The sequence below is a fragment of the Pseudomonas sp. NPDC078700 genome (genome assembly GCF_044542375.1).
Lineage (GTDB): Bacteria > Pseudomonadota > Gammaproteobacteria > Pseudomonadales > Pseudomonadaceae > Aquipseudomonas.
On record NZ_JBITUI010000001.1, the window covers coordinates 346,030 to 403,700 of the forward strand.

Here is a 57,671-nt window from a genome sequence, read left to right on the forward strand (position 1 = left end):
ACAATACAACGCGGTTATCGTTGCTGATGGTCGCTTCAGCATCAACCACACCCGCATGACGCGAGCCGACGAAGTCAGTCGAAACCACTTCTTCCGAGTTAACGTAATCGATCTGCTTGTGCAGGTCAGAGTGCAGCGCCATGTAGCGCAGGTACTCGTTAATCTCTTCACGGGTGGTGGATTTCTCAAGGTTGAGGTTGAGAATCGCCATCGACACGTTCGGCGTCGGCACACGAATGGCGTTGCCGGTCAGCTTGCCCTTCAACACTGGCAATGCCTTGGCCGCAGCAGTTGCAGCGCCCGTCTCGGTGATAACCATGTTCAGCGCTGCCGAACGACCACGACGACTGCCTTTATGGAAGTTATCGATCAGGTTCTGGTCGTTGGTGTAGGAGTGAACGGTTTCAACGTGACCGTTAACAATGCCGTACTTGTCATCAACTGCTTTAAGCACCGGCACGATAGCGTTGGTGGTGCAAGACGCAGCAGAGATGATTTTGTCATCAGCAGTGATTTGCGAATGGTTGATGCCGTGAACGATGTTCTTCAGCTCACCTTTACCTGGCGCCGTCAAAACTACACGGTCAATACCCGGGCACTTGAGGTGCTGACCCAGGCCTTCAGCATCACGCCACTTACCGGTGTTATCTACCAGCAGCGCGTTTTCGATGCCATAAGCGGTGTAGTCGATAGACGCTGGGTCATTCGAGTAAATGACCTGAATCAGGTTACCGTTGGCGCTCAGGGTGTTATTGGCTTCATCAACAGTAATGGTGCCATTGAACGGACCGTGCACCGAGTCGCGGCGCAACAGGCTGGCACGCTTGGCCAAGTCATTGTCAGCACCTTTACGCACAACAATGGCACGCAGGCGCAGGCCGTCGCCACCACCGGTTTTTTCGATCAGGATGCGCGCCAACAGACGGCCGATACGACCAAAGCCGTAAAGCACAACGTCTGTGCCTTTACGGGCCGAGACATTCTGTTGACCAGCAACCGCTTCAAGCTCTTCACGGACAAATTGCTCAAGGCTACGGCCGTTAGCTTCCTTACCGAACTTGGCCATCATGCGACCGAGGTCGACCGATGCGGAGCCCAGCTTAAGCTCGCCCATGGTTTTAAGAACCTGGAACGTGTCGTGCACCGACAGCTCGACATCACCATCAAGACGGTGGCGAGCATAACGGTGAGCTTTAAGTATCTGAATAACAGAGCGATTGATCAGGCTACGACCATAGATCGATGTGACCACGTTGTTATTGCGATAGAGCTGGCCGATCATCGGAATCATCGCTTCCGCAAGGGCTTCTCGATCGATCCACTCACCAAGACACTGGTCGGGCTTCTGATTCACAGGCAGTACCTTCCACATATGTAGGGGCTGAAAAAAGGGGCTACATTATGCCGATACCCGCGCTCGGGGGCAATGTCGCCTGTCGAAACTGACAGCAGGCACGTTCGCCCGCTACAATCTGCGACCTTGTGTTCTGACCGTGAGCCGCCTGTGTCCGTACTGCGCCTACCGTCCCTGCCCGCTGCTGCCGGCAAACAACATTGGGGTAATCTCCCCGGTGCTGCGCTAAGCCTAGCCATTGCTGAGGCTGCAAGCGCTGCAAATCGATTCACTTTACTCCTGACCGCCGACAGCCAGAGCGCTGAACGCCTCGAACAGGAACTGAGTTTTTTTGCCCCAGATTTGCCGGTATTGCACTTTCCGGACTGGGAAACCCTGCCGTATGATCTTTTTTCGCCACATCAAGACATCATTTCCCAGCGTATATCTGCACTTTATCGCCTCCCAGAACTAAAACATGGCGTTTTGGTAGTGCCGATAACCACCGCCCTACATCGTTTGGCACCAACGCGCTTCCTGCTGGGCAGTAGCCTGGTCCTGGATGTTGGCCAAACACTCGATGTAAACGAGATGCGCAGCCGCCTGGAAGCCACGGGGTATCGCTGTGTTGACACTGTATATGAGCATGGCGAATTTGCTGTACGTGGCGCACTGATTGATTTATTTCCGATGGGCAGTAAGCAACCCTACAGGATTGACTTGTTCGATGATGAAATCGAGACCCTGCGGACCTTTGACCCAGAAACCCAGCGCTCGGTAGATAAAGTCGAATCGATCAAGCTGCTGCCTGCGCGCGAGTTTCCACTGGAAAAGAAGGCCGTCACCGATTTCCGCGGCCGCTTTCGCGAGCGCTTTGACGTTGATTTCCGCCGCTGCCCTATCTACCAGGACCTCTCCACAGGCATCACTCCGGCCGGTATCGAGTATTACATTCCGTTGTTTTTCGAAGAAACAGCAACCCTATTCGACTACCTCCCCCAAGACACCCAGGTATTTTCGCTACCCGGCATCGAAAAAGCCGCAGAACAGTTCTGGAATGACGCCCGTAACCGTTATGAAGAACGCCGAGTGGACCCTGAACGCCCACTGCTGCCACCAGCCGATATCTTTTTACCGGTCGAAGACTGCTTTGCACGCCTGAAAAATTGGCCGCGCGTGGTGGTCAGCCAAGATGACATCGAGGACGGCGTAGGCCGCCTGCGTTTTAACGCACAAGCGCTGCCCGACTTGGCGATTCAAGCCAAGGCCAGCGAGCCATTAGCGGCTCTTAGACGCTTTATCGAAGAGTACCAGGGCCGAATTCTATTCTGCGCGGAGTCTGCCGGACGCCGCGAAGTGCTGCTCGAATTGCTCGCACGCCTCAAGCTCAAACCCAAGGAGGTTGAAGGCTGGCCGCAATTTATCGCCGGCAAAGAGCGCCTTGGCATCACCATCGCCCCGCTGGACAATGGGTTGCAGCTTGAAACAGTAGCGCTGATTGCCGAAAGCCCGCTATTCGGCCAACGCGTGATGCAACGTCGGCGTCGGGAAAAAACCCGCGACGCTGGCGAAAACGTCATCAAAAACCTCACCGAACTGCGCGAAGGTGCACCGGTGGTGCACATCGATCATGGCGTGGGTCGCTATCAAGGCTTGATTACCTTAGAGATCGACGGCCAGAACGCTGAGTTTTTGTCGTTGCAGTACGCCGAAGAAGCCAAGCTGTATGTGCCGGTTGCCAGCCTGCATCTGATCGCCCGCTACACTGGCAGCGACGACGCCCTGGCCCCGCTACACCGCCTAGGTTCGGAAATCTGGCAAAAAGCAAAACGCAAAGCCGCCGAGCAAGTACGCGATGTTGCTGCAGAATTGCTGGATATCTACGCACGCCGCGCTGCACGTGAAGGCTACGCCTTTGCCGACCCTCAGGTTGATTACGCCACCTTCAGCGCAGGCTTCCCCTTTGAGGAAACACCCGATCAACAGACCGCAATTGATGCGGTACGCGATGACATGCTCGCACCCAAGCCAATGGACCGTCTGGTCTGCGGTGATGTGGGCTTCGGTAAAACTGAAGTGGCCATGCGCGCCGCATTCATCGCGGTACACGGCGGCAAACAAGTGGCGATCCTGGTGCCAACGACCCTGCTGGCCCAGCAGCATTACAACAGCTTTCGCGACCGCTTCGCCGACTGGCCGGTAAAAGTCGAGGTCATGAGCCGCTTCAAAAGCGCTAAAGAAGTCAGCGAGGCCATGCAGCAGCTCGCCGCGGGCAAAGTCGATATCGTCATCGGCACCCACAAGCTGCTGCAGGACGACGTCACCTTTAACAACCTGGGCTTGGTCATCATCGACGAAGAGCACCGTTTTGGCGTGCGCCAGAAAGAACAGCTCAAAGCGCTGCGCAGCGAAGTCGATATCCTCACCCTCACCGCCACCCCAATCCCGCGCACGCTGAACATGGCCGTTGCGGGCATGCGCGACCTGTCGATTATTGCCACACCGCCCGCACGGCGCTTGTCGGTACGCACCTTCGTCATGGAACAGCAAAACACCGTGATCAAAGAGGCATTGCTGCGTGAGCTTTTGCGCGGTGGCCAGGTGTATTACCTGCATAACGATGTTAAAACCATCGAAAAATGCGCGGCTGACCTTGCTGAACTGGTGCCAGAAGCCCGCATCGGTATCGGCCACGGGCAGATGCGCGAACGCGAACTCGAACAGGTAATGGGTGATTTCTACCACAAGCGCTTCAACGTGCTGATCGCCTCGACCATCATCGAAACCGGTATTGACGTGCCGAGCGCCAACACTATCATCATCGAGCGCGCTGACAAGTTCGGCCTGGCCCAACTGCACCAATTGCGCGGCCGGGTTGGTCGCAGCCACCACCAAGCCTATGCTTATCTGTTGACGCCACCGCGCAAGCAACTCAGCGACGACGCACAGAAACGCCTTGAAGCCATTGCCAACGCGCAAGACCTTGGAGCGGGCTTTGTGCTTGCCACCCACGACCTTGAAATCCGTGGTGCAGGCGAGTTGCTTGGCGACGGCCAGAGCGGGCAAATTCAGGCGGTCGGCTTCACCCTGTACATGGAAATGCTCGAACGCGCAGTCAAAGCCATCCGTAAGGGCGAACAACCCAACCTTGAGCAACCCTTAGGTGGTGGCCCGGAAATCAACCTGCGCGTCGCTGCGCTGATTCCCGACGACTACCTGCCCGATGTGCATGCTCGTCTGATTCTGTATAAACGCATTGCCTCTGCGGCTGATGAAGATGGCTTGAAGGAATTGCAGGTGGAAATGATCGACCGTTTTGGACTGCTCCCTGAGCCGACCAAAAATCTGGTGCGCCTCACCTTACTCAAGCTGCAAGCTGAAACCCTGGGCATTAAAAAGGTCGACGCTGGCCCACAAGGCGGCCGCATCGAGTTTGCTGCAGACACCTGCGTTGACCCACTGACTTTGATCAAATTAATTCAGGGCCAGCCCAACCGTTATAAGTTCGAAGGCGCTACGCTGTTCAAATTCCAAGTCCCGATGGAACGGCCAGAAGAACGATTCAACATACTTGAAGCGCTGTTTGAGCGCCTGACACCCTCATCTTGAAGGACCAATAGTGAATATGCGTGCACTTCGCAGCCTTGCCCTGCTGCCTTTACTGGCGATAAGCGTCTTAAGCCAGACGGCAGTGGCCGCCGACAACTATCAAATTGAACTCATTGTATTCCGCCAGCCCGGCGAAACCCTGATTTCCGGCAAGCGAGCACCGGATGACTGGAGAAAGGGTGCACGCTTGATTGACACCAGCCAAGAGCATGCGACAGCCTTAAATGATGAAGCTGAAAAACTCAATGATGGCGGTGACTATCAGGTATTGCTGCACAAGGCCTGGACACAAGCGAGTGACGAAACCGTGGCACTTGGTACCGGTGATGAGCGCTTAGGGCATATGCCAATTGAAGGCACCCTGAGCCTCAAGCAAGACCGCTCGCTGGAAGCCAAAGTGGATTTGTGGATCAACCAGTTTGAGCCCGGCGGTCTGGTGGCACGCAGTGAGCGCTTGCAACAATCGAGCAGCCTGCAAATTCGCAAGCTCAACTATATCGACCATAGCAATCTGGGCATGCTGATTCGGGTTCGCCCGCAATAAACCTGAACAGATGAGCGGATAAGGCTTTTTATCCGCCGCTGGGTGGCTGACGCTGTTTTCAGCCACCATTACTGCCCGGAGTCAGTCGCTCAGCACACGCGCCAATACCGCCTTGACCTTGTCCATGCCATCAACGAGTGCCTGCTCGATTTGCGCCATGGTAATCAGCTCATTGCTCTTGCCAGCCGCGGGGTTAACCACCAACGACAAGCAGGCGTAAGGCAGATCCAACTCTCGAGCCAACACGGCTTCAGGCATGCCGGTCATACCGACAATATCGCAGCCATCACGCTCCATACGGGCAATCTCAGCCACAGTTTCAAGGCGCGGCCCTTGAGTGGCACCATAAACACCATGACTACTGAACTCACAGTGCTCAGCCATTAACGCAGCGCAAAACTTGTCACGCAACGCCTCGTCGTAGGGATGGCTGAAATCAACATGGGTGACATGATCCAACTCACCCGCAAAATAGGTGTGTTCACGCCCACTGGTGTAATCAATCACCTGATGCGGCACGCAGAAATGGCCGGTGCCCATGGCCATATGGATACCACCCACCGCGTTGACCGCAAGAATGGCCTGCGCACCCGCCTCCTTCAACGCCCATAGATTGGCGCGGTAGTTAACCTGATGTGGAGGAATACGATGCGGGTGACCATGACGCGCTAAAAACAGCACTTCACGGCCAGCGTACTCACCGCGCAGGACTGCTGCTGATGGTGCGCCAAACGGGGTGTCGATATTGAGCGCAGCGGTGATCGTCAGGCCTTCGAGTTGCGTCAGGCCGGTGCCGCCGATAATTGCGTAGACAGTCATGCTTATTCCTATTCAATCAACTGAGCTGCGCGCAAGGCGCGTGTTGCTTCAAGCCAACGCGGGCTCTGGCGATATTCAATGCCGGGAAAAGCTTGACGACGCATTCGCGCCAAACCATCCGGGGCCACCACCGCCAGGCGCTGCGCAGCACTCAGCGCCAGTTCAGCCGCAGCCCTGTCATTGCACACCAACCCCATGTCACAACCGGCGCTCAAGGCGGCTTCTATCCGGCACGCCGCATCCCCCACCACATGAGCGCCTGCCATGGACAGGTCGTCACTGAAAATCACACCTTTGAAGCCCAGCTCGCCGCGCAGGATGTCTTGCAGCCAACGCCGCGAGAACCCGGCAGGCTGATCATCAACTTGCGAATAAATTACGTGCGCCGGCATCACCGCAGCCAACTGATTACCCAACCGGGCAAACGGCTGCATGTCTTGCGCCCGGATCTGCTCGAGGCTGCGCTCATCGACCGGAATCGCAACATGGGAGTCGGCCTCCGCCCACCCATGACCGGGGAAATGCTTACCTGTTGCCGCCATGCCAGCTTGATTCATGCCGCGAATAAATGCGCCCGCCAATTGCGTCGCGCGTTGAGCATCACCCTCAAACGAACGACTGCCAACCACTGCGCTGCGCTGGTGATCAAGATCCAGCACCGGTGCAAAACTTAGGTCCAAGCCGACCGCCAAGACCTCAATGGCCATAATCCAGCCGCAATGTTCAGCCAACTGTTCAGCGTTGGGATTGTCGGCCAATGCACGCATGGCAGGTAGGCGGACAAAGCCTTGGCGCAGACGCTGAACCCGACCGCCCTCCTGGTCAACAGCGAGCAATAAGTCCGGACGAATTTGCCGAATAGCTGTGCTCAATTCACGGACTTGGCGCGGGTCTTCAATGTTGCGCGCAAACAGAATCAAACCGCCAACTTCAGGTTGACGCAAAATTTGTCGGTCTTCAGCCGTTAGCCAAGTGCCGTCAATGTCGAGCATCAACGAGCCTTGCAAAGATGAACTCACAAGAAATCCTTAATCAAGAGGTAGAGCGGCCCAGTCAGGACACGGCGCTTCGTCAATCATCACCGCACAGTTGACCGGTACCTGTTCGAACAGTTGCAGCACATCCGAGTTGCGCATGCGCACGCAGCCATGGGAAAGCGCTACGCCCATGGGCTCAGTGTCTGGCGTGCCATGCAGATAAACATAGCGGCGGAAGGTATCAACATTTCCCAAGCGGTTGCGCCCAGGCTCACACCCGCTAAGCCAGAGAATCCGAGACAAAATCCAGTCGCGTCCCGGTGCGGCTTCGGCCAGTTCAGCTGACCAGACTTCACCCGTCCAGCGCCGTCCACGCAGCACAGCACCGAGGGGCAAGCCAGCGCCAATCTTCCCCCGCACCAGATGCCGGCCTCGGGGGGTGCAGCCAGAGCCATTCTGCTCGCCCACACCATTGAGCGCCGTGGAAACTGGCAGGCGCAGCAACAGCCGATTATCAGCAAAACCATAGAGGCACTGATCGGCAATGGAGATATGTAATAAATCGAGAGTAGCCATGGCGGCTAGCTTAGCGGATCAACCCTCAAACGCCCACCCATTGTGCGTTAAACCTTGGCGGCAAGCGGCTGACTTTTAACCCGCGGGCGCAATTTCGCAGCCGCTAAAGCTGGATCACTCACACCTGACTCGGAGCGCATACCGGCCGCCAAGAAAGGCACCATCAAGCGCATCACTTGTTCAATCGAAGTATTCACCCCGAAATCAGTCTCAGACATAGCGCGCAATGCCTTGATACCCGACATGCTGAATGCAGCGGCGCCCAGCATAAAGTGCACACGCCAAAATAACTCAAGGGGTGGAATACGCGGAGCAGCTTCATGAACCAGCATCATGTAGCGGCGAAACACCTTGCCGTAGACCTCTTCTAGGTACTTACGCAAGTGCCCTTGGCTTTGACTGAAAGCCAAGCCAAGCAAACGCATGAAAATTGACAAGTCATTGCCACTACGGGGTTTAACCGCAAGAGCATGCTCGACCAATAACTCAAGGAGTTCTTCAAGCGACATCGCAGTGTCTGGCTTGGCCTGACGGCGGTCCAGTTCACGTTCAAGGCTGGCACAGAAAGGCCCCAAAAAACGCGAGAAAACAGCTTGGATCAGGGCTTTTTTCGAGCCGAAATGATAGTTCACAGCTGCGAGATTGACCCCAGCCTTGCTGGTAATCAAACGCAGAGAGGTTTCTGCGAAACCTTTCTCGGCAAACAGTTGCTCTGCAGCATCCAGAATGCGTTCAACAGTTTCCGACTGAGCCATTAGCTATCACCTGACAAACACTTGTTTGAAACATACGTTTCGGCTCTATGCATTGTCAAGCATTGCGATGCCGTCTTTTACCGCAGACTTTGATGCTGGCCCATTAATAAAACAAGACGCTCACCAAACCAGCTAAGTAACACCGCGCCAGAACAAAATAGCACGATTAAATCAAACCAATTGCAAATGGATGATTGCCAAGCACGATTCACTGTATATAATCCCAGTCACTGTATATAAAAACAGAGCTGACCCAATGATAAAGCTGACGCCACGCCAAGCCGAGATTCTTGACTTCATCAAGCAATGCCTTGAAGGCAATGGCTTTCCGCCTACTCGCGCGGAGATTGCGCAAAAGCTTGGCTTCAAGTCTCCGAACGCAGCTGAAGAGCATCTCAAAGCCCTTGCCCGCAAGGGCGCAATAGAGATGACACCCGGCGCATCGCGCGGGATTCGTATTCCAGGCTTCGAGCCTAATGCAGAAGAGGACGGCTTACCTGTTATTGGCCGTGTTGCCGCTGGCGAACCGATTCTGGCGCAACAGCATATCGAGGACTCTTGCCGGATCAACCCCGAGTTCTTCCATCCCAAAGCGGATTACTTGTTGCGTGTGCGCGGCATGAGCATGAAGGACATCGGCATACTTGATGGCGATCTATTAGCCGTGCACACCACCCGCGAGGTCCGCAATGGCCAGGTAGTAGTGGCGCGCATTGACGATGAAGTCACGGTAAAACGCTTTAAGCGCGAAGGCAGTAAAGTCTGGCTGATTGCCGAAAACCCTGAGTTTGCCCCAATCGAAGTCAATCTCGAAGAGCAGGAACTTGTCATTGAAGGCTTAAGTGTCGGTGTAATTCGCCGCTAACGGAGTATTTATGCAGCTGTCTCAACCGCTCAATCAGACACAACTTCCACTGTTCGAGGCTTTCATGGCTGTCAGCGCTCCTGCACTGCCGCAAGAAGCACTCAACGATGCTTGGCAGGATCAACCCCAAGCATTCAGCGAATTGTCGCTTCGAGGCGCCGCGAGACACTGCCTAACGCTATTGGCACCCATCCTTCGCGAACTGAGCGAAAATGACAACGAGCGCTGGCTGACACTTATTGCCCCACCGAGCAACCTGACTCAAAGCTGGCTGCGCGACGCAGGCTTAAACCGTGAGCGCATCCTGTTACTGCACCCTCGCGGCGAGCAAAGCGCACTGCAACTGGCAGAAGATGCCTTGAAGCTAGGCCGCAGCCACACGGTAGTTAGCTGGCTTCACCCGCTTGAACGCACTGCACGTCAAACCCTCGAAAATGCAGCTCGCGAAGGTGGCGCACAGAGCTTGAATATTAGCCTGGGCTGAACTGAAGAAAGGCTTATTGCGATTAGTCGCCATCGACTCAATGGATGCTACATCCGGCCCGCGGACTTGTCAGAACCGGCAAGGTGGACGACGTTTTTCCGTCCACTATTCAAACCCTAGCTATTGAGCGGCGCGGGGTAAGTGTCGCCTTAGACGTAGGCAGGCAGGATTAATGAAGAACCCGCGCTTCGCCTTCATGCTGAAAGTCGTTCTCGGCGAGGCGCCCGGCCATCTGCACCCCTACATTGAGCATGGCTTTGGCCACTTCAACATGCTGCCCTTGCAGGAATGACTTCGCGTCCGAGGAGAAATCCAGCACTACAAGCGCCTCCTCATCGTCTGCGCGGCGCAAGGCGATACGGCCATCAGGTAGTTCTACGATTTCTAAAAACGAAGTAGGCATTGATTTGAGTCTCCACGTTAGCCGCCCATTGTAACAGCCGACTAGAGCCACGCCCTAGCCCGCTGATCAATAATGGCTCACCACTCACTCAGCGACTCGCGAAAGCGTCGCGCCAGAGCGGTTATTTGTTTGCGCCAAGCTTCTAAGGTTTCACGCTCAAGCAACTCTGGCTGCTGATCAATGCTAATCGCCTCAATCAAAGGCGTAGTTGGATCAACCTTGGTTTTTTGCTGCATCTGGGGCGGTTTGTGCAGGGCCTTGTAAGCCTCCAACAATTGCGCCAACCAGGTTTCAGCATTGCCTTTAAGCTCAACCAACTCGGAGAACTCCGGGCTTGGCGCGGACTCCAGCATCGACCGGTCTAACAAAACCTCAACCTGAGGCGACTGGCTGTTGGGCAAGCGATAGTAGCCTGCAATCTCATGGCATAGGCCAAGCACAGAGCCATACAGGTGAAACAGCGCAGCCTCACGCTCAGCCTGGATCAAGCCTTGCACATTCATTGCCTGCGACGCTTCAGCCTTACGCCATGACTCCAACGACAAGCCAGCGTAAAAGATTTTTTGATTGGTGCGGGTGTACAACTCGTTAGCCATGGCCAACCACTCCTCAACAGGTCATTGATCAAGGCCTCACGTAGGCCGAGCCGGTTGACTCAGTGAATTCTGGTGGAAAGATTAAACGTCCGCTTGCGCAGGCCAGCGGCCTGCGCAAGGGCTGCAATCAACGTTTTTTGTCTTCGACCTTCCACTTACCGCCGTCAAAGAATGCTTTCCAGCCTGTGGGTTTACCTTCAACCTCAGTCTGTACATATTGCTCTTTGGTTTTGCGGCTGTAACGAATAACCGCCGGACGGCCTTCGGGATCTTTCTGCGGCGCGCTAAACAGGAATTCGTACTTCGGATCGATCTCATCTTTGTGCGGCAGAATCTCGATCACCAGCGGTGCGCGGGTTTCACGATTCTTCGGAAACTGACTGGCGGCCAAGAACAGACCCGATGCACCATCACGCAGCACATAGGTGTCATTAACTTTTTCGCATTTCAGTTCAGGCATTTTCACCGCATCCATTTTCGGTGGCGCCGGCTCACCACTGCGGAGCAATTTGCGGGTGTTCTTACACTCGCTATTGGTGCAACCAAAGAACTTGCCAAATCGGCCGGTCTTCAGTTGCATCTCGCTGCCGCATTTATCGCACTCAAGGCTCGGGCCTTCGTAGCCCTTGATGCGGTATTGCCCGGTTTCAATCTCGTAACCCGCACAATCCGGGTTGTTACCGCAGATATGCAGCTTGCGCGTTTCATCCAGCAAATAGGCATCCATCGCTGTGTCGCAAATCTTGCAACGGTGCTTACCCAGCAGCACCAGGGACTCCGACTCACCTTCATCGTCCGCCGCGATTTCATCACCTGGTACCAGGTTAATGGTCGACTTGCAGCGTTCTTTGGGCGGCAGGCTATAACCTGAGCAACCCAGGAAAACACCAGTAGACGCCGTGCGAATCATCATCGGGCGACCACATTCGCGGCAGGCGATATCCGTCAGCGTCGGTGTATTGGCACGCATGCCAGTGTCGCCATCGGCGGCCACTTCAAGTTTTTTCTTGAAGTCACCGTAGAACTCGTCGAGCACGTTCTTCCACTCGCGCTCGCCCTGTGCAACGTCATCGAGATTCTCTTCCATGCCGGCGGTAAAGCCGTAATCCATCAGATTGGAGAAACTTTCAGACAGACGCTCAGTGACAATGTCGCCCATCTTTTCCGAGTAGAAACGACGGTTATGCAAGGCCACATAACCGCGATCCTGAATGGTCGAAATGATGGCGGCATATGTCGATGGACGACCGATACCACGCTTTTCCATCTCTTTAACCAGGCTGGCTTCGGAGTAGCGCGCAGGCGGCTTGGTGAAGTGCTGGCTTGGGTCGAGCTTGACCAGCTTCAGCGCTTCGCCCTGCTTCATCTCAGGCAGTACAGCGTCATCGCCAGGCTTGCTCACTTGCGGCAAGGCACGGGTGTAACCATCAAACTTGAGAATACGGCCCTTGGCGCGTAATTCGAACTGCGACGCCTCGACCGTCACGGTGGTCGACAAATATTGTGCTGGCGGCATCTGGCAGGCCACAAACTGACGCCAGATCAAGTCGTAGAGACGCTCAGCATCGCGCTCCATACCACTGAGCTGAGTTGGCTTGGTGTTGACATCGGAAGGACGAATCGCTTCGTGAGCCTCCTGTGCGCCCTCTTTGCTGCTGTAGGTGTTCGGTGTTTCCGGCAGGTACTTTTTGCCGAATTCATCCTCGATAAAACTGCGCACCATGGTCACAGCGTCAGCCGACAGGTTGGTCGAGTCGGTACGCATATAGGTGATGTAACCGGCCTCATACAGACGCTGGGCCATCATCATGGTCTTTTTCACGCCAAAGCCCAGGCGATTGCTCGCAGCCTGTTGCAACGTCGAGGTGATAAAAGGCGCAGAAGGCTTGCTGCTGGTCGGCTTGTCTTCACGCTTGGCGACGCTGTAGCTGGACGACTTGAGGGTCTCCAGCGCAGCCATGGCCTGAGTTTCGTTGAGCGGTTTGAATGCAGCGCCATTTTCACGGGCAACTTCAAAACGCACAGTGTCTTTTTTGCCGGTGGCCAGATCAGCGTGGACTTCCCAATACTCTTCTGGAACGAAGGCGCGGATCTCTTTCTCGCGCTCAACCACCAATTTGACCGCTACCGACTGCACGCGACCGGCAGACAGGCCACGGGCAATCTTGGCCCATAGCAGCGGCGAAACCATGTAACCCACTACACGGTCGAGAAACCGTCGGGCCTGCTGCGCATTAACCCGATTGATATCGAGTTCGCCCGGCTTGGAGAACGCCTCTTGAATGGCCTTCTTGGTGATCTCGTTGAACACCACGCGCTTATAACGGCTGTCATCACCACCAATGGATTCGCGCAGGTGCCAGGCAATGGCTTCCCCCTCGCGATCCAAGTCGGTTGCGAGATAGATGGTGTCAGCGTCTTTGGCTAAGCGTCGCAGTTCATCAACGACTTTTTCTTTGCCCGGAAGGATCTCGTACTTAGCTTTCCAGCCATGCTCGGGGTCAACCCCCATGCGCGCCACTAATTGGCGTTTGGCTTTTTCCTTTGGCGACAGAGCCGGAGCCTCGCCTGCAGCAGCTTTTCCGCGCTTGGCCGGTTCTTTGGCCGCGCTTGCCGAACCACTGGTGGGCAGGTCACGGATGTGGCCGATGCTCGACTTCACCACGTACTCGTTGCCCAAGTACTTGTTGATTGTCTTGGCCTTGGCCGGGGATTCCACGATGACCAGCGATTTACCCATGGATCAGAAAATTCCTGAATGTGAAGAAAAGAAAAGGCAGCAGACGCCTTGTCTGGCACCGCTATATATAGTGGCGCTTAAGGCAAGGTCAAGTTTAGGTGTTCTGCAGAGTGCTTCAAGGTTGGCCAAAAAGCGGCGTTTCAGCTTCGACTAGAGCAAAGCGCGGAACGCTTTCACCGTCAACATCAACACGCTCGCAAAACATACCGAGCGGACGCACCCAAAGCCCATAATCCCCGTACAGCGCCTGATAAACAACGACCTGCTGCTCAGTTTCGGAGTGTTGAGCAACGCCAAAAACACGGTATTCAGGGCCTTTGTAATGGCGGTAAAGACCGGGTTTTATCTGCATTTCTCAATTCCTAATAAAAAATTCGCACAATACGGCTGAAAAATGCAGTGCATTCATTTTCAGCAATAGTCAAACAAACAAAAACCGGGGCACATGGCCCCGGTTTCACATCTTGGAACGGTTAAACGCGTTCGAAGACAGTGGTGATGCCCTGACCGAGGCCCACGCACATAGTCGCAACACCCAAGGTGCCGTTGTTTTGCTTCATTACGTTCAGCAGGGTACCGGAGATACGTGCACCGGAACAACCGAACGGGTGACCCAAAGCAATCGCACCACCGTGCAGATTGACCATTTGATCCATCTTATCGAGCACTTTGAGGTCCTTCAGCACAGGCAATGCCTGAGCGGCGAAGGCTTCGTTGAGCTCCATAAAATTGATGTCAGCCATGGTCAGACCAGCACGCTTCAAGGCTTTCTGAGTCGACGGTACTGGGCCGTAACCCATGATCGCCGGATCAACCCCAGCAACGGCCATCGCGCGCACCACAGCCATAGGCTGGATACCTAGATCCTGAGCACGCTGAGCGGACATCACAATCATGCACGAAGCGCCGTCAGTGATCTGCGAGGAAGTACCTGCAGTCACGGTGCCGCCTTTAGGATTAAACGCTGGACGCAAAGCAGCCAAGCTCTCAAGCGTAGTTTCCGGACGAATGGTCTCGTCGTAATCGAAAACCTTGAGGAAGCCATTCTCGTCGTAGCCTTCCATCGGGATGATTTCATCCTTGAAATTGCCTTCAACGGTCGCCTTCTGCGCCAAACGGTGCGAACGCTCACCAAACGCATCTTGCTGCTCACGGCTGATGCCATGCATTTTGCCGAGCATTTCAGCCGTCAGGCCCATCATCCCCGATGCTTTGGCAGCGTACAGCGACAGGTGCGGGTTTGGATCTACGCCGTGCATCATGCCAACGTGGCCCATGTGCTCAACGCCGCCAACCACGAATACATCGCCGTTACCGGTTTGAATCGCCTGTACAGCGGTGTGCAGTGCGCTCATTGAAGAACCGCACAGACGGCTTACAGTCTGACCTGCACTGGTGTGCGGGATCTGGGTCATCAACGACGCCATGCGCGCGATGTTCCAGCCCTGCTCCAGCGTCTGGTTTACACAACCCCAGATCACATCTTCGACTTCAGCCGGATCGATCTTCGAGTTACGGTCTAGGACGCCGCGAATCAGGTTGGCCGACATAGTCTCGGCACGGGTGTTACGGTGCATGCCGCCTTTGGAGCGCCCCATCGGGGTGCGACCGAAGTCGACAATCACTGCATCTCTTGGGTTCAAGCTCATCATTTTACCCTCGCTAAATCGTTGCGCGATTAACCGAAAAACTTCTGGCCGTTCTTGGCCATTTCACGCAGCTTTTCAGTTGGCTGGTACAACGCGCCCAGATCGGCGTACTTATCGGCCAGGGCTACAAATTCCGCTACACCGATGCTGTCGATGTAACGCAGTGCACCACCACGGAACGGCGGGAAGCCAATACCGTAGATCAGGCCCATATCGGCCTCTGCAGCGGTTTCAACGATGCCATCTTCGAGGCAGCGAACGGTTTCCATGCACAGCGGGATCATCATGAAGTTGATGATGTCTTCATCAGTCAACTCACGCTCTTCGCGCACGATTTCCTTGAGCAGCTCGTAAGCTTTCGGGTCAACGACCTTCTTCGGCTTGCCGCGCTTGTCAGTCTCGTAGGCATAGAAGCCTTTGCCATTTTTCTGGCCCAGACGATCAGCGTCGTACATCACGTCAACAGCGGTACGGCCTTCAACAGCCATGCGATCCGGGAAGCCTTCAGCCATTACGTCACGGCCGTGGTGGCCTGTGTCGATGCCGACAACGTCAGACAAGTACGCCGGGCCCATCGGCCAGCCGAACTTCTCCATCACTTTGTCGATTCGGGTGAAGTCAACGCCGAACTCAAGCAGCTTGGAGAAACCACCGAAGTAAGGGAACAGCACGCGGTTGACTAAGAAACCCGGGCAGTCATTTACTACGACCGGGGTTTTACCCATCTTCTTGGCGTAAGCGACGGTTGTCGCAATGGCGGTTTCGCCAGACTTCTCACCACGAATGACTTCCACCAGCGGCATCATGTGCACCGGATTGAAGAAGTGCATGCCGCAGAAGTTTTCCGGGCGCTTCAAGGCTTTAGCCAGCAGGCTGATGGAAATGGTCGAGGTGTTGGAGGTCAGAATCGCGTCTTCACGGACCACGCCTTCAACTTCAGCCAGTACAGCTTGCTTGACCTTAGGGTTCTCAACGACCGCTTCAACAACGATATCAACGTGACCGAAGTCGCCGTAAGACATGGTTGGGCGGATTGCGTTGAGTGCCTCAGCCATTTTAGCCGGGGTCAGACGACCTTTTTCGACGCGCTTGCCGAGCAGCTTGGAGGCCTCGTTCAAACCCATCTGGATACCCTCTTCACGGATATCTTTCATCATGATCGGCGTGCCTTTGACAGCCGACTGATAGGCAATACCGCCGCCCATGATGCCTGCGCCGAGCACGGCAGCCAGCTTCACGTCTTTGGCGATTTCGTCGTATTGCTTAGCTTTTTTCTTCAGCTCTTGGTCGTTCAAGAACAGACCAATCAGGCTTTCAGCCACTGGCGTCTTGGCCAGTTTTACGAAGCCTGCAGCTTCAACTTCCAGCGCTTTATCGCGGCCGAAGTTTGCAGCTTTCTGAATGCTTTTGATGGCTTCAACAGGCGCTGGATAGTTCGGGCCTGCTTGACCGGCCACGAAGCCTTTAGCGGTTTCAAAGCACATCATCTGCTCAATGGCGTTGAGCTTAAGCTTTTCCAGCTTAGGTTGACGCTTGGCCTTGTAGTCCAGCTCGCCACTGATGGCACGCTTGATCAGGTCCAGTGCCGCTGCCTTCAGCTTGTCAGCATCTACAACAACGTCGACAGCACCCATTTTAAGGGCGTCTTCAGCACGGTTTTCTTTACCTGCGGCAATCCACTCGACAGCGTTGTCGGTACCGATCAAACGCGGCAAACGAACGGTGCCACCAAAACCTGGGTAGATACCCAATTTAACTTCTGGCAGGCCGACTTTAGCGCTGCTGGCCATAACGCGGTAATCCGCGGCCAAGCACATTTCGAAGCCACCACCCAACGCGATGCCATTGATAACGGCGACGGTTGGAACAGCAAGGTCTTCAAAATCGCTGAAGATTTTGTTGGCTTCAAGGTTGCCTGCGACCAACTCTTCGTCGGGCAGTTTGAAGTTCTCAACGAATTCGGTGATATCGGCGCCGACGATGAATACGTCTTTGCCGCTGGTAACAATCACGCCCTTGATCGAACCATCGGCCTTGATTGCATCTACTGACTGACGCAATTCGTTCAGGGTAAGACGGTTGAACTTGTTGACGGATTCACCCTTGAGGTCGAAGTTTAATTCGACAATGCCACTTTCAAGAGCTTTAACCGTGATGGCTTTACCTTCGTAAATCATCAACTGATCTCCACGATATGGAAGCTAATACAGTACACACCAGAGCCAACCAGCAGCTGCTCCGCGGCTGAGCCGTCAAGAGTAGCGTTAAAACGCCTGGCACACCCACTGATGCGATATTCGAGCAGTAAAGGCGTCGTTTATGACAAACAAACACTCAATTCATACGCCCGTTTGATTTGGGTCGGCACACATTCAGGGAAAAGCCGCAGCTTGTCAATTGTCGATATATGAGCAAAGCCGTCAGAAAACCGCCAGCACAGGGGTAAAACCCAATAACTGCGCGGCTTCGAAAGGATAATCAGCTAATCTTTTATCACGTAATTCAGCAATAACCAGCCAACCACCCAGACTAATATCCTGCTAGCAAATCAGTGCGCAGCCCGGTACATTTATAGACAGATGGCGCGCGAAGACTCGCCACTACTGCTAACCAAAACAACAACGAACCCTCGCAAAGGGTCTATGGAGCGCTGTATGACAAGCCGAATGCTTGCCATTTCTCTACGTACTTTTTCACTGTTATCTCTGCTCCTGATCAGCACGCTCAGCCTGGCGGCGACGGCCCCGGCAGATAGCCTGCTGAAACTTCACAAAATGCGCCTGGACACCCAGAAAAGCCTCAGTAGCTTCTACATGTATAACAACATGGAAGGCGATCAGCGCTATGCGCGAATGATAACTGAGTCGCTCAGCGAGGCCGATCAAGCACTGACAGCCCTGCAAGACCTCAATGGCGACAGCTCAAAGGCCCTCAGCAGCCAACTAATGGAGCTTTGGAGCGGCTATCAAGACAACTTGAAATTGCTGGTCATGACCCTTAAGACCCAGGGCTACACTGACTTGCAGCCAGTGGCTGATCTTGCCGAACACAATCAGAAAATCATGGCATTAAGCCAAGAGCTGTACAGCAAGATTGAGCAAGAAAGTGGCTATAGCGTCCCGCCACTGATTCAGCAAACCCGTAAGCAGAGCTTGTTGATGCAAGCGATCGCGGTTGATTACTCATCGCGCAGTGCATCGGTAGGTGCAACCTTTATGGGCGGCGGTGACAGCCGTAGCATGGAAGATCTGGTTAATGACTTTGCCAGCACCCTTGCGCAACTCAACCAAGCCCCGGAAAACACGGTTCAGACCAGCAAAACGCTGAACAACCTGAGCACAAAATGGCGCTACATTGAAAAATCATTGAAAAATTACAATGAAAACAGTGTACCCTTCTTGGTTAGCAAGTACTCAGACAGCATCATTGAGGAGCTAGAACAGCTATCCTCACAATATGCAGCTGCATCGACCTAAGCGCACAGCAATAATGCTAATGAGCCATGTCGAGATGTACGCACAGAATTTACCGGCCTGCCTGGCCAACCTTCCAGCCCGGTGCTTGCATCGGGCTTTTCTTTATCGGCTAATGACCGCCCCGCTAAAAATAGCCCTTAAGAAAATCGCGAATAGCTTCCACACTCTGCTCGTTGCCGCCCTCCCCCCAGCACACCGCAACCATGTTTGGACTCAACTCGGCCTTGTAGACATCCCCCGGCAAGCTGGCCAAACGCTGAGCAAGCACTGTGTCCGCACAAGGCTCGCGCCATTGATTGCACCACTGCCCCGGCTCTACCTGCCAGTAGCACCAGCTGTCCTGATGCCCACGGCGGCGCGCCAGATGATACTGAGGGCACGCTTCAGGCTGGCCGCGCTGCAACCAGTGCGGCCATTGCTGACGCGATATGTTCATGGCCAGCCCGAATTGCCTGGCCTGCATGCGCACATCCATACGCCCGCGCAAACGCCGGGAAGGCATCAACATCGCCAAGGGGCTCAGCACACAAAACAGCAACGCCAATACAATCCAAGTGGTCATAAGTTATATCTCTGCTTTAAAAGCCTGCCGCAAGCGCTCATTAACGTTCATACTTAGAATCATCGACTATCCATTTAAGGAGTCTCTCATGTCCTACCAACATATCTTGGTCGCCGTAGACCTAACCGAAGAATGCGACCCGGTCATGAGCCGCGCGCAAATCCTGGCACGCAACAACCAAGCGAAGCTATCGGTTGTGCATGTGGTTGAACCGATGGCCATGGCCTTTGGCGGCGACGTGCCAATGGATTTGTCGATGTTGCAACAGCAGCAGTTTGATCAGGCCCGTGAACGCCTTGACGCATTCGCTGTGAAATACAACGAACTGGCCACTGACCAACGCCACTTGACCTATGGCCAACCGCGCCAAGAAATCCACCGCCTAGCCGAAGAGCAAGGCTGTGATCTGGTCATCGTAGGGAGTCATGGTCGTCACGGCCTCGCCCTGCTACTTGGCTCAACGGCCAACGATGTTCTCCATGGTGCGCCATGCGATGTACTGGCAGTGCGCTTGAAAAAGCCCGAGTAAAGATCACAGCACCGACTGAGTCTGCCCTGCGTGGCAGACTCAGGCTGCACCTTTGAAACAAGCTTACTCAGGGCTGTCCCCTGCACTCATCACCATCGGCCGAATTTTCTGCAACTGTGTCTCCAATGAATAAGTCATGCTTGAAGACATGGAAAAGAAGGTCAAAAACGCCTTCAGGTTAGAGTCGCCTTTACAGGTATCGTGAATACGCTGCCAAAACGCCTGATTGACCAGCTGCAATTGCTGAAACATCCGCACCAGCCCTTTCAATTCCCAGTCAGCATGGCGTCCCTCTCGCGCATTAAAATATTGGCGCGACAAATAAAGAGAAAAGGCACGCAGGATAAACTCCTGATTGCTGGCGAACGGCAGATGGTTCTGCGCCATCGGTTTTAATTTGCCCAGCACCGGACAAGCACTGGTCGCCATTATCACCCCGAGCAAAGCGCGTAGCCCTTCTTCAAGCCCAGCATGCTTGGTGTACTCACGCTCAGGCGTGCGCACCCAGACCATGGCCTTGGTGAATGCGGGCAACCCTTGAAAGTCCTCAATAACACGGTGTAAATCAACCGCAGCAGGGCAGTGGCTAAAACTGTTATTGCTCAACGGGCAGTTACTGCACTGCTGATTACTCAGCCGCGTCCAAGCCGGAGCACTGCTTGCCTCCACGGGATCGTATTCTCGGTCCAACTCAATGCGGTAATTAAACTGATGACTGTCGTCGAGAGTAATGCGGTACTCGATAGACATTAGATTCTCCGGCAGGCGCAGACGACTGCATAAACGCCCAAGCCCTAGAACGAGGGCTTGGACCTTATATTTAGACTGCTCAGGTTACCGCAGAACTAGCCTTCCAGCTCGGCCCAACGTTCCAGCAAGTGATCCAGTTCCTCTTGCAGCAGCGGCAATTTCGCTAACACTTCAGCAGTGGTTTCTGCCGGCTGTTGGTAAAAGCCAGGATCACTGATTTGCGCCTGAACCTCCGCCATCTTTTTCTCGACTGCATCTATCTGCGCTGGCAAGGCTTCCAACTCACGCTGCAGCTTGTAGCTAAGCTTTTTCTTGGCAGGAGCATTCTGCTCGACCACTGGCGTGGCAGCAGGCTCGGGCGCCGCCACGACTGCTGAAGCCAATTCAGGCTTGCCGGCTTTGCTTTCACCGACGCCGAGCAACCGCGCTGAGCCCCCTTGACGGATCCAGTCCTGATAGCCGCCGACGTACTCACGGACGCGGCCCTCACCTTCGAACACCAGCGTGCTGGTCACCACGTTGTCGAGGAATGCCCGGTCATGGCTAACCATCAAAACTGTACCCGGGAAGGTCAATAGAACCTCTTCGAGCAGCTCAAGGGTTTCAACATCGAGGTCGTTGGTCGGCTCGTCGAGTACCAACAAGTTTGCTGGCTTGCTAAATAGCTTGGCCAGCAGCAGGCGCGCACGCTCCCCCCCAGACAATGCTTTAACTGGCGTGCGTGCACGCTGTGGACTGAACAGGAAGTCGCCCAGATAGCTGAGAACGTGACGATTCTGGCCGTCGATCTCGATAAAATCACGGCCTTCAGCCACGTTATCGATAACGGTTTTTTCCAGATCAAGCTGATGACGCAGCTGATCAAAATAAGCCACGTCAATGCGCGTGCCTTCGGCGACACTGCCACTGGTTGGCTGCAGGCCACCGAGCATCAGCTTGAGCAACGTGGTCTTACCGGTACCGTTGGCGCCCAGCAGACCAATACGATCGCCACGCTGCAAGACCATGGAGAAGTCTTTAACCAACATCGGGCCATCGGGATGGGCAAAGCTGACGTTTTCCAGAACCATCACTTGCTTGCCAGATTTCTCAGCAGTTTCCAGCTGAATATTGGCTTTGCCGGTGCGTTCACGGCGCTCACTGCGCTCAACACGTAATGCCTTGAGCGCTCGAACACGGCCTTCGTTACGGGTACGACGGGCTTTGATACCTTGACGAATCCACACTTCCTCTTGCGCCAAGCGCTTATCGAACAGTGCGTTGGCGGTTTCTTCCGCGGCCAGCGTGGCTTCTTTGTGCACCAAAAAGCTTGCGTAATCGCCATTCCAGTCAATTAGGCCGCCACGGTCCAGCTCAAGAATACGAGTGGCCAGATTCTGCAGGAATGAACGGTCGTGGGTAATAAAGAGTACAGCGCCCTGAAAACCAACCAGCGCCTCTTCCAACCAGGCAATAGCACCGATATCCAAGTGGTTGGTTGGCTCGTCCAGCAGCAACAGGTCTGGCTCAGACACCAAAGCCTGGGCCAGCAGCACACGGCGACGCCAGCCACCGGAAAGCTCGGCCAGGGTTTTGTCGGCAGGCAACTGCAAACGGCTCAAGGTGCTGTCGACCAATTGCTGCAAACGCCAGCCATCGCGCGCTTCAAGGTCTTGCTGAACGTGCATCAGCTTATCAAGGTCGGCATCGCTGTGAATGTTCTGACTCAGGTGATGGTATTCAGCGAGCAATGCACCGACACCATCCAGGCCTTCAGCCACCACATCAAACACAGTCCGACCATCGGCCAGGGGCAGCTCTTGCGGTAACTCGCCAATTTTTAGTCCGGGGGCGCGCCACACAGCACCGTCATCCGGTCGTTGGTCGCCCTTGACCAACTTAAGCATGCTTGATTTGCCTGTGCCGTTACGGCCAATAATGCAAACGCGCTCGCCTCTGGCAATCTGCCAAGACACCTTGTCCAGCAGCGGCATGGCGCCGTACGCCAGGGAAACATCGGTGAACTTAAGCAGGGTCATGGTACGCCTCAACATTTATACAGCGGCTGCACTGGCAATATTTTGCGCACAACCCCAGAGGTCACTGACCAACCTGGGGCAAACGCTTTAAATACAGTGCTCGCATCGCGAAACTTGATTAGCGGAGCCTAGTGCTCCGATAAAAAACTGGGGGCGCATTCTAACCGAGTTGAGCCCAGGTATTGCGGGCATTTTTCATTATTAACGCATGCAAGCGACCAGCCGACTTTCGCCCACCCCAAGCAAACAGCTAAGCTAGGCCCATCAAGCGCCCAGAAGCACAGCGCTCAATCTGCTCACACACCCGGAAGTGTCATGTCCCGCCGACTGTTAAAACTGTTTTCTTGCTTAATTATCTCGGCCACTGCTCTGTCCACGGCGCAGGCCGCCAGCTTGAGCCAACAGCGTCAGTATTACGATGAGGCTAAACGCGCCCTTGATAAAGGCGACACAGGCCCTTATCGGCGCTATGCCAACGCCCTGAAGGATTACCCGTTAGAGCCTTATCTGGCGTATACCGAGCTGACTGCACGCTTAAAATCGGCCAGCAACGCCGAAATTGAGCGGTTTCTTGCTGATCACGGCGACTTGCCGCAAACCAGCTGGATGAAACTGCGCTGGCTGCGCTGGCTGGCTGAACGCGGCGACTGGGCAACCTTTGCAAAATATTACGACCCCGGACTGAACTTCACCGAGCTTGACTGCCTCAATGGCCGCTATCAGCTGGGTCACGGTAAAGTTGCTGAAGGCTATGCCACTGCAGAAAAACTCTGGCTGGTGGGTAAATCACAACCTGAGGCCTGCGACCGCTTATTCGACGAGTGGGCAGCAGCCGGCCAGTTGACCGAGAGCAAACGCTGGCAGCGTGCAAAACTGGCCGCCGAAGTCCGCAACTACGGCCTTGCCAGTTTCCTGACCAAAAATTCACCGACACTCAGTGAAGAAGGCAAGTTACTGATTGAGGTTGCGCAAAAGCCACAACTGCTCAGCAATCCTGCGCGCTTCGCCCCAGTCAATGAACCAATGGCCGACATCGTCGGATTGGGCCTGCGCCGCTTGGCTCGCCAGGACCCAGAAAAGACCCTGAGCCTGCTTGATAGTTATGCCCAGCGTATGCATTTCTCTGACGCAGAAAAACTCTCAATTGCCCGTGAAGTCGGCTTATCACTGGCCAAAAACTTTGACCCCCGCGCACTGGCGGTCATGGCCAAGTACGACCCTAAACTGCAAAACGACACCGTCAGCGAATGGCGCGCACGCCTGCTGATGCGTCTGGGGCGCTGGGATGAAGCCTATAAGCTGACTCAGCAAATGCCTGCTGAATTGGCACACACCAGCCGCTGGCGTTACTGGACAGCTCGTAGCTTGCAGCTGTCAAAACCTGACAGCGTGCAACCGGCAAAGCTCTATCGCAGCCTGGCGGCTGAACGTGACTTCTACGGTTTTATGGCCGCCGACCAGGTCAAGGTGCCGTACAAGTTCAATAACCAGCCGCTGGTACTCGACCCCAATGTCGTTAAAAAAGTGCGCAATACACCGGGTATCCGTCGCGCACTGGAGTTCCACGAACGCGGCCAGATTGTTGATGGCCGCCGCGAGTGGTACCACGTCAGCCGCCGGTTCAACCGTGACGAACTCGTGGCTCAGGCACGCCTTGGTTATGAGTTGAAATGGTACTTCCCGGCAATTCGTACAATCAGTCTGGCCAAGTACTGGGATGATCTCGATGTTCGCTTCCCGGTCACCCATCGCTCGTCACTGAACAATGAGGCTAAAAAACGTGGCATTCATTCCAGCTGGGTATTCGCAATTACTCGTCAGGAAAGTGCATTTATGGAGGATGCTAAATCCCCAGCCGGTGCCATGGGCTTGATGCAGTTGATGCCCGCCACGGCCAAGGAAACCGCGCGACGCTATGATATTCCACTGAGCAACCCAAATAATGTGCTGATTCCTTCAGTCAATATTCAACTGGGTGCGGCATACCTGAGCCAGATTTACGCGCAGTTCAATGGCAATCGAGTGCTTGCCACTGCAGCGTATAACGCCGGGCCGGGCCGTGTGCGCCAGTGGCTGCGGGGCGCTGATCACCTGCCGTATGATGTTTGGGTTGAAAACATCCCCTACGACGAGACCCGTCAATACGTGCAAAACGTATTGTCATACGCGGTCATCTACGGCGAAAAACTTAATGCACCTCAGCCACTAATCGCCTGGCATGAGCGTTATTTTGATGATCAGTAAATCTTGAGCTGAGACGCAAAAGGGGCCTTAAGGCCCCTTTTGCTTGTGCCCTTAGCCTTTACTCAAGCACTTCAACCGGCATGCCGAGCTCAAGAGCGCCCGAAGACAATGCAATAAGATTTTGTCCGAAGAACACATCACCTTCTATCTGACGATAGGTTTTCAGTGTGGTCAATGGCTCACGATCGACACTGCGCTCCCCAGTGGCCGGATCAAGGGTGGTCATGATGCAGCGCGAACAGCCCTTGGCGACCTTGAATTCGATGCCGCCAATAGCGATCCGTTTCCAGCTGTCTTCCGCGTATGCCTCACTTCCCTCTACCACCAGATTGGGACGAAAGCGCAGCATTTCTAAATCACGCCCCACCCGCTGAGATAAATCATCAAGCGAGGCCTGACCGATCAGCAACAGAGGAAAGCCGTCGGGGAATGCGACCTTCTGCCCGATCTCAGCGTACACGGGGTCAATCTGCCGAGCACGCTCAGAGGCAACATGCACCAGCCGGCAACTGCGCCCTAAAAACTGGCTCAACCATTGCGCAGCATCATCGCCTGCATCCGGTACCCGCAAGCTGTCATGCCAAATATGCACGCCGCGCAAATTATCACGGGTATCCGGCACTGCAACGGTTAAATCCGCCATATTGGGCGCACTTAACTGCAACTGATCGGGTCCCAACCAAAAGGCCTGTATTTGGCTCATTTGGCCAAGCAGTCGTTGCGTAATGAAGCGTCCGCTCTGCGTATCAACTACCATCCAACGACGGTCACCTTGCACACCCAAAGCGTCCAGCTGGGTATTTTGCAGTAATTCGCCAGCGCCAGACTTAAGTGGATAACGATACAAACCAGAGAGACGAAACATGAGCAATCACTCCAAAACTCAAAACGCTGTTATACGAGCATGCGCCAATGCTCACAAGCCTATTGGCCCCATATTACTGCTTGCACTTGTAGCATGCAGCGCCAGCCCACCAACAACACTTGGGACCCACGCAGGCCGGTTTGAGCCCTGCCCGAGCTCGCCAAACTGCGTGAACAGTCAGGCAACTGACAGCGAACACAAAATCGCCCCACTGGCACTCAATGGCACGCCCGATGAAACCCACGCCCGACTATTAAGGGTTATTGCCCGACAGCCCGGAGCGGAGTTGATCAAGGCCGAGGGGACTTACCTGCATGTGGAGTTCACCAGCTCAGTGATGCGCTTCGTCGATGACGTCGAGTTTTTGGTGGGCAGCCAAAGGGTTGAGGTGCGCTCAGCCTCGCGTTTGGGCGATTCTGATATGGGCGTCAATAGGCAACGAATCGAAACCATCCGCGAGGCGCTGGCCAAGGAGCCCTGAGCGGCCGACCAACGCCTTAATCGTCCAGCTCAAGGCGTTGGCGCACCACGTCAACCAATTTGTCGGGCTGAAATTTCGACAAGAAATTGTCGCAGCCAACCTTTTTCACCATCGCATCGTTAAAGCTACCCGACAGCGAGGTGTGCAGGACCACATAGAGATTAGCCAAGCGCGGGTCTTGGCGGATTTCAGTGGTGAGCCGATAACCGTCCATCTCTGGCATTTCGGCATCGGTGAAGACCATCAGTAATTTATCGGTGAGCACTGCACCTGCATCCGCCCAGCTTTTAAGCATGTTCAAGGCTTTGAGCCCATCGCTGGCAACGTGCATTTTTACACCAAGCTGACCTAGCGTTTCACGCAGCTGAGACAACGCCACACTGGAGTCATCGACCAGCAGCACCTCTCGCCCATAGGCGTTGCGCAACAGCGGATCGTTTAGACGGTCATTAGAAATCTTGGCGCTATAAGGCACGATTTCAGCCAAGACCATCTCAACATCGATAATTTCAACCAGCTGCTCTTCGACTTTGGTAATCGCGGTCAAGTAATGCTGCCGTCCCGCTCCACCCGGTGGCGGCAGCACAGCATCCCAATTCAGGTTAATGATGCGCTCGACGCCGCCCACCAAAAACGCCTGAATTGAGCGATTATATTCGGTGACGATGATGGTGCTTTGCTCCGTTGGCACAATCGGTCGCATGCCAATCGCTTGTGACAGATCGATCACTGGCAAGGTTTTGCCACGCAGATTGATCACCCCACACACGCACTTATGGCGATTGGGCATCAGGGTTAATTTGGGCATGTGCAGAACTTCCTGCACTTTGAAAACGTTGATCGCAAACAGCTGACGCCCGTTTAAACGGAACATCAGGATTTCCAGACGATTTTCACCCACCAACTGTGTGCGTTGGTCTACCGAATCGAGAATTCCGGCCACTGCGAGCTCCTGTTATGTAGGCATCTACACCGACTACATCTGCTGTATCGGCAAGCATTTACATAACTGGAGCGGCCCCAAACACAATGATGGGTAATTAGTGGTTCAGTAGCGGTGAATATTCCGGCAAATGGACACGCAAGGCGTTCTCACGCGTCTTGAAACTTAACTTAGTGGCGCTCATCGGCTCGCCATCAAGATTGAGGTCAAGCCCTTCTGGTGCTTCAACCTCTAGCCAAGCAACCCGCGTCATCTGCGACACGCTTTCAACACCATTCATTGAGCCCGACAACATTGTCCCAAGGGTGCTGACCATGTCTGGCGCAGCGGGTACGATGCAGACATCGAGCAAACCATCATTAATCCGCGCGTTTGGGCACAACGCATGGCCGCCACCAGCTTGCGTACCGTTACCGATACCCAGCGCTAGAAAGTCGCCCTCCCAGCTAAAGTCTGGCCCCTTAAAACGCCCGAACGAGGTGCGTACCTCAGCAAATCGGCTCAAGCCAGTTAGAAAATAGGCTGCGCCTCCAAGGACTTTCTTTAAATCCTCAGGCGTATTGGTCGTAACACTGGTCCCGAAGCCACCCGTGGCCATGTTCAAGAATAACTGGCCATTGACCTCACCCAGATCGATTGGCGTTGGTTCCAGGTCAAGCAAACCCAGTGCTTCATGCAGGTCCACAGGAACACCGGCCGCCGTGGCGAAATCATTGGCGGTGCCCAAGCCAAGTAAAACCAAACTGGCATCGCTGCCAGACATGGCGATCGCTTCTGCAACCGCCCGCAAGGTGCCATCGCCACCACCCGCAATCAGCGTCGGGTAGCCATCAGCAAGCGCTTCACTGACGATACGCTGAGCATCACCGGCTTCCCAGGTGACCCTCACGGCAATATCCCAGCCCTGATCGCGCTTGGCGTAGATAGCCGTTCGCAATTCCTGATTCAGCGCCTGCTTGCCATGCAATATCAACAGCGCTCTGCGCTTACTCATTGATCGCTCCTTGGATAACCTAAAACCTGGCAGATAATTTTGCTCTCACTAACAGACCACAGCGCAGCGCATTTGTCTCTTACTGACTAAAACCAAGGCTCACATCAGCAATTATCCCTGAGCGGAAGCTGCCCCCCCCCAAGCACAAAGAATCAATTAAATCGATATATTCAATCCATATAAAGCGCTATTAACAACAATTAAACTGATAGAAAATGACCTCCTTGAAACTTGATAGCACCTGCAAATCATCAGGGTGCGCATCACTAACTGAGGATATCGAAATGATTGAAGTTCGCGCTTTTGCAGACCTCGGCGGCGCCGAGCATGGTTGGTTGAATGCACGCCACCATTTCTCATTTGCTGAGTATTATGATCCGCAACGCATGGCGTGGGGCGACCTGAGGGTGTGGAACGATGATGAAATCGCTGCGCATTCGGGCTTTCCACCGCACCCACACCGTGACATGGAAATCATCACCTACGTTCGCCAAGGCGCGATCACCCACAAAGATAACTTGGGCAATCATGGCCGTACAGAAGCGGGCGATGTGCAAGTGATGAGCGCCGGGACCGGTATAGCTCACAGCGAGTACAACCTGGAAGACACCACAACTAAAATCTTCCAGATTTGGATTACGCCCAACCAGTTTGACTCACCACCATCCTGGGGTGCCAAACCCTTCCCGAAAGGCGATCGTGCTGGCAGTTTTGTGACGTTGGCCAGCGGCACCAGTGATGATCAAGACGCACTGGCGATCCGGGCAAATGCACGTGTTGCCGCCGCAACCTTGAAGGCTGGGCAAACCACTGAGTACATTCTCGGTGCTGATCGAAAAGCCTATTTGGTAGCATCCTCAGGTGCGTTTGAGGTCAACGGCGTCGCAGCTAAGACCCGCGACGGGGTGGCTATTCGAGACGTTGAGGTCCTGCGTGTCACGGCGAGCGAAGACAGTGAAATCGTCTTGGTTGACGTTGCCTAACCACGGGCTGTAAGGCTCACTAAAAGCCCCCGACTTAGATCAAGTCGGGGGCTTTTTTATCCGTTGCGGATAAGCCTCTCGCTGTCACACCCAGCCGCATTGCATTTGCTTATACTTGTCAGGATTGGCTAACCAACTCTAAGAACAACATGAACAGTCTTGGCTACACGGCCGCACCCGCCCTGCTCAAATACCTGCGTCATGCAGAATTTTTAGGCCTTGATGCTGACCAGGCATTGCAGGCTGCAAACTTGTCACGCGAAGATCTGAGTGACAACGCCAGGCGCATCCCCAGCATCAGCCATGAGCGCTTGCTCAGTTATTTGCTCCAGCACTGCGACGACCCGTTATTTGGCCTCAACAGTGCGCGCTATGTGCAGCCTGGATCATGGAGCGTACTGGGTTATATCACCCTTAATTGCGCCACCTTGGGTGAGGCTATCAGTCGAATCGTGCCCTACGAAAAACTGGTCGGTGACATGGGCGTCAGCCGGGTTGAATCCAACACCGAACACACCCGGCTGATCTGGAGCTGTCGACACGATCAGCCACTTATACGCCGGCATATGGTTGAAAATGTTCTGGCCTCTTGGCTGCTGTATGCTCGCTGGATCGCCGACACACCGCACTCGCCCTCCGCAGTATTGTTTGAGCATAACCGCCCCGATGGAGTGCCTGACCAGACCTACCAAGACGTATTTGGTTGTCCCGTACTGTTTGAGCAACCCTGCAATGCCTTGATTATCCCCAATCACCTACTGGCAATCGAGTTGCGCCAAGCTGACTCGAACCTGCTGCGCACACTTGAAGAACATGCACTGACGCTAATGGCCAAGTTTGATGATGACCAGCCGCTCGCGGCGCGAGTTAAGAGCGCCTTACGCTTGTTACTCAAGGATGGGCTGCCACGTAAAGAACGGGTGGCCGAGCGTTTCGACATGACCGTGCGCACCCTGCAACGGCATTTGCAACAAGCAGGCACCAGCTATCAATCGATACTCGATGAGTTGCGCCAAGAACTGGCTGAGCATTATTTACTGCGCAGCGATCTACCGGTGCAAGATATTGCCAGCTACCTTGGTTTCAGTGAGTCGCGCTCGTTTCATCGCAGCTTCAAACTCTGGACAGGGCAAACGCCGGGCGACTATCGGCATAGCCATCGCCCAAACGTATGACCCAAGACAAAACCTAGCCTAGAATTTCACTCATGGGGATAAACCGCAGGCTATCGCCCTCCGCCAAGGCCTTGCCTTCAAGTACCTCAGCCAATCCTTCGGCCCATGCCGCACTGCGCAATACGCCCGAGCTTTGATTCGGATGCATCACCACCCGGCCATTTTCAATCCGCGCACGTACGTACTCACGGCGATTACCCACCTTGGTCCAAGCGAACCCCGACGGCATCGCAAAGCCCAATGGCTCAACCTTGGTGACCCCCATGCGTCGCAACAGGTAAGGACGTGCAAGCAGGCCAAAGGTCACCAACGTCGAAGCCGGGTTACCCGGTAAACCCAATACGGGCACACCCCGGAAGGCTCCAAACGTCAGCGGCTTACCGGGCTTGATCGCAAGCTTCCACAAAGCCAACTCGCCCTCCTCACGCAATGCCGCGCCGAGAAAGTCAGCCTCACCCACCGATACACCGCCGGTTGAAAGAATCAGATCAACATGGTTAAGCGCCGCCAGTGCATCCCGGGTCTGCTGCAGGTCATCGGCGAGAATTCCGCCGTCAACCACCTCACAACCCAAACGCTGCAACCAGGTACAGAGCAAGCGCCGGTTACTGTTGTAGATCTGGCCAGGCCCAAGGGCTTGCCCGGGTTCGATCAACTCATCCCCAGTGGACAACACTGCAACCCGAGCACGCTTGTAGACCTGCAAAATGCCGGCCCCAAGAGAGGCGGCCAAACCCAGTTCAATCGGCCCCAGCCGTGTACCGGCTGGCAACACACTGTCGCCTACTTTGGTTTCTTGGCCCTGCGCACGAACATTCTGGCCGAAGCGCATGTTCTGACTGAAGCTGACACGTTGATCGTCGCCAACCTGCACGTCTTCTTGCATCTCCACCACGTCCGCGCCAAGTGGCAATGGCGCGCCGGTAAATATCCGCGCGCAAGTCCCTGGCTCAAGAGGTTGCGGCAATGTACCGGCAAGTATGCGCTGACTAACAGCCAAGGGCTCACCCTGCCAGTCAGCCAAACGCAGGGCATAGCCATCCATTGCGCTGTTGTCCCACGGTGGCAAATCCAGCGATGACACGAGCGCTTCAGCCAGCACCCGGCCGTCTGCCTCAGCCAGAGTAACGGGCTCAGTCAAGCCAATCGGAGCTGCATCTGCTAGCGCGAGCAAGCGCTCTAAAGCAGCCTCTACCGGCAACAACCCAGGTTGATCACAACTGCTCATCCACGACTCTCGCACGCTACAGCTTGTTTTAGATGCGGTGCAAAATTGCAGGGCCGGTGACTGGCATCCAGTTGCTCAGCAAGAATCCCATCCCACGCGGTACGGCAAGCATTTGTAGAACCCGGCAAACAACACACAAGTGTGCCGTTGGCCAACCCCGCCAAAGCTCTGGACTGGATAGTCGAGGTGCCAATATCCGCCACCGAAATCTGCCGGAATAACTCACCAAAACCATCAACCTGCTTATCCAGCAAGCAGCTCACCGCTTCTGGTGTACTGTCACGCCCGGTGAAACCTGTGCCACCGGTGATCAGCACCACCTGCACGATATCTTCAGCAATCCAGGTCGCGACCTGTGCGCGAATTTTGTACAAATCGTCCTTGAGCAGCACCCGCGCAGCCAAGTTATGGCCAGCAGCTTCAAGGCGGTCAACCAAGGTCTGACCCGAGGTATCGGTGTCCAGGCTGCGCGTGTCGCTAACGGTCAGTACTGCGATATTCAGCGGTACAAATGCGGTATCAGATTTGTGGCCCATAACAGAGTTCCGGTTGTTCAAATAATTGCCCAATGTTATATCACAGGCTCACTTTGAGAGACTGCGTGATGTCAATTCAGCCCCCATTGAAACAGTGCTCGATCTTGCTCCTTGCAGGGGGCCGTGGCCAACGCATGGGCGGCCAGGACAAAGGATTGATGTTGTGGCGTGATAGACCATTGATTGCTTGGCTGCACGATCTGGCGCGCCCCCTCAGCGATGACCTAATCATCTCGTGTAATCGCAACAGCACCGACTACGCACACTATGCCGACCAACTGGTTGCCGACGACGACACTGATTTTCAGGGGCCGTTAGCAGGCATTCGTGCAGGGCTTAAAGTTGCCCGTCACGAGCAGGTATTGGTATTGCCCTGTGATGCGCCGATGCTTGAACAGACGCTGCTGCTCGACCTGCTAAAACTGGCTGGAGAGGTACCCGCGGTGATTCGTCAGGGCGAATATCTGGAGCCCTTATTCAGCGTGATCCCACGCCAACTTAGCAATGCGTTGGAGAGTGCCTGGCTGGCCGGTGAGCGCAGTCCTCAACGCTGGTTGCGCAGCCTTGCCCCAAGGACCCTCGACTGTGCTGAACATGATCCTAGGTTGGCTAACATGAACACTCCAGAGCTGCTCGGGGCGAGAAAATGTGAGCAGTATCAAGGAAATTGACTGAACTTTGCCTTCAGTAGCCGATCCTAAGTTTGGAACCTAATTTCATCCATGAGGAGAAACACCATGAGCCAACGGACAATCGCAGCATTATTTCTGACTCTGGGCCTTGCGACTCTGGCAGGCTGCGCTTCACCGACGGTAATCACCCTCAACGACGGTCGTGAAATCCAGACTGTTGATGAGCCAGACTTTGATGATGACACTGGCTTCTACGAATTCGAGCAACTTGATGGTAAGCGCGCCCGCGTCAACAAAGACGAAGTTCGCACCGTTAAAGAGCTGTAATAACAAACTGTCCCTGAGTGCTGTCAATGCATCACTCAGGGACAGTGCTTTACCACCGCCGCTCAGCATTTCGCAGCAAATGCTTACTCGACCTAATTAGCCGCGAAAACGCACCCGACTTAATCGCGTACTGAAATATCGCACCTGTTGTCGCCTACTCCAGCGCTTGAAAAGCCCTGACCAGCGCTTTGCTCAAGTCCACCGTCGAGAACTTGGTCAACATATCGTTAGCCCCAACAGAACGTGCTTTCTCAGTGTTCATGGTGCTGTCGAGCGAGGTGTGGAGCAGGACGTAGGTATGGCTGATATCTGCTGTATTGCGAATTTCCCGCACCAGGCTGTAGCCATCCATCTCCGGCATTTCAATATCTGAAACCAATACTTCAACGGGCTGGCCCGCCTGATATTGCTCTTGTAAGACCGCGAATGCACTCGCAGCGCTGCGCACTGATGTGCAGTCAAGCCCGAGCTTGCGCAAGGTATTGACCGTCTGCTGAAGTGCAACATGGGAATCATCGACCACCAGCACGCGCCGCCCCTCAAGCATTTGCAGATCGGCCATTGAAATCAGCGAATCATCCAGCTCTTGCACCTCCGCCGGGGCAATGTCATGCAGTACTTTTTCAATATCGAGCACCTGCACTATTGCCCCATCGATCTGGGTCACACCGGTGATAAAGGCACGGCTGCCTGAACCTGACGGCGGAGGCTTAACGTCACGGGACGAGCACTGCACGATGCGTTCAACAGCCTGAACATGCAGCCCCTGACGCGAACGACTTAGCTCAGTGACAATCAAGCAACCTTCTTGAGTATTGTTGTTACCGCGTTCACCTATTGCTCGCGCCAGATCAATCACGGTCAATGCAGCGCCTCGCAAACTGGCAATACCAAGCACATGAGGGTGCCGGTTAGGCAACTTGGTCAACGCCGGGCAAGGAATAATCTCGTTAACCTTAAGCAGGTTAATTCCCAATAAACGACCACTGTGAAGACGAAACAACAGCAGCGACAAGGAATCTCCTAAAACTGCACTCACCGCACCACTCCCCTTCGTATAAGTATTGTTAAGCGATTGTGTTATCAACTCAGAAAGGTCACTACTTGATCAGCTTCAAATGGCCAATTCAATTCAGCCCCAGTGTCACAACGACGCAGCACTGGAATGCGTAAACCGTAGCGCTCGACCCATGTTTCGTCTTCCGCAATATCAACTAACTCAACCAGCAGACCGTGCTCAACAAAAGGCATTAACAGGGCTTCAGCCACGTCACACAGATGACAACCTAAGGTGCCGAACAGTTGGCATTCGGGCAGCATTGAGCCACTCCTGTTTCAATTTAGACGTTGAAGCGAGCAGTTTAGCACCCTGTCTAACCCCAGCCTCCGAACAAAGAGAGTTGCTGCGTTCAGCACCCATCCAAAGACCGATATGTGTAGCAACCTATCAAGTGTTGACGGCCGCGCCAGAAAAAACTTTAACGACAAATTACCCACGCTTTTTAGACGATCCGACGAACTGCTAAGTGCTTGCTAATGCCCTACTGGCAAGGCTTCAGCTTCAGACAATACCCCCGCATACTAAAGTCTATAAGCAAAACCCTGAACCTCGTGCTTTATTTCACAGCGCCATACTAGATCCACCCGCACCCACACGAGGAGACAACAATAATGATTCAGACTCCCCTTGCCCGTGCTGTGGCTATTGCCACGCTAGGCGCTTGCTGCGCATTGCCGACGGTAGCCCACGCTGAGTTTTTCAAGGACAGCAAAGCCACCATTGAGACCCGCAACTTTTACTTCAACCGTGACTTGCGTGACACCACATCCGCCCAGCAATCAAAACGTGAAGAATGGGCACAGGGATTTATCGTTAAAGCCGAATCCGGCTTTACAGAAGGGACTGTTGGCTTTGGCCTTGATGCCTATGGCGGGCTGGGCTTAAAGCTTGATTCATCACCCGACCGTACCGGCACCGGCCTGCTACCCGGTAGCTTTGGAAATGAAGCACCAGACGACTACTCAGAAGCCACCGCAACCGCCAAAGTCAGAATCTCCAAGACGATCGGCAAGATCGGCGGTTTAACGCCCAAACTGCCCACCATATCGGCAAATGATTCGCGCCTGTTGCCACAGACCTTCCTCGGTGGGCATGTCAACTCGCAAGAGATTGCTGGCCTGAACATTGATGGCGGTGTGATCAAAGAGCAGAACCAGCGCGACTCATCCAACTTTGAAGACTTGAGCATCAATGGCGGCGGTAAACGCAATTTTGATCTTGGCGGCAGCGAAGCCGATGATTTCAACTTTGCCGGGATTTCCTACAAATGGACCGACAACCTCACCACTGGCTACAACTACGGTGAACTGGAAGAAATCTATAAACAGCACATCGTCAACCTGATCCACGTGTTACCCATTGGAGATAAGCAAAGCTTCAAGACCGATCTGCGCTATGCACGCTCCACCGACGATGGCAACACCAACGTCGACAACAATGCATTCGGTGCCATGTTCACCTACGCCTTAGGCTCTAGCAGCTTTGGCCTCGGCTATCAGTCGATGAGCGGAGACACCGGCTATGCCTATATCAATAGCACTGACCCGTTTCTGGTCAACTATGTGCAAATCGGCGACTTTGCCAACAAAGATGAGAAATCATGGCAAGCACGCTTTGACTACAACTTTGCTGGCCTGGGCATTCCTGGCCTGACTTTCATGACGCGCTACTTGAGCGGTGACAATATCGACCAGTTGAGCGCAGCAACCAATGAAGATGGCAAAGAATGGGAGCGCAACACCGACATTGGCTATGTCTTCCAAGACGGCCCTCTGAAGGACCTAGGGGTCAAATGGCGTAACGCGACTGTACGCAACAACTTCGCTAACGACCTGGATGAAAACCGTCTGATCATCAGCTACACCCTCGCCTTGCAATAAACTACGACAGGCAATATAAACCCGGCAAATCCGGGTTTATATTGCCTGTACTTATCAATCTGGGCTCACTGCCCCGATCTTGTGAATCGACAAATCTGCACCCTGGTATTCCTGCTCCTGACTCAAGCGAATGCCCATGCTGGCTTTGAGTACACCGTAGACGAGAAAGCCGCCTAGCAGCGCCACAACGACGCCCAAGCCCGTGCCGACCAACTGGCTGAACATACTCACACCGCCCAGCCCGCCTAATGCTTGCTGACCGAATATTCCGCACGCAATCCCGCCCCAAACGCCGCACAATCCATGCAAAGGCCAGACCCCCAACACATCATCAATCTTCCAGTTAGCCTGCGCTGCGGTGAACGCCCAGACAAATATCGCCCCTGCAATAGCACCTGTTGCCAAAGCGCCTACGGGGTGCATCAAATCGGAACCGGCACACACCGCGACCAAACCAGCGAGCGGGCCGTTATGCAAAAAACCCGGGTCATTACGCCCAACGAATAACGCCGAAACCGTGCCGCCAACCAGCGCCATCAAGGTATTTACTGCAACCAAACCACTGACGCTGCCGAGGGTTTGAGCGCTCATCACGTTAAAGCCAAACCAGCCGATAATCAGAATCCACGAGCCCAACGCCAAAAAGGGAATATTTGACGGTGCGAAAGCAACCAAACGACCGTCACGATATCGCCCATCACGACGCCCTAACAAAATCACGGCACCAAAGGCCAGCCAGCCGCCCATTGCATGCACGACGACCGATCCCGCGAAGTCGTGAAATGGAGCCCCAAACTGCCCCTCAAGCCAGGTTTGAAAACCAAAGTTGCCATTCCAGATCAAGCCTTCAAAGAAGGGATAGACAAAGGCAACAATCAACACCGTGGCACAGAGTTGCGGCCCGAACCTTGCCCGCTCCGCGATACCACCGGAAATAATTGCCGGGATTGCCGCAGCAAAGGTTAAGAGAAAGAAGAATTTAACCAAGGCGTAGCCATTGCCTTCAGTCAGTACTTCGGCGGGCTGAAAAAATGTCACACCATAGGCGATCCAATAACCTATAAAGAAATAGGCCAATGCAGAAACCGCAAAGTCTGAAAGGATCTTCGATAGCGCATTGACTTGGTTTTTCTGGCGTACCGTGCCCACCTCTAGAAAGGCAAACCCGGCATGCATGGCTAAAACCATCACAGCACCCAACAAAATAAACAGGGTGTTGGAACCATGAATCAGCGTTTCTACAGCACTGTTGATGTTTTCCATCGGCAAGTGACACTCCGCACATGGACTAAGAGCACCAATTCGGATCTTTTTATCAATGCACGCACCAACAATCAGCACTGAAACCCACCTGCCAAACACACTCACCTTGGCAAACGCTCTAATTGGGTGCTGCCCGAATTTAGTAAAACTGAACTTAGTCGTTATTTATTAATGGTTTAGCTTTGCACCAAAGCACTTAACAGAGCGGCATTAAAGCCCCAACTAAGCGCACAGACACAAAGACTTGCACCACATGGATGCAAGCGCTGTACCAAGCACAGGATGTTGGAGTCCCGTGATATCAGATTGAACCCTTCTAATAAATGTCACTCGAAGTACACAGGCGTTCTAAACATCAAGGAGAGTTGAAATGGCACGTAAAAAATCATCCGCGTCGAATCAAGATGAACTGCTCAGCGAGTTTCAAGCACTGGTGCGTGACACCGAGAACCTGCTTCAACAATCTGCGGGTCTTGCCGGTGATCAAGGCGAAGAACTGCGCGATCAAATCCGCAACAGCTTGAGCCGTGCACGCTCAACCCTGGTCTCAGCCGAAGAGGCTGTGATTGAGCGAGGTAAAGCAGCTGTAGATGCCACAGAAGGTTATGTCCAAACTCACCCTTGGCAGTCTATTAGTATTGCTGCAGGTGTTGGTATGCTACTGGGCATGTTGATAACCAAACGCTAACGGACTCAGTCATACATGGAAGCCAGACCACAGCCCGGTTCCGGGAATAGTCCCTCACCTCGCAGATTTGCAGGAGCCCTGCTTGGGCTCCTGCACGGTCATATTGCCCTGTTTGGAGAGGAGCTCAAGGAGCAGCAGACCCATGCAGTTCGCCTTCTGCTGCTGACCAGCTTGAGTTTGGTTTTTGGCTTACTGCTGGTAATAGGATTATCAGCCGCACTGCTGATCTGCTTCTGGGATGACTACCGCATCCCAGTCATCATTGGCTTGTGTGTCTTTTATTCTGTGGCGCTCATCGTCAGCCTGGTGACGCTAATCAATTATCTGCGCAATGTCCCGGGTCCTTTTAGTGCAAGCCTTGAAGAGCTTGCAAGAGACCGTGAGCAATTGATGCCATGAAGCCAACTGAATTGCCGCAACTGCCCATTAATCCTTCGCGACGCGAGTTGCGTAAAGCCATGTTGCGCATGCGCTTGGAAATGCATCGCCAAGAGTTACGCCACGAAACGCTGGTGATGTTAGAACCTCTGCGTAAAGCCAAAAGCGTTGGAAGCCAGTTAAGTGGTGGCGGCGCATCCATGTGGATTACTGGCGGTGCAATACTGCTGGCGGGCTTGGGCTTGAAAAAAAGCAACTGGCAACGCTGGATCAGAATCGCGCTGATCACCCTTCCCCTACTGCGCCGCACGCCCCCTAAGCGCGAACCCCCGATGACCAGCCCCATCAAACGCTGAAAACCCTGATAGCCATGTTGTCCAGGGTTGGCCACGTTCTTGCTTTAACTCCTGGGTGCCCGATTATTTTATCAGCTAAACGCTCGCGGCATTATTGTTAAGTCTCTTAACTAAGGATGCCTGCGTGTTCGACGGCCAACCAACTGTTGTGTTTCAACCCTTTATCGATACTGCCACTGGGCAGATTGCAGGTGTTGAGGCGCTTGCACGGTTGCGTGACAGCAACGGACAGCTGCACTCAGCTGGCCCACTTTTCAGCGACCCGAAGACACCTCTCCCCGGCTTGCGCAGGCTTGACCGTACCATCCGCCAACAAGCCCTGGAGCGCTTCCATCAAGCACCTGCCGAATGGTTTTTAAGCCTGAATATCTCGCCACGCTGGGTAAGCCGTCTGCGCATTGGCCAACCCCTGCCCAGCCTCAAACAAGTGCGTCACAGCGGCATTGCAGCTGAGCGTGTGGTTTTTGAAATCACCGAATTAGGCGGTGCCAGTCAACGCTTACCCGCTGTGGTAGCGGCTTACCGAAAAGCGGGCGCACGGGTTGCGATTGATGACTTTGGCGCTGGCTATTCACAACTTGACCGAGTACTGGCTTTGCAGCCCGATATTCTCAAGTTGGACATGCGCTTGTTCAAAGCCGCTGCACGCGGCGGCCCAAGCGAGCAAATTGTGAAGGCGCTGGCTCAAATGGCTGAACGTACGGGGTGCTGGATCATCGCGGAGGGCGTTGAAACCGAGGCCGAGCTCAACTTCGCACTGGAGTGCGGGGCGCGTTACGTTCAAGGCTATTTGTTTGCCAAGCCAGAGGTAGAGTTCTTTGCCACCGATGCGTTTGTCGAGCGTTTTGCGCAACTGCGCAATCACTACGTTAAACAGAAATTGCATGAGCGGGCACAACTCATGCAACTGCGTGAACAGCTCGCCTTACTGATGAAAGAACTCAACGAATGGGCCCACAAAGGCGCACGCCCTGAGCAATTGCCTGCGCCCGATGCTTACCCGTGGTTATTGCGCGTATTTATCTGCGACAGCCAAGGCACACAACTGTCACCTAACCATGAGTGGCGTAATGCAGGTTGGCAGATCGACGATCGATACGTCGGCCACAACTGGTCGTGGCGGCCCTATTTCTACCAGCTCCTGGCCGAAGGCTGGGATGAGCGCCGTCTGATTGTTTCGTCAACCTACCGCGACGCCACCAGCAACCAATACTGTTTAACGGCAGGTAAATTTGTCGATAACAACCTGCTCATTCTGGTCGACATAGATGCCGCTGGCTTTTAGATGAGCAGTTAGGCAGTACTTTCTCCACCTCCCCCCTTGCAGGCGGGCGCTCTAACCCTGAAGCTAGGGATATTAGCCACGTAACGGCGAGGAGCAGCCTTGGACTGGCAGACACTTTTAAATCGCGAGCGACTGGGAAAACCTTCCCACAGCGCTGAAGAGCTGGGCCGCAGCCCGTTCCATAAAGATCACGATCGAATTATTTTTTCAGGCGCGTTTCGCCGTCTTGGTCGAAAAACCCAGGTCCATCCGGTTTCCAGCAACGATCATATTCACACACGCCTGACCCACTCACTGGAAGTCAGCTGTGTTGGCCGTTCCTTGGGGATGCGGGTGGCAGAGATGATCCGCGACAAATTGCCGGACTGGTGCGAGCCCAGCGATTTAGGCATGGTCGTTCAATCCGCCTGCTTGGCGCATGACATCGGTAACCCGCCGTTTGGGCACTCGGGTGAAGACGCCATTCGTCATTGGTTTCAACAAGCAGCAGGACGCGGTTGGCTTGACTCAATGAGTGAGGTAGAGCGCAGCGACTTCCTGAGCTTTGAAGGCAATGCGCAAGGTTTCAGGGTGCTCACCCAGCTCGAATACCATCAGTTCGACGGCGGTACCCGACTGACCTATGCAACCCTGGGTACTTATTTGAAGTACCCGTGGACGGCACGACACGCCGAAGCGCAGGGCTACAAGAAACATAAGTTCGGCTGCTACCAGAGCGAATTGCCAATACTCGAACAAATCGCCAGCAAACTCGGGCTACCACAACTTGAAGAGCAACGTTGGGCGCGTCATCCACTGGTGTATCTGATGGAAGCTGCAGATGACATCTGCTATGGCTTGATTGACCTTGAAGATGGCCTGGAAATGGAGTTGCTTGAATACAGCGAAGTTGAAGCGGTGTTACTTGATCTGGTTGGCGATGACCTACCGCAGACTTACCGACAACTTGGCCCAAACGACTCACGTCGGCGCAAATTAGCGATTCTGCGTGGCAAAGCTATCGAACACCTTACAAATGCCGCCGCACATGCCTTTGTGGAACAACATGACGCACTACTTGCGGGCACCTTGCAGGGCGACCTTGTCGAGCATATGCATGGTCCGGCCAAACGCTGCGTGCAGAGTGCAAAAAACATGGCGCGCAAAAAAATCTTTCAGGACAAACGCAAAACCCTGCATGAAATCGGCGCTTACACCACACTCGAAATCCTGCTCAATGCCTTTTGTGGTGCGGCTCTGGAACAACACGGAGGACGCACACCCTCATTCAAGCATCGACGCATCCTCGATTTGCTTGGCAACAACGCACCTGACCCGAATGGACCGCTGTATCTATCCTTTTTACGCATGATCGACTTTATCGGCGGCATGACTGACAGCTATGCTACTGAAATGGCCCGTGAGATGACGGGTCGCTCAAGCCCGGTGTAATGCATGGATAATCAACACAGATCAGCCTACCTGAGGCTTACAGGGCCACCCACCATAGGGCCTGCGATAATCGCAGGGATTGGCTGTGCACTGCCTCTGTTACTGGGGTTATTTAGCGCCCATCCCGGATTCTTGTGGGCATCCGCGGGAGCCTTTCAGGCGGCGCAAATCAACCCGCTTCACCGCTTGGGTATGTTGCGCATGCTGTTGATCATTTTCCTGGGAGCGCTCTGTGCTGGCTGGGGATTTTGGGCAGCGGCTTATCCTGGGCTCAGTTTTGCCATGTTTGCCGCATTTGGTTTCATCCTGGCTTGGTTACAGCGCTTCGGCACTGAAGCAGGAAAACTCGGAGCGGGCCTGGCTGTGTGCATGTGCCTGGGCCAAGGTGAAACCGCGGGCAGCCACCTAAGCAATCCCTATGCAATCGCCATGTTATTTATTCTTGGCGGTCTGTGGGTCACCCTCCTCGCCTTTGGCCTGCGTGGGGTGCATGGTTTACGCATGTGGCCACAAGCACCACGTGTGGTGAGTATTTTCAAGGTACTCAAACGCTACGCCAAGCGCCTGCCAGAACAACGCTGGCGCCTGCATGCCCTGCGCTGCACACTCGCCTTTGGTCTCGCAGGTTTGCTGGTTAGCCTGGAAAATCTGCCCCATGGCTACTGGTTGACCATGATCGTTATTGGCACCTTGCCCCTTGAGTTATCAAGCAGCTTCAAGCGCTTGTTGATACCGCATATGATCAGCCTGGCGCTCGCAGCGGTGATGATTGCCATCGGCTACAGCCTGCAAGACCCGGTGGTTATGGTCGGAGGGACATTATCCTTAATTTTTATCTGCCGGACGTTCCAAGCTCACCACTATGGGCTGTATGTGCTGCAACTTCTGGTCTGCTTTATGGTGCTGGTTGAAAGCCTGTCGCTGGACTGGCAACTGGCCCCGCAACGGCTGTTCAATAGCTTGTTTGGAGTGGCTATTTCGCTAGGCGTGGCTATCCTGATTTACAGCCTGAACCAAGGCCTTATGAAGGTGAAAAACAAGACTGCAGCACATTTGCGAAAGTCTTGATAAATAACTACAGAATCTATTAGCGCATAGACGATAGTTCACTATGCTTTCAATCTGCCATCATTGCAGTTAAGGGAGCAACTCTGCATGACCGTCAGTGAACTAACCGGAAATAGACGCTTTCCACTCCACGTCCACATCAGTTTCTTATTTACCTTGTTACTGCTCAGTACCGGGATTGTGCTGGGCATTTTTAACTACCAGCAAACCAGCCGAATTATTCTTTCCAGCAGTCATCAATTGTTCGAGCGTATTAGCGACCAAGTTAATCGCGACCTCAAAGAAACCTACCTCCCTGTCGACAACCTACTCAACTTACTCGCGCTTGATGAGCGCAACATGGGTGAGACGCGAGACTCACGCCTGTCGATGTTGCCAGTCTTTGCACAAGCCCTGCGTGATCACCCAAAACTGGCATCACTCTACTTAGGTTATACCGACGGCGACTTCTTCATGGTGCGCCCGCTGCGCACTGAGAAACTCAAGAAAACATTTAATGCGCCAGCCAATGCCGCATTCCAAGTCTGGAGTATTGAGCGCAATACCGGCGATACAACCAAGGCCGAACACCTCTACTACGATGCCAAGCTTAATTACCTGGGCAGCAGCCCTATTACCGACGAATCCTACGATGCACGTACTCGCCAATGGTTCGAAGAAGCAATCAACAGCACTGCGCTGTATACCACCGAACCTTATGTGTTTTTCTCATCTGGCGATGTAGGCACCACCGTTTCGCGAGCCAGCATGAAGCGCAGCGTGCTCGGCGCTGACATCACCTTGGCTGACCTTTCGCAAACCTTAGCCAACCACAAGATAACGCCATCAACCGAAGTTGCTCTATACAGCCCCGACGGCTCGGCGGTGGCTTATCCAGACATCACAAAACTCATCATCGGCCATGACAATGCCCACTTGGCCAATGTTGCAGAGCTCAGTCCACTGCTGGCTCAACTCAGCAAGAAAGACCCCGACGGCTTACTCAAGGGGACCATTGCACTCAACGACCGCAGCTGGTTGGTCTCGCAAATCAAACTGGATATGGGGGGCCCCAAGGGTCTTCGCTTAGCCATTTTGGCACCCGAAGATGAACTCTTGGCCGACGCCTATAGAATGCGCTGGATCAGCGCAGTGATCACCCTGGGGATACTGTTGCTGTGCATCCCGCTCGGCTGGGCACTTTCACGCTTACTGGTCAAACCACTACGCGGATTGGTAAATGATGCAGAAGCGATCCGCCGTTTCGACTTTAAATACCCGGCCAGCGGCAGCTCGCCCGTACTCGAAATCGATCTACTGGCCGTGGCCATGGCCCGGATGAAAGAAACCATTTTCAGCTTTCTTGAAATCACTGCCAGCCTCTCGGCTGAAACCCGTTTTGAATCCCTGCTGGAGCGCGTACTTGAAGAAACTGCGGGAATCAGCCAGGCCCATGCAGGCTTAATCTACCTACTCGACGCCGACGGTCAGCGCCTCGAAGCCAAGGGCTTGTACCTGGATGGCCCAGCCGTGACCCTTGAAGATCTGCAAATCAATAGCTTTGCAATCGACGATGGGGCGATGCCAGTGTGGCTCAAACGACCGGTCAATGGCGGTGCCAGCAGCATTGCCTCGATCGGCTTTGACCAAGCGGGTGATTACCAAAACCTGCTACACGCCATGAACTCGCCACGGGCGCACATGGTTGCTACCGGACTGCATAATCGTCAGGGCGATACAGTAGGCGTATTGGTACTGCTGCATAAGGACAGCGGCACCGAAGCAGATACGCCCTTCCAAAGTCCTGCCCGTGTGGCGTTTGTCGAAGCCGTCTCGGGCGTTGCTGCGCTGTGCATTGAAAGCCAACGCCTGTTAAACCGACAAAAACAACTGCTCGATGCCTTTATTCAACTCATAGCCGGGGCAATCGACGCCAAGAGCCCTTATACGGGCGGCCACTGCCAACGTGTGCCAGAACTCACCATGATGCTGGCTAAAGCTGCAGCCAAAAACAAAGCACCGGCATTTCGCGATTACCAGCCCAACGAAGACGAATGGGAAGCCCTGCATATTGCTGCCTGGCTACATGACTGCGGTAAAGTTACCACCCCCGAGTATGTGGTTGATAAAGCCACCAAACTGGAAACCCTTTACGACCGCATCCATGAAATCCGAACCCGATTCGAGATTCTCAAGCGCGATGCATGGATCAACTATTGGCAAGCACGTGCACAGGGCGGTGACGATAACGCCCTGATAGCCATTCGCGACCGATTGCTGGCTGAACTTGATGATGACTTTGACTTTGTCGCTCGCACCAACCTAGGTGGCGAAGCAATGGCCGAAGCCGATATTGAGCGCCTGCAACGCATCGGCGAGCGTCAATGGTTGCGTACCTTGGACAACCGCCTCGGCCTCTCATGGGAAGAAGCCAAGCGCATGCAAAGCAGCCCTGCGCCAGAGTTGCCGGTGATGGAGAACTTGCTTGCGGACCAACCCCAGCACTTGGTCGAGCGTGCGGCCAGTGAATTGATCGCGCCAGACAATCGCTGGGGCTTCAAGCTGGAAGTACCGCACTACAAGTTCAACCGTGGCGAACTCCACAACCTGAGCATTACCCGCGGCACCTTGACGGCTGAAGAGCGCTACATCATCAACCACCATATCGTCCAAACCATTCTCATGCTTGACCACCTGCCTTTCCCAAGCCACCTGAAAAACGTCGCAGAAATCGCTGGCGGGCATCACGAAAAAATGGACGGTAGCGGCTACCCCAAACGTTTGCGTCGTGAAGAGATGAGCCTTCCGGCAAGAATGATGGCCATTGCAGATATTTTTGAAGCACTGACTGCCGTCGACCGCCCCTACAAAAAAGGCAAATCCCTGTCAGAGGCAGTGGGCATCATGGCTGGCATGTGCAAAGGGGCTCATATCGATCCCGACTTATTCGGCCTGTTTATCCACAGTCAGATATACAAACGCTATGCCGAGCGCTTTATGCTGCCTGAGCAAATCGATGAGGTGGATGAAGTACAGGTACTGACTAAAGCTGGCATTGCTGTTTAGGCGCTTCAGTTAAACGGCCGGGAGGCCGTCTAACTGACACGTACCGCAATCAACGGCTGACCACGCATTGCGCGTGATTAGCTAAAGGGCATTAGGCCTTGTTGATTGGGGTTTCCGGGTACCATACGTCGAGCAGTGGGCTGACGCTGAAATCAGTCAGCTCATCACGGCCTTTCAGCCATGCTTCAACCTTGGCACGCTGCTCTTCACTGACTGAGCCACGCTCATCAAGGCAAACCAGACCGTAGTCATCGCCGCCAACATAACCAAGCCCATTAGCTTCCATTGCCTGGCTAAGAAACTGATCGAGGAAAGCGTCAATGACTTCTTCGGTCAAATCGTCTTTCAAGTTCAGGTTGAGCTCAAAACCCAGCTCCTGAAATTCATCTACGCAGAGTTTTTTGCGCAGGCGGCGGGAACGATTAGTAGCCATGAAACAATCCTCAAAAGTGATATCGCCGCGCATTTTAGCAGTTTCAGGCCATTTATGCCCGAAACTCTGCAGCGCATTGAATACTAGGCTTACCTTAAACCATTATATTCGTGTGCTGACTCGATCACACATTTCGCACAAACCCAAGCATGCGGCATAATGTGTCATGCATGAAACATAGACCCTAGCGCTCTATCGCACATAAAAAGCCACCATTCAAGCTACGCCCAGGGGGCGTAAATCATGATCAAACAACTGCGCCAGTTAGCCATTGTCAGTTTGTTATTACCTCTTTCTTTACCACTCTATGCCGCCGTCAACGCCACTATTCCAGCCAAAGTTGAACAGGCGCTGAAAACCAACAAAGTCAGTACAAAGTCACTTTCATTAGTCACCATTCCGCTAAATGGCCCAGGCAACACCACTTATTACAACGCTGACGTCTCGGTCAATCCTGCCTCAACCATGAAGTTGATCACGACCTTTGCTGCCTTGGAACTGCTCGGCCCCAATTACCAATGGGCAACCAGTTTTTACACAGACGGCACCTTGAGCAACGGCGTGCTCAAGGGCAATTTATATTTCAAAGGCGGCGGTGACCCGAAGATGAACATGGAGAAGCTGTGGCTGCTTCTGCGTGATCTCCGGGCCAATGGCGTCACCCACATTACCGGCGACCTGGTACTGGACCGCAGCTATTTCATTCAGCCGCAACTGCCACAGTTCAACGATGATTCAGGCAATAGCTACAAGCCCTACCTGGTGGCACCAGATGCGCTGCTAATCAATTTCAAAGCACTGCGCTTCATCGCCCATTCTGAAAGCGGCCGGGTGCAGATCACCACTGAACCGCCGATTGCTAATGTGCGAGTAGAAAACCGCGTTACCGCCCTCAAGTCCGGCAAGTGCCCGTCATGGCGCGATGGCATTCACTTCATCCCCACCCCAAACGCAACAGGCTTCACGGTAACCGCCACCGGCAAGTTGGCTGACGGCTGCACCACCCAAAGCTACATCTCACTGCTCGACCAACCCAACTATGCAGCCGGAACAGTACGGGCACTGTGGAAGGAGCTCGGCGGCAGCATTGATGGCGTGGACCGCCAAGGGCCGGTACCCAGCAAAGCCCGACTGCTGAGCCGAGCCTACTCGCCTGATCTTGCAGAGATCATCCGTGATATCAACAAGTACAGTAACAACACCATGGCTCGCCAGTTGTTCCTGAGCATTGGCGCTAAATTTCGCACCAGCGCTGACCCTGATGATGCCAAAGCTGCGCAGCGGGTGATCCGTGCCTGGCTCGCCCGCAAAGGCATCACCGCGTCACAGTTGGTGATGGAGAACGGCTCCGGATTGTCCCGAGCTGAGCGCGTGAGCGCCCGTGAAATGGCGAGCATTTTACAAGCCGCCTGGAATAGCCCTTATGCCGCTGAGTTCATCAGTTCAATGCCACTGGCAGGCACAGACGGAACCATGCGCAAGCGCCTGCGTAATACGCCGATGGCCGGGCAAGCGCACATCAAGACCGGCACCTTGAACAACGTACGCGCAATTGCGGGCTTCAGCCGCGACAACAAAGGTAAAACCTGGGCAGTGGTGGCGATCATCAATGATCCAAAACCCTGGGGCGCCTCATCGGTGCTCGACCGTGTCTTGCTTGAGTTGCAAAAGCAGCCAGGGCGCTAAGCAGATCTAAACCCAAGGCTCGCTGACGCTGATGTCAGCGAGCAAAAACGCCGCAAATAACCAGGTTATTTGCGGCGTTTTTGCTTAACCGGCCTCGCAGTGGCTCAGCCGGTGATCAGGCTTACTTTAGCCGCGTGCCGTAATGCGCCAGGCCCGGTGGATCTTGCTATTGCGAGCAAAGTCCGGATCCAGGGTCGAGGCGGTTATTTCTTCAACGTTGTAGCGTGCAGTCAGCGTCTCATCGAGGACGAACTTACGGAAGTTATTGGAGAAATACAGCACGCCACCGCTGGCCAAACGGGCCATGGCCAAATCCAGCAAGGCTACATGATCGCGCTGAATATCAAAAATGCCTTCCATGCGCTTGGAGTTGGAGAATGTCGGCGGATCAATAAAGATCAGCTCATATTCATTGCGATCTTCCTCCAGCCAGGCCATGACATCGCCCTGCTCCAACTTGTTCTTGTCAGAGAAACCGTTGAGCGACAGGTTGCGCCGCGCCCAATCCAGATAAGTCTTCGACAAATCAACGCTGGTGGTGCTGCGTGCGCCACCTTTGGCAGCATGCACTGACGCCGTTGCGGTGTAGCAATACAGGTTCAGGAAACGCTTGCCGGCCGCCTCACGCTGAATGCGCAATCGCAATGGCCGGTGATCAAGAAACAAACCGGTGTCCAGATAATCTGTCAGGTTAACCAACAGCTTGACGTCGCCCTCGATCACTTCCATAAACTGACCTTGAGCATTCTGACGCTGGTACTGTTTGGTGCCGCTCTGACGCTCACGGCGCTTGATGATGACCTTGCTCTTGTCGACGTTCAGTGCCTGCGGGATCGCGGCCAAAGCATCAAAGAGTCGCGCCTGAGCCTTCTCAGGGTCGATAGAACGCGGCGCAGCATATTCCTGCACATGCACCCAATCACCATAGATATCGACGGCCAGCGCGTACTCAGGCATATCTGCATCGTACAAGCGATAGCACTCAACACCTTCCTTGCGCGCCCACTTACCCTGTTGCTTGAGGTTCTTCTGCAGGCGGTTAGCAAACATCTGCCCGCCCTCGCTTAAACGTGCCTGTTCTACAGGAGCCGGTGCCGGGGTCGCGGCCTTGGCGCTCTGCACAGGCGCAGCACTGCTGGCCAATTCGTTTTGCTCACGCTCGCGTTCGCGCTGCTCAGGGGTGCGTCGCTCCCCAGTGACAAACTGCTCGGGTTGCACTTTGATCAGCAACAACTTGCAGGGCAATGCGCCGTTCCAGAATGCATATTGCTTGTGGCTGCGAATACCCATGCGCTTGCCCAGATCAGGCGCGCCGGTGAATACCGCTGCTTCCCAGCCCATACAGGCTTGGCGCAAACGCTCGCCGAGATTCTGATAGAGATACAGCAAGCTGGCTTCGTCACCCAGACGCTCGCCATAAGGTGGGTTGCAGATGACCAAACCTTTCTGATTTTGATCAGGACGCGGCTCGAATGTCGCTACTTCGCCTTGATAAACCTTGATCCAGTGGCTTAAACCCGCACGATCGATGTTGTTCTTGGCTGGCTGAATCAAACGCGGATCGGCCTCGTAACCACGAATCCACAGGGGCGGCTTGGCCATCCCAATGTCCGCGCGCTCTTGCGCTTCAGCCTGCAATTTCTTCCAGATAGCCGGCACGTGGCCCAGCCACTGGCTAAAACCCCATTGCTCGCGAGTCAGGTTGGGTGCCACATCGGCCGCCATCATCGCCGCTTCAACGAGGAAAGTACCCACACCGCACATTGGGTCAGCGAGGGCACCGCCTTCGGCGGCAATGCGCGGCCAACCCGCACGGATCAACACCGCTGCGGCAAGGTTTTCCTTGAGCGGCGCAGCACCTTGCTGCAGACGATAACCGCGCTGATGCAAGCTGTGGCCCGACAGATCAAGCGACAAAATGGCTTCGCCGCGATCAAGACGCAGGTGAATACGCAGATCAGGATTGAGCTTATCAACCGACGGACGTGTACCGTCTTTTTGGCGCAGCTTGTCGACAATCGCATCCTTGACCTTGAGTGCGCCAAAGTGGGTGTTATCGATGCCTGAACCATTGCCACTGAACTCCACTGCCAGTGAGCCGCTGGGCTCCATGTGCTCGTACCAGTCAACCTCAAGCACGCCTTCGTACATGCTTTGGGCATCTTTGACGGGAAAGCGCTTAAGCACCAGCAACACCCGGTTAGCCAACCGAGACCACAAGCACAAACGGTATGCCGTCTCAATTTGAGCAAAACCGCGCACCGCAGACGTATGTTCACGCGCCTCTTCGAGGCCCAGTGTGCTGGCCTCTTCAAGGAGCAACCCTTCAAGACCTTTTGGGCATGTGAGGAAGAGTTCGTAACGATCCGACATGAGAATTTCCAGTGGCTAACGCCGTTAGTGGCAGGCAAGTAAATATGCACAACCAAAATAAGTGACAAAAAGTCTCAGCGCGACCCTTCGTCGGAATAGATAACAACTGCAATCGAGATTAGTTCGCGATGGCAAATTACCAGTAAAGCATCAGCAAAGCCCCGTACGGCCTGTGCTGAGTCAACACATAAATGGTTTGGCCGATAAGCCTTATGGCCATACCATCAAAACTGTTACGCCCTTATGACAAAACGATCATTCACATGGCTTCATGCATTGGTTAGAAATCTACCTAGGTTATCGCCGCAACGGCGACAACACAGGAGGCTCGCGACGCCGGCAGCGGACTCCATCGGCAGACCATTTCTGCCTGATCTCACCATGAGATCTTCAGGACATAACAGTCAACAAGTGAGGGCAACACCCTATGAGAAGACTTAAGCGTGATCCTTTAGAAAAAGCTTTTTTACGCGGCTATCAATACGGTATTCATGGTAAATCACGAGAGCTCTGTCCATTCACCCTTGCATCAGTTCGCCAAGCTTGGTTAAACGGCTGGCGAGAGGGCCGCGGAGACAACTGGGACGGTTTAACAGGCACTGCCGGTATCCATCGACTCAACGAACTTCATGCGGTTGGTTAACGCCAGGACATAACCGACTCACACAAGCACACCCTAATCGGGTGGCGGGCAATGCCCAAAGGGCTCCTTCAGGGAGCCCTTTTTAATGCTTCAGACTTTTTTCGGCAGGCCTGCAATTGCATCCACTGCCTCGCGAATCAATGCCGGGCCTTTGTAAATAAAGCCAGAGTAAATTTGTACCAAGCTGGCACCCGCCGCTATTTTTTCAGCAGCATGCTTGCCTTCGGTGATGCCACCAACGGCAATAATCGGCAAACGACCTGCCAACTCACTCGCCAGCACCTTAACGATATGCGTGCTTTGTTCGCGGACCGGCGCGCCAGACAGGCCGCCCATCTCATCAGCATGTTCAAGGCCTTTAACACCCTCACGTGAAAGTGTGGTGTTGGTTGCGATAACCGCATCCATGCCTGTCTCAATCAGTGCCTTGGCCACCTCTATGGTTTCTTCATCGGTCATGTCTGGGGCGATTTTGATCGCCAGTGGCACGCGCATGCCATGGACTTGGGCCAAGTCTTCCTGACGCTGGCGCAAGGCTTCAAGCAACTGCTTGAGCGAGTCACCGAACTGTAAACTGCGTAAACCAGGTGTATTAGGCGAGCTGACATTCACGGTGACGTAACTGGCGTGGCGGTAAACCTTATCCAAACAGATTAGATAATCATCAACCGCGCGCTCAACCGGGGTATCAAAGTTCTTGCCGATATTGATGCCAAGGACGCCTTTATACTTAGCGGCCTGCACGCGAGCCAGCAGGTGATCAACGCCATGGTTGTTGAAGCCCATGCGATTGATGATCCCTTCAGCCTTTGGCAGACGAAACAAACGCGGCTTTGGATTGCCCGGCTGTGGACGCGGCGTCACAGTGCCAATCTCAACAAAACCAAAACCCAGCTGGGCGAAGCCATCAATAGCATCGCCATTTTTATCCAGCCCGGCAGCCAACCCGACCGGGTTGGCAAACTGCAGCCCCATCACATTGACCGGCAAGCTAGTGGGTGCCTTGGTCACCAGGCCATTGAGACCCAAGCGGCCGCCTGAACCGATCAGGTCGATAGACAGTTCATGGGAGGTTTCAGCGGACAGCTTAAACAGCAGCTCGCGGGCCAAGTTATACATGGGCAGGCTCAGCTCGATTGGTCAGAGTTTGAAAGGCAGTGATTATACAGGCCATATGCACAGCTAGCGACCCAAAAACCTATGGCCCTGGCTGCGTGCCCGAGACCAGCAGACTGGGGCAGTCAGCTCAAACGACGTAAACTGAGTAACTTGCCGAGTTCATTGAATTCGATTTCAAATACACCATTAACCCCCAAGTGCGTAACAAAGGGGCGCAAGTGGTGAATCGGCAGATTTACGCTTCGCCCCTCACGGCTGATCAGCACCAAACGGCTCGCATCACCTTGGTAATACAACTGCAGCGATTGCCTGGATAATGCAATATCCAGTAGCAAGCTAGGCATGGAGGCTCCTTCTGATGGTTTTGACACCCACGCAGCGATGCGCACTTGAGCAGCAAATAAAAGCGAAAATTTTAGGCTGCAAACCCTGTGCAGCATGCTTGCCAGTCTGCCACACTGGCTTTGGCGCACACAGAGTATGTAATTGGCTATGAGCCCGCACGACCCAACCGGCACGATCAGCTCTCGCTTCACAGCCCTCGCTCAGCGATTGGGCTTGATCGGCCGTGGGCCACGACAAATTCTTGAGCGTGCCAGTGGCTTAAAACTTCCTTTTAGTGATATCCCCAAGCGCGAGTACACAATCAGCTGGGAGCAAGGTATTCCATGGCATTACCTGCTCGACCTGCCTAGAAGCGCCCTGTCGGGCCCTGTGCAAGAAGACAAAGCCCATGCTCGATCCATGTTACTCAAGGTGGTTAAAGTCGACCAGCAATCCCTAAGTGGATTCGACCTGCGCATGGTCGATGGCCTTGCGAACTGCCCGCCTAAACACGCCCTGCTAAAAAGCTTCGAAGAGTTAGCTGGCACTGATTACTGCCGCCAAGCGCGCATCATTAGCTACAAAGACTTCGTCAAAACCATCAGCCTCGCGCTGCCGCGCTTCCTCGCGGGCGAAACTATCAATCTGCAGCAAGCCAGTTGGCAGGGTGACCGCATATTCTGGGCCGACGACACCAATGGTGACGCATTTGCCAGCGCTATTGCCTATGCCAGACGCCGCGAACTGGAAGTCAATCTTCCTGCGCATATGACAAGCTATCGACTCAGCAGCGAAGGCGTGAGCGAACTGAACCAGCATTATCATACGCTGGCGATGCCCGCTGCGGCCTGGAGTGATCCAGCCTTTATGGCGCTGTTGCTCGAAATGCCCTATTCACGACTCGCCTTCAGTGGCCGATCTGGCGCGACCGAGATTCTTCTGCTCCCCAAGCAATCGCCTGAAGCCACCGCACTCGGCGAAGGCCTGCTGATCGCCGGCGCACCCAACGTTGCAGCTTACCTAAGCACGTTGAGCTCAAACGCATAGGCGCCCTATTTACCCCGAGCAACAGGTCTGCATATGAAGTTGCCCATAGCTATATTGACCTCATTAACGCTCTCAGCGGTTGCTCAAGCTTCAATCCCTGGACTCAACTACAGTTGCCCCGGCGCAATTGAAGTCCATGTGAACCAAGGCGGCTCGGTTTATATAAACGGCAAAGAGGCGGTACTGAAAACATTCAATGACAACTACTTCGAAGCCAAGGGTGGGGGCGTTACGATTTCGATATCGCGCACCCCCGATAACAGCATTGATGTCAGCTACACCGGCAACAAAGGGGTTAACGGCGTCTGCCAGCCCGCTGAAGCGCCATAGACTCACTAAGACTGCAGGAATAAAAAACCCCGCACGAAGCGGGGTTCCTTAATCACAGTTGCAAGCTTTAGTTGGTGTTACTGGTTTGCGCCAGATCCATCAACTCACGATTAGCCACTGCATACATGGCGTAATCGGTGGTCGTCGCGGCGCGCAATTCGGCCAACATAAACTTCCAACGCTCAACCATACGACGGTGCTCCTCGACCCAGACCTGTACCCGCGCCTCTATATCAGCAGGCGCCTCGGTCATTTGCAGCACCGATACAGTGATCGCACGCTGCTGCCAGTCGAGATCATCTCGAAAGGCTTCACGGGCCAGACCTTGCCAGTTATTTTCAACCGGCAAACCGTTAATTTGCTGCAAGTACCACGACAGCTCCAGGCTATCGCCAATGGCGAAATAAGCCTCGGCAACTCGAGCAGGATCTTGCCCGGTCACATCAGATGCCTCAATGATCGGCAACAAGGTGTAGAGCTGGCTAGTACCCGCAACCACACGCGCCAACACCTCTGGCACGCCTGCCTCAACATAAGCCTGGAAGCGAGCCAGCCATTGCTCACGCGCAGGCCCCTCAAGCAAGTCGTCCAAGCTCAGCGCCAAGGCTTCTACGCGCGGTGCAAAGTGGGCAACATCTCGGGCAGCATCTTGATCATTACGACGACTGCGCAGGAACCAGCGAGTCGCACGCCGGCCCAGACGCATCAGCTCATCCATCATCTGCAATTGCAATTCGGCCGGGACTTTGTGATCGAGCGCTTCGATCTGCTTCCACCAACGCGGCAGATGGAACACATCACGCACGATCACATAAGCGCCAGCCACATTGGCCGAGCTCATGCCAGTCGAGTCCTTCAAGCGCTGAACAAAGGTGATGCCCATGTGGTTGACCAAATCGTTGGCAAGCTGGGTGCTGACGATTTCGCGCTTGAGTCGGTGGCGACGCATGGACTCGCCAAACTTGTCGGCCAGCAACGCCGGGAATGCGCTCTCAATTTCGCGGGCCAGATAGTCGTCATCCGGCACTTTGGACAGCAACAGCGACTCGTTTAAGTCGATTTTGCTGTAGGAAATCAATACCGACAGTTCAGGACGCGTCAGCCCTAAGCCGTTGGCAGTACGCTCATTGAGCTCGTCATCAGACGGCAGGAACTCCAAGGCACGATCCAGCTTGCCGGCGGCTTCAAGCACCAACATCAAACGCTTGTACTCACCGACGTTTTCACGGGCGCGGCGCGCAGCCACAGACAGGGCTTGGGTCTGCTTGTAGTTGTTAGCCAACACCAGTGCACTTACAGCGTCGGTCATTTCGGCCAGCAGCTTGTTTCGCTGCTTGCCCGTCATGTCGCCTGCCATCACGGTTTCATTGAGCAAAATCTTGATATTCACTTCGTGGTCGGAACAATCCACCCCACCGGCGTTATCAATAAAGTCGGTATTGCTCGAACCGCCATGCAGACCAAACTCCACACGACCTAACTGAGTCATACCGAGGTTACCGCCCTCGCCTACGACCTGAGCGCGTAATTCGCGGCCATCCACACGCAGCACGTCGTTAGCTTTATCGCCAACATCCGCGTGGCTCTCTTTACTCGACTTGACGTATGTGCCGATACCGCCGTTCCAGATCAGATCAACTGGAGCCTTAAGCAATGCATTGAGCAGCTCAGTCGGCGCCAGCTTATCTTCGCTGATGTCGAAGCGCTCTTGCATCTCTGGGCTGATGGCGATGCTCTTGGCACTGCGCAGAAAAATGCCGCCGCCAGGCGAAATCAATGAGGTGTCGTAATCGGTCCAGCTTGAGCGCGGCAGGTCGAACATACGCCGGCGCTCAACGAAGCTTTTTGCAGTATCCGGGTTCGGGTCGATAAAGATATGCAGGTGGTTGAATGCCGCCACAACCTGCAACTTATCGGACAGCAACATGCCATTGCCGAATACGTCCCCGGCCATGTCACCAATACCAATCACAGTGGTTGGATCGGTCTGCACATCGATGCCGCGCTCACTAAAGTGACGCTGCACCGAAACCCATGCGCCTTTGGCGGTTATGCCCATGCCTTTATGGTCATACCCTGCCGAACCGCCCGAGGCAAAAGCGTCGCCCAGCCAGAAGTCATACTCGGCAGCGATGCCATTGGCGATATCAGAGAAGGTTGCGGTGCCTTTGTCGGCCGCAACAACCAGATACGGGTCATCCGGGTCATGGCGCACAACGTTAGCAGGCGGCACAACTTCGCCATCAATGAGGTTGTCGGTGATATCCAGCAAACCACTGATAAAGATGCGGTAGCAGGCAATGCCTTCGGCCTGTATGTCATCACGCGTACCATTGAGCGGCAGACGTCGCGGCACGAAACCACCTTTGGCACCGACCGGTACGATTACCGCATTCTTAACCTGCTGTGCCTTGACCAGGCCCAGCACTTCGGTGCGGTAGTCTTCCTCACGGTCGGACCAGCGCAGGCCTCCGCGCGCCACTTTGCCGACGCGCAGGTGAACACCTTCAACCCGTGGCGAATAGACGAAAATTTCAAACATTGGCACCGGCTTGGGAATTTCCGGCACAGCACGAGGATTGAGCTTAAAGCTGAAGTACGACTTGTTCTGACCGTTCGCGTCGGCCTGATAGAAGTTGGTGCGCAAGGTCGCCTTGATCAAATCAAGGTAGCGACGCAGGATACGGTCTTCGTTGAGCACCGCAACGTTGTCCAGCGCACCAATGATCGCCTGCTCAAGCTTTTGTTGCTTATCTTCTAGGTCATCAGCAGTGAGCTTGCGCGCCAAGTAGAAACGCGTACGGAACAGGCGCACCAACTCTTTGGCGATATCCGCGTGGTTGACCAGGGTTGCAGCTACATAGCTCAGCGAGAAGCCTAGACGTATCTGCTTTTGGTAGCGGGCATAGGCTCGCAGCAGCGCAACGTCACGCCATGGCATAGCCGCCGTCAATACCAGACGGTTGAATGCATCATTCTCGGCATTGCCGCTGACGATGTTGACGAAGGCATCTTGCAGGGTGTCGTTGAGCTGCTGGATATCAACATCCAGCCCCTCGGCATAGGTGAAGGCAAAGTCATGAATCCAGTACTCTTTGCCACCGTTTTGGAACAGGCGATACGGGAACTCACCAAGCACACGCAGGCCGAGATTTTCCAGAATCGGCAGCACATCAGAGAGCGGCAACGGCGTATCTGCATGGTAAAGCTTGCAGTGCAGCAGGTTGTCGCCCTGGGCCAGTGGCTGGTAGAAACTCATCACCAATGGACGCTCAGCACTCAAACTAAGCAGGTGCTGCATATCAACCACTGCAGAGTGCGGGGCAAAACGCTCGCGATAACCTGCGGGGAAGCCTTTAGGAAACTCGGCCAGCACGTTAGTGCCGTGCGCCTCGCCAAGGCTTTCAATCATCAAGCTGGCGTAATCGTCTTTCCATGAACGGCAGGCCTGAATCACTTCCTGCTCAAGCTGAGCCGGATCGATGGTTGATTTATTCTTCGGGTCGACCCGTAGAATAAACTGCACGCGCGCCAGTACCGACTCAGAGAAAAAGGTCCAGAATTCACAGTCAGTCGCGTTAAGACGCTCCATCAGCACTTGCTGAATTTTCAACCGAGTTTCGGTCGAGTACACATCCCGTGGCACATAGGCCAGGCAATAGCAGAAGCGGCCATAAGGATCACGGCGCAAAAATACGCGGATCTTGTTGCGCTCCTGGATCTGCACAATCGACATGGCTGTGCAAAACAGCTCGTCAACTGGCGTCTGGAACAGGTCATCACGCGGCAAGACTTCCAAAACCTGCGCCAGCTCTTTGCCTAAGTGCGCTTTACTGTCGAAGCCTGAGCGCCGTTCGATTTCGGTAATTTTGCGGCGAATATAGGGAATTTCCCACACGCTTTCGGAGTAGACCGCAGAGGTGTACAACCCCATAAAGCGATACTCTTTAACGACCTTGCCTTTGCTGTCCAACTCACGAATGGAGACAAAATCCGGGTACGCCGGACGGTGCACACGGCTTGGTACCGCCGCTTTCGCAAAGGACAGTAGCTTAGGCTCGCGCAAGTAGCTCACGGCCTCTTCTTCAATGTGCAATTCTTGGCTTTTCAGCCCCGTGCGCAAGCCCTTAGACAGGCCCAAGAGCGACTTCTCGTCGTACACTATCTGC

51 protein-coding genes (2 of these 51 only partly in view) are annotated in these 57,671 nt (G+C 54.3%); 24 read left to right on the forward strand and 27 right to left on the reverse strand.

What is annotated here, in order from left to right; all coding sequences use genetic code 11:
* On the reverse strand, positions 1-1,372 hold the 5' portion of the coding sequence (locus ACIGCM_RS01655) for a glyceraldehyde-3-phosphate dehydrogenase (protein WP_397500301.1). 95 nt of this gene lie to the left of the window's left edge; only the first 1,372 of its 1,467 coding nucleotides appear in the window; the start codon lies at positions 1,370-1,372; its stop codon lies beyond the left edge, outside the window.
* Between the two features lie 132 nt (positions 1,373-1,504).
* Here ACIGCM_RS01655 and mfd point away from each other — a divergent pair, with 132 nt between their 5' ends.
* Together mfd and ACIGCM_RS01665 are read left to right on the forward strand one after the other, a co-directional pair.
* On the forward strand, positions 1,505-4,942 hold the full coding sequence (gene mfd, locus ACIGCM_RS01660; protein WP_397500302.1) for a transcription-repair coupling factor: 3,438 nt from the start codon (positions 1,505-1,507) through the stop codon (positions 4,940-4,942).
* Between the two features lie 16 nt (positions 4,943-4,958).
* The gene (locus ACIGCM_RS01665) at positions 4,959-5,486 is read left to right on the forward strand and encodes a CsiV family protein (protein ID WP_397500303.1); all 528 of its coding nucleotides are present in this window, start codon (positions 4,959-4,961) and stop codon (positions 5,484-5,486) included.
* 81 nt (positions 5,487-5,567) lie between these two features.
* On the opposite strand, the gene ACIGCM_RS01670 is transcribed toward ACIGCM_RS01665, so the two are convergent.
* From ACIGCM_RS01670 to ACIGCM_RS01685, 4 genes are read right to left on the reverse strand one after another with little or no spacing between them, the layout of a single operon-like run.
* Complete coding sequence (locus tag ACIGCM_RS01670) at positions 5,568-6,305, reverse strand: S-methyl-5'-thioinosine phosphorylase (RefSeq protein WP_397500304.1); 738 nt, start codon at positions 6,303-6,305, stop codon at positions 5,568-5,570.
* Positions 6,306-6,313: 8 nt separating this feature from the next.
* Complete coding sequence (gene nagZ / locus ACIGCM_RS01675; RefSeq protein ID WP_397501090.1) at positions 6,314-7,312, reverse strand: beta-N-acetylhexosaminidase; 999 nt, start codon at positions 7,310-7,312, stop codon at positions 6,314-6,316.
* 21 nt (positions 7,313-7,333) lie between these two features.
* Positions 7,334-7,858: a L,D-transpeptidase family protein gene (locus ACIGCM_RS01680; RefSeq protein ID WP_397500305.1), complete on the reverse strand. Its 525-nt coding sequence runs from the start codon at positions 7,856-7,858 to the stop codon at positions 7,334-7,336.
* A 47-nt stretch (positions 7,859-7,905) separates the two neighbouring features.
* Entirely contained in the window at positions 7,906-8,613 is a 708-nt protein-coding gene (locus ACIGCM_RS01685) for a TetR family transcriptional regulator (RefSeq protein ID WP_397500306.1), read from the reverse strand.
* A gap of 256 nt (positions 8,614-8,869) precedes the next feature.
* Here ACIGCM_RS01685 and lexA point away from each other — a divergent pair, with 256 nt between their 5' ends.
* Positions 8,870-9,478, forward strand: coding sequence for a transcriptional repressor LexA (gene lexA, locus ACIGCM_RS01690; protein ID WP_397500307.1), 609 nt, complete (start codon positions 8,870-8,872; stop codon positions 9,476-9,478).
* A 10-nt stretch (positions 9,479-9,488) separates the two neighbouring features.
* Positions 9,489-9,962, forward strand: coding sequence for an SOS-induced cell division inhibitor SulA (gene sulA / locus ACIGCM_RS01695; protein ID WP_397500308.1), 474 nt, complete (start codon positions 9,489-9,491; stop codon positions 9,960-9,962).
* Positions 9,963-10,131: 169 nt separating this feature from the next.
* Here sulA and ACIGCM_RS01700 read toward each other — a convergent pair whose 3' ends face one another.
* The 6 genes from ACIGCM_RS01700 to fadB all read right to left on the reverse strand — a co-directional run bounded on the left by ACIGCM_RS01700 (position 10,132) and on the right by fadB (position 17,527).
* On the reverse strand, positions 10,132-10,365 hold the full coding sequence (locus ACIGCM_RS01700; protein WP_010483133.1) for a hypothetical protein: 234 nt from the start codon (positions 10,363-10,365) through the stop codon (positions 10,132-10,134).
* Between the two features lie 77 nt (positions 10,366-10,442).
* Positions 10,443-10,961, reverse strand: coding sequence for a DUF6586 family protein (locus ACIGCM_RS01705; RefSeq protein ID WP_397500309.1), 519 nt, complete (start codon positions 10,959-10,961; stop codon positions 10,443-10,445).
* Between the two features lie 127 nt (positions 10,962-11,088).
* A complete protein-coding gene (gene topA / locus ACIGCM_RS01710; RefSeq protein WP_397500310.1) occupies positions 11,089-13,701 on the reverse strand; it encodes a type I DNA topoisomerase in 2,613 nt (870 codons plus the stop codon).
* Between the two features lie 115 nt (positions 13,702-13,816).
* Positions 13,817-14,053 carry a DUF1653 domain-containing protein gene (locus ACIGCM_RS01715; protein ID WP_397500311.1) on the reverse strand — a complete coding sequence of 79 codons (237 nt, stop codon included), beginning with the start codon at positions 14,051-14,053 and terminating at the stop codon, positions 13,817-13,819.
* 121 nt (positions 14,054-14,174) lie between these two features.
* Complete coding sequence (fadA, locus tag ACIGCM_RS01720) at positions 14,175-15,350, reverse strand: acetyl-CoA C-acyltransferase FadA (protein ID WP_339485692.1); 1,176 nt, start codon at positions 15,348-15,350, stop codon at positions 14,175-14,177.
* A gap of 29 nt (positions 15,351-15,379) precedes the next feature.
* On the reverse strand, positions 15,380-17,527 hold the full coding sequence (fadB, locus tag ACIGCM_RS01725; RefSeq protein WP_397500312.1) for a fatty acid oxidation complex subunit alpha FadB: 2,148 nt from the start codon (positions 17,525-17,527) through the stop codon (positions 15,380-15,382).
* 477 nt (positions 17,528-18,004) lie between these two features.
* Here fadB and ACIGCM_RS01730 point away from each other — a divergent pair, with 477 nt between their 5' ends.
* On the forward strand, positions 18,005-18,826 hold the full coding sequence (locus ACIGCM_RS01730) for a hypothetical protein (RefSeq protein WP_397500313.1): 822 nt from the start codon (positions 18,005-18,007) through the stop codon (positions 18,824-18,826).
* A gap of 124 nt (positions 18,827-18,950) precedes the next feature.
* Here the strand turns inward: ACIGCM_RS01730 and ACIGCM_RS01735 are convergent, their stop codons facing one another.
* Positions 18,951-19,388, reverse strand: coding sequence for a hypothetical protein (locus ACIGCM_RS01735; protein ID WP_397500314.1), 438 nt, complete (start codon positions 19,386-19,388; stop codon positions 18,951-18,953).
* 88 nt (positions 19,389-19,476) lie between these two features.
* Between ACIGCM_RS01735 and ACIGCM_RS01740 the strand changes: the two genes are divergently transcribed.
* A complete protein-coding gene (locus tag ACIGCM_RS01740) occupies positions 19,477-19,917 on the forward strand; it encodes a universal stress protein (RefSeq protein ID WP_397500315.1) in 441 nt (146 codons plus the stop codon).
* 63 nt (positions 19,918-19,980) lie between these two features.
* Here the strand turns inward: ACIGCM_RS01740 and ACIGCM_RS01745 are convergent, their stop codons facing one another.
* Complete coding sequence (locus ACIGCM_RS01745) at positions 19,981-20,667, reverse strand: DUF6901 family protein (RefSeq protein WP_397500316.1); 687 nt, start codon at positions 20,665-20,667, stop codon at positions 19,981-19,983.
* A gap of 95 nt (positions 20,668-20,762) precedes the next feature.
* Entirely contained in the window at positions 20,763-22,685 is a 1,923-nt protein-coding gene (locus ACIGCM_RS01750; RefSeq protein ID WP_397500317.1) for an ATP-binding cassette domain-containing protein, read from the reverse strand.
* A 315-nt stretch (positions 22,686-23,000) separates the two neighbouring features.
* Between ACIGCM_RS01750 and ACIGCM_RS01755 the strand changes: the two genes are divergently transcribed.
* Positions 23,001-24,929: a transglycosylase SLT domain-containing protein gene (locus ACIGCM_RS01755; RefSeq protein ID WP_397500318.1), complete on the forward strand. Its 1,929-nt coding sequence runs from the start codon at positions 23,001-23,003 to the stop codon at positions 24,927-24,929.
* A 58-nt stretch (positions 24,930-24,987) separates the two neighbouring features.
* Here ACIGCM_RS01755 and ACIGCM_RS01760 read toward each other — a convergent pair whose 3' ends face one another.
* Positions 24,988-25,794 carry an MOSC domain-containing protein gene (locus ACIGCM_RS01760; protein ID WP_397500319.1) on the reverse strand — a complete coding sequence of 269 codons (807 nt, stop codon included), beginning with the start codon at positions 25,792-25,794 and terminating at the stop codon, positions 24,988-24,990.
* Here ACIGCM_RS01760 and ACIGCM_RS01765 point away from each other — a divergent pair.
* Positions 25,793-26,275: a DUF1499 domain-containing protein gene (locus ACIGCM_RS01765; RefSeq protein ID WP_397500320.1), complete on the forward strand. Its 483-nt coding sequence runs from the start codon at positions 25,793-25,795 to the stop codon at positions 26,273-26,275. The genes ACIGCM_RS01760 and ACIGCM_RS01765 overlap by 2 nt on opposite strands.
* Before the next feature lie 16 nt (positions 26,276-26,291).
* Here the strand turns inward: ACIGCM_RS01765 and ACIGCM_RS01770 are convergent, their stop codons facing one another.
* Together ACIGCM_RS01770 and yegS are read right to left on the reverse strand one after the other, a co-directional pair.
* Entirely contained in the window at positions 26,292-27,218 is a 927-nt protein-coding gene (locus tag ACIGCM_RS01770; RefSeq protein WP_397500321.1) for a chemotaxis protein CheV, read from the reverse strand.
* A gap of 97 nt (positions 27,219-27,315) precedes the next feature.
* Complete coding sequence (gene yegS / locus ACIGCM_RS01775) at positions 27,316-28,212, reverse strand: lipid kinase YegS (RefSeq protein WP_397500322.1); 897 nt, start codon at positions 28,210-28,212, stop codon at positions 27,316-27,318.
* A 284-nt stretch (positions 28,213-28,496) separates the two neighbouring features.
* On the opposite strand from yegS, the gene ACIGCM_RS01780 reads away from it, so the two are divergent.
* Complete coding sequence (locus tag ACIGCM_RS01780) at positions 28,497-29,195, forward strand: pirin family protein (RefSeq protein ID WP_397500323.1); 699 nt, start codon at positions 28,497-28,499, stop codon at positions 29,193-29,195.
* A 149-nt stretch (positions 29,196-29,344) separates the two neighbouring features.
* Positions 29,345-30,370 carry an AraC family transcriptional regulator gene (locus ACIGCM_RS01785; protein ID WP_397500324.1) on the forward strand — a complete coding sequence of 342 codons (1,026 nt, stop codon included), beginning with the start codon at positions 29,345-29,347 and terminating at the stop codon, positions 30,368-30,370.
* A gap of 13 nt (positions 30,371-30,383) precedes the next feature.
* On the opposite strand, the gene glp is transcribed toward ACIGCM_RS01785, so the two are convergent.
* Positions 30,384-31,598 (reverse strand): gephyrin-like molybdotransferase Glp, encoded by a 1,215-nt coding sequence (glp, locus tag ACIGCM_RS01790; protein ID WP_397500325.1) that lies wholly within the window; start codon positions 31,596-31,598, stop codon positions 30,384-30,386.
* Positions 31,595-32,134 carry a molybdenum cofactor biosynthesis protein B gene (moaB, locus tag ACIGCM_RS01795; protein ID WP_397500326.1) on the reverse strand — a complete coding sequence of 180 codons (540 nt, stop codon included), beginning with the start codon at positions 32,132-32,134 and terminating at the stop codon, positions 31,595-31,597. The genes glp and moaB overlap by 4 nt, the downstream gene beginning before the upstream one ends.
* Positions 32,135-32,202: 68 nt before the next feature.
* Here moaB and mobA point away from each other — a divergent pair, with 68 nt between their 5' ends.
* Complete coding sequence (mobA, locus tag ACIGCM_RS01800) at positions 32,203-32,805, forward strand: molybdenum cofactor guanylyltransferase MobA (protein ID WP_397500327.1); 603 nt, start codon at positions 32,203-32,205, stop codon at positions 32,803-32,805.
* 66 nt (positions 32,806-32,871) lie between these two features.
* The gene (locus tag ACIGCM_RS01805) at positions 32,872-33,093 is read left to right on the forward strand and encodes a YgdI/YgdR family lipoprotein (protein WP_339485713.1); all 222 of its coding nucleotides are present in this window, start codon (positions 32,872-32,874) and stop codon (positions 33,091-33,093) included.
* 154 nt (positions 33,094-33,247) lie between these two features.
* Here ACIGCM_RS01805 and ACIGCM_RS01810 read toward each other — a convergent pair whose 3' ends face one another.
* A complete protein-coding gene (locus ACIGCM_RS01810; protein ID WP_397500328.1) occupies positions 33,248-34,132 on the reverse strand; it encodes a chemotaxis protein CheV in 885 nt (294 codons plus the stop codon).
* 44 nt (positions 34,133-34,176) lie between these two features.
* Positions 34,177-34,413 (reverse strand): glutaredoxin family protein, encoded by a 237-nt coding sequence (locus ACIGCM_RS01815; RefSeq protein ID WP_397500329.1) that lies wholly within the window; start codon positions 34,411-34,413, stop codon positions 34,177-34,179.
* Between the two features lie 351 nt (positions 34,414-34,764).
* On the opposite strand from ACIGCM_RS01815, the gene ACIGCM_RS01820 reads away from it, so the two are divergent.
* Positions 34,765-36,033 (forward strand): OprD family porin, encoded by a 1,269-nt coding sequence (locus ACIGCM_RS01820; protein ID WP_397500330.1) that lies wholly within the window; start codon positions 34,765-34,767, stop codon positions 36,031-36,033.
* Positions 36,034-36,087: 54 nt separating this feature from the next.
* On the opposite strand, the gene ACIGCM_RS01825 is transcribed toward ACIGCM_RS01820, so the two are convergent.
* Positions 36,088-37,296 carry an ammonium transporter gene (locus ACIGCM_RS01825; RefSeq protein ID WP_397500331.1) on the reverse strand — a complete coding sequence of 403 codons (1,209 nt, stop codon included), beginning with the start codon at positions 37,294-37,296 and terminating at the stop codon, positions 36,088-36,090.
* Positions 37,297-37,666: 370 nt separating this feature from the next.
* On the opposite strand from ACIGCM_RS01825, the gene ACIGCM_RS01830 reads away from it, so the two are divergent.
* The 7 genes from ACIGCM_RS01830 (at position 37,667) to ACIGCM_RS01860 (ending at position 45,547) form a co-directional block, all read left to right on the forward strand.
* Positions 37,667-37,984 (forward strand): YqjD family protein, encoded by a 318-nt coding sequence (locus ACIGCM_RS01830; RefSeq protein ID WP_397500332.1) that lies wholly within the window; start codon positions 37,667-37,669, stop codon positions 37,982-37,984.
* Positions 37,985-37,999: 15 nt separating this feature from the next.
* Positions 38,000-38,383, forward strand: a complete 384-nt coding sequence (locus ACIGCM_RS01835) for a phage holin family protein (RefSeq protein WP_397500333.1) — start codon at positions 38,000-38,002, stop codon at positions 38,381-38,383.
* Entirely contained in the window at positions 38,380-38,718 is a 339-nt protein-coding gene (locus ACIGCM_RS01840; protein WP_397500334.1) for a hypothetical protein, read from the forward strand. The genes ACIGCM_RS01835 and ACIGCM_RS01840 overlap by 4 nt, the downstream gene beginning before the upstream one ends.
* A gap of 124 nt (positions 38,719-38,842) precedes the next feature.
* Positions 38,843-40,003: an EAL domain-containing protein gene (locus ACIGCM_RS01845; protein ID WP_397500335.1), complete on the forward strand. Its 1,161-nt coding sequence runs from the start codon at positions 38,843-38,845 to the stop codon at positions 40,001-40,003.
* Between the two features lie 99 nt (positions 40,004-40,102).
* Positions 40,103-41,434, forward strand: a complete 1,332-nt coding sequence (locus tag ACIGCM_RS01850; RefSeq protein WP_397500336.1) for a deoxyguanosinetriphosphate triphosphohydrolase — start codon at positions 40,103-40,105, stop codon at positions 41,432-41,434.
* 3 nt (positions 41,435-41,437) lie between these two features.
* Positions 41,438-42,502: an FUSC family protein gene (locus ACIGCM_RS01855; protein WP_397500337.1), complete on the forward strand. Its 1,065-nt coding sequence runs from the start codon at positions 41,438-41,440 to the stop codon at positions 42,500-42,502.
* Between the two features lie 87 nt (positions 42,503-42,589).
* Positions 42,590-45,547, forward strand: coding sequence for an HD domain-containing phosphohydrolase (locus ACIGCM_RS01860; RefSeq protein WP_397500338.1), 2,958 nt, complete (start codon positions 42,590-42,592; stop codon positions 45,545-45,547).
* 91 nt (positions 45,548-45,638) lie between these two features.
* Here ACIGCM_RS01860 and ACIGCM_RS01865 read toward each other — a convergent pair whose 3' ends face one another.
* Complete coding sequence (locus ACIGCM_RS01865) at positions 45,639-45,980, reverse strand: YggL family protein (RefSeq protein ID WP_397500339.1); 342 nt, start codon at positions 45,978-45,980, stop codon at positions 45,639-45,641.
* A 243-nt stretch (positions 45,981-46,223) separates the two neighbouring features.
* Between ACIGCM_RS01865 and dacB the strand changes: the two genes are divergently transcribed.
* Complete coding sequence (gene dacB / locus ACIGCM_RS01870; RefSeq protein WP_397500340.1) at positions 46,224-47,666, forward strand: D-alanyl-D-alanine carboxypeptidase/D-alanyl-D-alanine-endopeptidase; 1,443 nt, start codon at positions 46,224-46,226, stop codon at positions 47,664-47,666.
* 126 nt (positions 47,667-47,792) lie between these two features.
* Here the strand turns inward: dacB and rlmKL are convergent, their stop codons facing one another.
* The gene (gene rlmKL, locus ACIGCM_RS01875; RefSeq protein ID WP_397500341.1) at positions 47,793-50,039 is read right to left on the reverse strand and encodes a bifunctional 23S rRNA (guanine(2069)-N(7))-methyltransferase RlmK/23S rRNA (guanine(2445)-N(2))-methyltransferase RlmL; all 2,247 of its coding nucleotides are present in this window, start codon (positions 50,037-50,039) and stop codon (positions 47,793-47,795) included.
* Positions 50,040-50,466: 427 nt separating this feature from the next.
* Between rlmKL and rmf the strand changes: the two genes are divergently transcribed.
* Positions 50,467-50,682 carry a ribosome modulation factor gene (rmf, locus tag ACIGCM_RS01880; RefSeq protein ID WP_010483083.1) on the forward strand — a complete coding sequence of 72 codons (216 nt, stop codon included), beginning with the start codon at positions 50,467-50,469 and terminating at the stop codon, positions 50,680-50,682.
* Between the two features lie 90 nt (positions 50,683-50,772).
* Here rmf and ACIGCM_RS01885 read toward each other — a convergent pair whose 3' ends face one another.
* Both ACIGCM_RS01885 and ACIGCM_RS01890 read right to left on the reverse strand, forming a co-directional pair.
* Positions 50,773-51,801 (reverse strand): quinone-dependent dihydroorotate dehydrogenase, encoded by a 1,029-nt coding sequence (locus ACIGCM_RS01885; protein ID WP_397500342.1) that lies wholly within the window; start codon positions 51,799-51,801, stop codon positions 50,773-50,775.
* A 122-nt stretch (positions 51,802-51,923) separates the two neighbouring features.
* Positions 51,924-52,145, reverse strand: a complete 222-nt coding sequence (locus ACIGCM_RS01890; RefSeq protein WP_397500343.1) for a DUF2835 domain-containing protein — start codon at positions 52,143-52,145, stop codon at positions 51,924-51,926.
* A gap of 148 nt (positions 52,146-52,293) precedes the next feature.
* Between ACIGCM_RS01890 and ACIGCM_RS01895 the strand changes: the two genes are divergently transcribed.
* Positions 52,294-53,172, forward strand: a complete 879-nt coding sequence (locus ACIGCM_RS01895) for a DUF6685 family protein (RefSeq protein ID WP_397500344.1) — start codon at positions 52,294-52,296, stop codon at positions 53,170-53,172.
* Between the two features lie 33 nt (positions 53,173-53,205).
* The gene (locus ACIGCM_RS01900; RefSeq protein WP_397500345.1) at positions 53,206-53,502 is read left to right on the forward strand and encodes a hypothetical protein; all 297 of its coding nucleotides are present in this window, start codon (positions 53,206-53,208) and stop codon (positions 53,500-53,502) included.
* A 67-nt stretch (positions 53,503-53,569) separates the two neighbouring features.
* Here ACIGCM_RS01900 and ACIGCM_RS01905 read toward each other — a convergent pair whose 3' ends face one another.
* On the reverse strand, positions 53,570-57,671 hold the 3' portion of the coding sequence (locus tag ACIGCM_RS01905; protein ID WP_397500346.1) for an NAD-glutamate dehydrogenase. It continues 749 nt past the right edge of the window; 4,102 of the gene's 4,851 nt are visible here — the last part of the coding sequence; its start codon lies beyond the right edge, outside the window — the gene reads right to left on this strand; its stop codon occupies positions 53,570-53,572.

Coding starts and splice junctions, on each gene's coding strand:
- yegS (WP_397500322.1), bottom strand. CDS start 28,212: ATGAGTAAGCGCAGAGCGCTGTTGATATTGCATGGCAAGCAGGCGCTG.
- ACIGCM_RS01740 (WP_397500315.1), top strand. CDS start 19,477: ATGTCCTACCAACATATCTTGGTCGCCGTAGACCTAACCGAAGAATGC.
- sulA (WP_397500308.1), top strand. CDS start 9,489: ATGCAGCTGTCTCAACCGCTCAATCAGACACAACTTCCACTGTTCGAG.
- ACIGCM_RS01680 (WP_397500305.1), bottom strand. CDS start 7,858: ATGGCTACTCTCGATTTATTACATATCTCCATTGCCGATCAGTGCCTC.
- rlmKL (WP_397500341.1), bottom strand. CDS start 50,039: ATGTCGGATCGTTACGAACTCTTCCTCACATGCCCAAAAGGTCTTGAA.
- fadA (WP_339485692.1), bottom strand. CDS start 15,350: ATGAGCTTGAACCCAAGAGATGCAGTGATTGTCGACTTCGGTCGCACC.
- moaB (WP_397500326.1), bottom strand. CDS start 32,134: ATGGGCCACAAATCTGATACCGCATTTGTACCGCTGAATATCGCAGTA.
- ACIGCM_RS01860 (WP_397500338.1), top strand. CDS start 42,590: ATGACCGTCAGTGAACTAACCGGAAATAGACGCTTTCCACTCCACGTC.
- ACIGCM_RS01750 (WP_397500317.1), bottom strand. CDS start 22,685: ATGACCCTGCTTAAGTTCACCGATGTTTCCCTGGCGTACGGCGCCATG.
- ACIGCM_RS01820 (WP_397500330.1), top strand. CDS start 34,765: ATGATTCAGACTCCCCTTGCCCGTGCTGTGGCTATTGCCACGCTAGGC.
- ACIGCM_RS01755 (WP_397500318.1), top strand. CDS start 23,001: ATGTCCCGCCGACTGTTAAAACTGTTTTCTTGCTTAATTATCTCGGCC.
- ACIGCM_RS01780 (WP_397500323.1), top strand. CDS start 28,497: ATGATTGAAGTTCGCGCTTTTGCAGACCTCGGCGGCGCCGAGCATGGT.
- topA (WP_397500310.1), bottom strand. CDS start 13,701: ATGGGTAAATCGCTGGTCATCGTGGAATCCCCGGCCAAGGCCAAGACA.
- ACIGCM_RS01665 (WP_397500303.1), top strand. CDS start 4,959: ATGCGTGCACTTCGCAGCCTTGCCCTGCTGCCTTTACTGGCGATAAGC.
- ACIGCM_RS01830 (WP_397500332.1), top strand. CDS start 37,667: ATGGCACGTAAAAAATCATCCGCGTCGAATCAAGATGAACTGCTCAGC.
- ACIGCM_RS01670 (WP_397500304.1), bottom strand. CDS start 6,305: ATGACTGTCTACGCAATTATCGGCGGCACCGGCCTGACGCAACTCGAA.
- ACIGCM_RS01900 (WP_397500345.1), top strand. CDS start 53,206: ATGAAGTTGCCCATAGCTATATTGACCTCATTAACGCTCTCAGCGGTT.
- ACIGCM_RS01745 (WP_397500316.1), bottom strand. CDS start 20,667: ATGTCTATCGAGTACCGCATTACTCTCGACGACAGTCATCAGTTTAAT.
- glp (WP_397500325.1), bottom strand. CDS start 31,598: ATGAGCAGTTGTGATCAACCTGGGTTGTTGCCGGTAGAGGCTGCTTTA.
- ACIGCM_RS01715 (WP_397500311.1), bottom strand. CDS start 14,053: ATGCAGATAAAACCCGGTCTTTACCGCCATTACAAAGGCCCTGAATAC.
- ACIGCM_RS01735 (WP_397500314.1), bottom strand. CDS start 19,388: ATGACCACTTGGATTGTATTGGCGTTGCTGTTTTGTGTGCTGAGCCCC.
- lexA (WP_397500307.1), top strand. CDS start 8,870: ATGATAAAGCTGACGCCACGCCAAGCCGAGATTCTTGACTTCATCAAG.
- ACIGCM_RS01895 (WP_397500344.1), top strand. CDS start 52,294: ATGAGCCCGCACGACCCAACCGGCACGATCAGCTCTCGCTTCACAGCC.
- ACIGCM_RS01825 (WP_397500331.1), bottom strand. CDS start 37,296: ATGGAAAACATCAACAGTGCTGTAGAAACGCTGATTCATGGTTCCAAC.
- ACIGCM_RS01865 (WP_397500339.1), bottom strand. CDS start 45,980: ATGGCTACTAATCGTTCCCGCCGCCTGCGCAAAAAACTCTGCGTAGAT.
- ACIGCM_RS01730 (WP_397500313.1), top strand. CDS start 18,005: ATGACAAGCCGAATGCTTGCCATTTCTCTACGTACTTTTTCACTGTTA.
- ACIGCM_RS01785 (WP_397500324.1), top strand. CDS start 29,345: ATGAACAGTCTTGGCTACACGGCCGCACCCGCCCTGCTCAAATACCTG.
- dacB (WP_397500340.1), top strand. CDS start 46,224: ATGATCAAACAACTGCGCCAGTTAGCCATTGTCAGTTTGTTATTACCT.
- ACIGCM_RS01765 (WP_397500320.1), top strand. CDS start 25,793: ATGAGCAATCACTCCAAAACTCAAAACGCTGTTATACGAGCATGCGCC.
- rmf (WP_010483083.1), top strand. CDS start 50,467: ATGAGAAGACTTAAGCGTGATCCTTTAGAAAAAGCTTTTTTACGCGGC.
- ACIGCM_RS01885 (WP_397500342.1), bottom strand. CDS start 51,801: ATGTATAACTTGGCCCGCGAGCTGCTGTTTAAGCTGTCCGCTGAAACC.
- ACIGCM_RS01890 (WP_397500343.1), bottom strand. CDS start 52,145: ATGCCTAGCTTGCTACTGGATATTGCATTATCCAGGCAATCGCTGCAG.
- mobA (WP_397500327.1), top strand. CDS start 32,203: ATGTCAATTCAGCCCCCATTGAAACAGTGCTCGATCTTGCTCCTTGCA.
- ACIGCM_RS01815 (WP_397500329.1), bottom strand. CDS start 34,413: ATGCTGCCCGAATGCCAACTGTTCGGCACCTTAGGTTGTCATCTGTGT.
- ACIGCM_RS01805 (WP_339485713.1), top strand. CDS start 32,872: ATGAGCCAACGGACAATCGCAGCATTATTTCTGACTCTGGGCCTTGCG.
- ACIGCM_RS01760 (WP_397500319.1), bottom strand. CDS start 25,794: ATGTTTCGTCTCTCTGGTTTGTATCGTTATCCACTTAAGTCTGGCGCT.
- ACIGCM_RS01835 (WP_397500333.1), top strand. CDS start 38,000: ATGGAAGCCAGACCACAGCCCGGTTCCGGGAATAGTCCCTCACCTCGC.
- ACIGCM_RS01840 (WP_397500334.1), top strand. CDS start 38,380: ATGAAGCCAACTGAATTGCCGCAACTGCCCATTAATCCTTCGCGACGC.
- ACIGCM_RS01685 (WP_397500306.1), bottom strand. CDS start 8,613: ATGGCTCAGTCGGAAACTGTTGAACGCATTCTGGATGCTGCAGAGCAA.
- fadB (WP_397500312.1), bottom strand. CDS start 17,527: ATGATTTACGAAGGTAAAGCCATCACGGTTAAAGCTCTTGAAAGTGGC.
- ACIGCM_RS01700 (WP_010483133.1), bottom strand. CDS start 10,365: ATGCCTACTTCGTTTTTAGAAATCGTAGAACTACCTGATGGCCGTATC.
- ACIGCM_RS01705 (WP_397500309.1), bottom strand. CDS start 10,961: ATGGCTAACGAGTTGTACACCCGCACCAATCAAAAAATCTTTTACGCT.
- ACIGCM_RS01855 (WP_397500337.1), top strand. CDS start 41,438: ATGGATAATCAACACAGATCAGCCTACCTGAGGCTTACAGGGCCACCC.